The following is a 57671-nucleotide window of genomic DNA, read 5'->3' on the forward strand; positions in this document are numbered from 1 at the left end:
AGGGCAGTGCTATTATTCTGAGTAGTAGCAATCGTATCTGCTGCTGGTACAAAACCTTTATCATCACTCTCGTTAATGGCGGTAATTTCTAGAGGACGGTTGTCTAAGGAGATTTCATTAATAGCACTCTCATTAGAGATGCTGTCGTTGAAGGTGCTTTCATTAAAGGCGCTTTCATTAAAAGTATTGTCAAAACTACTGTCTGAAGTATTGTTATCAGTAGCAGTCTGTTGATACGTATTACGCTGAAAGTCAGTCTTTTGACTATTGCTATTTTGATAGCGGATATCATTATAGTCACTATCTTTTTGGACACTACTGCGATTGGCATCAGGTGTAACGTCAGAGATATAACGGGTGCTACTGTCAGTGATTAGCGACTCAGTTTGCTGTGTGTCAGCATTGCTGGGCGCAGCACTAACACTTAGGCTGGACAAGCCTAAGGCACCAAATAAGATCAAACGGATGCTTTGGTAAAGCGGAGAATATAACAAGGGCACACCTATGATTGCAGAGCCTATTGGATTGCGATACTGAATTTATTAACCATATTATTAATCATGTATGTCGATTAATAAACGACTAAAAAATCACTGATTGATAATGCTATCTTAAGAATTTGGCTGTTTTACATATAATGACGACTAATCATAGTCAAAAAAAACCAAATCAGCTACACTATTTACCAAAATTTATAATATAGCCAAGCTGTTTTTTGAATGGTTGCTGAGGTTATGCTCAGCGCTAGATGTCGAATGATATCCCAATACGCCTGCTACCGCAGTTTTTTTGGCTCAAGACATCGCTATTTTAACAAGGTTTTGCCTGACTTATCACTACTTTAATTGTTTACGACTTATATTTAACCTGTGATGCCCATTATGACTGATAAAATAATTTTAGAGCCTAATATGATCGATACCAAACTCAATAGCCGTCTACAACAATTAGAGAGCTGGTTACAGCAAGTATTTGCTGGTCAAGCGTTTAAACTCGATAGTCTACCCGGTGACGCGAGTGCTCGCCAATACCATAGGATTCAGCTATCAAACAGTAATGACACGCATGTTGCACATTATATTGTTATGGACTCAGCGGACGAACAAGACGCCATGCGCCAGTTTATCAATGTGACTAAACTGATGGCACCGGCGATCAATGTGCCGACGCTCATCGCGCAAGATGTGACGAAAGGCTTTTTGGTATTGCAGGACTTTGGTGCGGTAGAGTTCGCCCATCTGCTCCTTGATGCGACGCCTGCTCAGATAGATGAGCATTATCAGTTGGCAATGCAGACGTTGGTCGCGCTACAGACTGTCCCAGTTGAAACAGCAAAGTCGCAACATCAATTGCCAGATTATGATACCGCGTTATTAGATCGTGAGATGGATTTATTTAGCGATTGGTTCATACCTTATATCGGTGTCGAGCTTGATAAAGCGATATGGGATACTTTAAAAGAAGCCTTAATAAAAGAGATTTTGCAGCAACCACAAGTCATCGTCCATCGTGATTATCACAGTCGCAACCTAATGCAAGACCAAGCGGATCGCTCGCGCTTAGGTGTGATTGACTTTCAAGATGCCGTCATCGGCTCTTATACCTATGATTTAGTATCATTGCTGCGAGACGCTTATGTAGAATGGCCAGAGAGCCAAGTCTCTGCATGGATTAATGATTTTTGGCAGTTGCAAAAGCAGGCGGGCTTGACCACTGCAGATAGCATAGAGCAGCTCGAAAACGATATGAATGTCATGGGCGTTCAGCGACATCTAAAAGTGTTGGGGATTTTTATTCGCTTGTCTGAGCGAGATGGCAAAGACCGCTATTTGGCGGATATTCCTAAGGTGATGCGTGATTTAATGTTTGAATTAGAATGGTTAGAGGCGCATGGTAGCCAGCATATGCAACAAGCAGTAGCGCCGTTTAATGAGAGTCTCAGGGATAATATACTGCCAGCTTATCAAAGTAAGTTCGTACAGCAATATATTTAGAACGAACCACTTGCAAGTTTCATTTGACGCGAATTCTCATCTGATAAATTGCGTTAAAATATCAGCAAGTTTTAATCTGAATGTAGAGTCCAATAAAATAAAAAAGGAGCGCACATGGCTGAGATTAACCGAGCAATGATTACCCAAGCAATGATTTTGGCTGCTGGTAAGGGCACGCGTCTGCGTCCGTTAACACTTGATACGCCCAAGCCTCTGGTGGAGGTGGGTGGGCAACCGCTTATCGTTTGGCACATTAAAGCGCTACAAGCGGCTGGTATCACTGATATCACGATTAATGCGTCATGGCTGGCTGATAAGCTGATGGATATACTGGGTGATGGCAGGCAATATGGCGTCAAATTGCATTGGTCAGTAGAGGGTGATGAGCCTCTAGAGACCGCAGGTGGTATTTTTCAAGCGTTACAAACTGGCAAGCTACGCGATGAGCCATTTATTTTAGTGAACTCAGATGTATGGACGACCTATGATTTTGCGCAGTTGCAAGATTATGAGCTGAGTGCTGATCAGCGCGCACATCTGTTATTGATTGATAATCCAGAGCATAATAACGGCGGTGATTTTGCCATCAATAATGGTTTAGCCAGTGAACAGCCGATTGATGGTGCAGACAAATATACCTTTGCTGGCATTAGTGTGATGTCACCACGATTGGTCGATGGGTTGGTTTCAGGTCAGCCAGCAGCGTTGGCGCCATTGCTCAAGCAAGCGATGATAAAGTTTCAAATTACGGCTGAAGTCATTTGTGATAATTGGATAGATGTGGGCACACCTGAACGCTTAGCGCAGGTAAACGAGTTTATCGAAAGCAATGGTGTCGATAACCATCAAGGCGCTTAGATTAAGATGCTTAGTTCTCATTAACCTTCTATAAGCACTCTTATAAAAAAAAGCAGCGTCGATTAATCGGCGCTGCTTTTTTACGTTATATAGCAATGGGTAAGTGTGTAATCAATAGCTGCTAAACACCCATAGCCAGCTTAATTAATTGAGCAATCGTAAAAATAACGGCAAACCCTGCTATATATAGCCCAATGAACCATGCCCATTGTGACTGTTTCTTACTGAGCTTCTTCATGCTCGCCTCCCAATGCGTGTTAGTGCGCTTAGCTAAAAAGTATGGCCACTGCTAATATTTGCAGTACCACACTTTTATATCCTTTATTTACCCTTAGTACATATGCTCATGACCCGTTTTACCCTTAAAGGTATAATAGGCAAAAGCGGTATAACTCAGGATAATCGGTAGCATTATGACGGCACCAACTAACATAAAGGATAGTGAGGTGTCAGCTGCGGCTGCTTCATAAATTGTCATCTGATAGGGTACGATGTATGGGAATATGGCAAAGCAAACCCCGATATAACCCATCAAAAACAGCGCCACAGTCAACAAGAAAGGACGATATTCGCGCTCACCACTTAAGTCTTTACGCATCAAGAAAAATAATAGTACAACAATGATTGGCATAGGCGCTAGATATAGTAGACCTGGGAAGCCAAACCAGCCTTCGAGGGCATTGATGTCTGAAAAATACATAAACGCTGTGACAACGATCATTGCCACTATCAAAGCAGAAAGCATCCAGCCAGAAACTTTGCGTGCCCAGACTTGTAGGGTATGTTCAGTTTTGATAATGAGCCATGTGGAACCAAGCAAGGCATAACCGATGATCATGGCAAAGCCGCAGACGATAGAGAAAGGTGTTAACCAATCAAATGGCCCACCAGTATATAAGCGGTTGCTTGCCTCAAGACCTTGTACGAGCGCCCCAAGCATAATGCCTTGTGAGAATGTGGCAACGACTGAACCTACAAAAAAGAACGTATCCCAGACATGACGACGTGACGATGCTTTGAAACGGAACTCAAATGCCACACCGCGCATGATAAGACCAAACAACATCGCTGTTACTGGTAAATAAAGACCCGTCATGATAATGCCATAAGCCACTGGAAAAGCAGCGAACAATCCACCGCCGCCCAGTACTAGCCAAGTCTCGTTACCATCCCAAAACGGGGCAATAGAGTTCATAATGCGGCTACGGTTTTTATCTGAGCCAGCAAAGGGAAACAAAATCCCGCAGCCCAAATCAAAGCCATCAAGCAGTACATAGATAAAGACGGATAGAGCGATAAGTCCGCCCCAAATTAAAGGTAAATCTAATACATCACCGTAGTTAAACATTAGCGTAACCCTCCATCATCGGCATCGTTTGCAGGAGCATCTATATCTTCTTCAGTACTCTCAGCAGGATTGCTATCGCCACTGAGCGCACGACCTTGGCTTTCGGTCACTGAGTGCTCATAGAAGTTATCTTCAGCAGGATCTTCGTACGGTTTTGGCCCTTGAGCAATCAAGCGTAGAATATAAAAACTGCCTGCACCGAAGACAAATATATAGAGGACAATAAAACCAATCAACGTGGTTGCCACTTGCTGTGCTGCGAGCGGTGACATGCTTTCAGCGGTGCGTATCACACCATATACGGTCCATGGTTGACGTCCTGTCTCGGTCACAAACCAGCCCGATAGTAATGCGATAAAGCCAAGCGGCGTCATCATCATCCAAGCACGGTGAAACCATACGCTCTCAGGATTGTACTGTTGTTTTTTAAAGTATTTATAGAGACTAAATAAGCCGACTAGCACCATTAACATGCCAATACCAACCATAATACGAAATGCCCAAAATACGATAATGACAGGCGGTTGGTCTTCAGGAGCCCAGTTTTTCAGACCTTTCACTTCTCCATCTAGCGAATGGGTTAGGATCAACCCAGATACATAAGGGATGCTAACTTCATATTTATTGGTCTGGTTTTTTTGGTCAGGAATAGCGAATAAGCGTAATGCTGCGCCGCGCTCATCCTCCCAAATACCTTCCATCGCTGCGACTTTGGCTGGCTGGTGCTCCAGTGTATTTAGACCATGCTCATCGCCAATCAACACCTGAGCTGGTGCTATAAATATCGCCATAATCATGGCCATGCCTAGCATGACGCGGCCATGTTGACGGTGATCGATGTGTTTTTTAGACTGAATATAATAAGCACCAACCCCACCGATGACAAAGGCAGTCGTCAGGAATGCCGCTGTGATCATATGAGCATAGCGGTAAGGGAATGAAGGATTAAAAATAATCTCAAGCCAGTTGGTAGGATATAACAGTCCATCAGCGCCCATCATAAAGCCTTGCGGGGTATGCATAAAACTGTTAGCTGACAAAATCCAAAATCCTGAAATCAGCGTGCCAATGGCGACAATGGCGGTTGAGGCAAAGTGCATACGTTTGCTCACGCGGCCCCAACCAAATAGCATGATACCTAAAAAGGACGCTTCTAAGAAAAACGCGGTCAATACTTCGTAGGCGAGTAGTGGCCCCAAGACGTTACCGGCTTTGTCAGAAAAAACTGCCCAATTGGTACCGAATTGGTAGGACATTACCACACCGGACACCACACCCATACCAAACACCACGGCAAATATCTTAACCCAGTGCTTATAAACTTCCGCATAGATAGGCTCGCCAGTTTTGAGCCAACGGAACTCAAGTACCGTCAGCCAGCTGGCCAGCCCAATAGAAAAGGCAGGAAACACGATATGGAACGAGACAACAAAAGCGAATTGGATGCGCGCGAGTGTCAGCGCATCGAGCTGGTCGATCATAAACGTAGCGAACATAAACGGTCACCCTTATTTGTTAGCTGAATAGCGCTGGCTTCCATAAAACGCTTAAGTGACTGCCCATAACTGTCTATAGATCAAGGTAAAAGTATTACGGGCAATGGCTCAGTGTCGATTAGCGAGCAACCTTAGGGATAAAGTGCGGCTAAGCTAACGACTGTTTAGCTGAATTAAGTAATTTATATCCCTATAAATTAATACATTACTGTTATGTGCTGTCAATATATTATGCGCTTCCCTCGATATACACGCAAGCTGAGCAACAAGTCTGGCGCATACCTAATAGTCATTAAAATCTGCTTAGATAAACCTTGAAAGATCGAATCAATCGCCCGAAAAAACAAGGTGTTATCCAGTTTTCCTTAATAACAGTAGGGTCTTATTTAGATACTGATATAGGTACAAATATCCAACACAGTACAAAGTTATAAAGTTACCTATTTGAATTTTAACTTTGCAGCGCATCGGCGAGCGCAGTGCTATATGACAAAAGTGGTCATCATTCCTGCAATTGCTTATGTAAGATTCGTCGTAAGGTCAAAATAGTTTGCGGGTTGGTTTGAATGCTATGACCACCGTTGATAATCGTCTCAGAGGCAGCGCCATCAAGATGAGCACTGGTATAAGGCACGATGCCATCTGATAGGCGCTCAGTCAGCGCTTGGCTGATATCTTCATCGACAGTGACGGCTGCAACCAGCGGTTGGGCAGGTAACGTCGAATTATCAGAAGAACTACTTGTACTGACTATTTCATCTTCGGTATCTTCTACTGCTTGCGACAAGTCAATCTTTGCACCAGCTGGCTGCATTTGCGCCAGTCCTTTAGTGATATCGGCATCATTATTGGCAATGATAGAGTGATAGGTAATGCGATCATTGATAGCGATGTCTTTAGTCAACTGTATAAAAGAGGATTTGTCGCTTAGCTGACTTGCGCCATTTTGTAAATATAAAGCACCCAAAGGGTTTTGTGCCAAATCACCTTGCGTGGCAATGGTTGCTAAGTTGTCCGTGACAGTCTTTACCAAACCGACTGGCAAATAGACAATACGGCGCAGTGCTCGAGTGAACCAACGATCTGCATAGTCAGTTCCACGAAAAGGTGCTGATAAAAAGACAGCCGTATCTACTTGTGGCAAGGCTTTTAGCTCAAAACGCTCTTTTAGCTGATCTTCACCAAAGGATGCTTTAAGCGCGTCACGAATCTTACGTTTTTCACTCCCAGACAGCACATTTTGCTCATCTAGTCTATCTAAATCATCGACCAAGTTTTCATCAGATAGCATCATGCGGGCGATAATGGCACCCATGCTATGGCTGATAATCACGCTGTTTTTGCTGGCACGATTTTGTCCTTTAGGGTCAGTCTGCTCGTAGGTGCTATTGATTAACTGTTGTATTTGATAACGGTTTTCTAAAATGGGCAAATTGGTTGGATAAAATATTTGCCAAACTTGATAGTTATCACGTAGCTTGTCATCATTGAGAATATCGTTGGTCAGATTGACCCAAGTGGCAGGGCTTGAGGCCAAACCATGCAGCATAATCAGGACTCGCTTATTGGGATCATAAGGCTCAAGCATGAATAATTTGGGTAGTCTTGCCTCTGGCTGGCGAGTGATTAAATTTAGATAACCAACGCCATCTAGCTGATTCTCTGACAGCCATAAGCCATAACCAGCAGAAAAGTTAGCTGCCAGTGGATAGTCATTATTAAGAATGTTAACGCTTTCATTTTGGTATGGGTTGTATAAATGAATATCGAGCTTACGACTGCTTAGTACATCCAGCACGCTATCGCCACTTGGTTGAATCAGTCCCGTTAATAGCAGATGTCCAGTAGGATAGATACGCGAACTTGGCTTGCTGCTATCTTCGTCTTGTTCGTTGGCCAATCGACCTGACAATGAGGACACCAACAATTGGCGAATCGTGGTGGTATAACGATCATCCAGTGAAGCCACCAAGCTAATGCCTAAGCCTGGACGTTTACTGATTGAGTTAAGCCCAGAGAGGCGTAATTCGTAAGTGGACACTAAGTCTGCTAGTGCAGAGGTTTGCTTATGTGCATTTTGTAGATAATTGTTTTCATTGGGCAAATAAATACCAAGATCATAATCATCGACTTGTATTTTCATGACTTTGACTTGGTCAGTCGGTTTGCCTTTTAGTGGTGAATAATTGGCAATCGCTGCTTGGCTACTGGCTGCTTGGCTACTGTTAGTAAGATTGCTAACGGATGTGGGTAGATAATCGACTTTGGTGCCACCCATCAATTTATCTGAATCGTTGGTAGATCTATAAAGCTGAGTAATGACATCATTACTGGCAGCGTTATAGATGTCTTGGGTCTGAATGTCGGTATCATTTGGGATACGGCTCTGTGTAGGAGAGCGGTTTTTCTCTTGATCAGCACCGTCAAAGTCATGTACCAAACTGTCATAAAATAAATAGGTATAACTGGTTTTGATAGCATCGAACAACCGCTCTTGATAACCCGTTAGACAACGATTGGTGTTTTCCTGCTGGGCTTTAGCTTCTGCATCTTCTAAAGGCGCATTGGCATAATAAGGATCAAGTGGTGGGCGAGACAGCGCATTGCGGCAGTCTTGAGAGTCAGAAAGCTGGCGCGCTTTTGCGTAATGTAGCTCTGCAAAAATAGCCAGCGCAGGACGATAGTGCTCATTCAAAATGCTGTCAGTAAGCTGGGTTAGGCATAAATCAAACTGCTGCATACAGGCTTGCTCATTGAGCCCTGCCGATAGGAGCGCTGATGCCGTATCACTGCTTAATTTTTTGCTGGTGACGATATTACCGCGCTGCGCAGTAATGGTCTTCGCTGACGCTTGTTTATTTACGGATACCGTACTACACGCAGGTAATAATGCTACTGTGGCTATCAAGACAACTGAAGTAATCGACAGTGGGGTTTTCTTAGCATGCGTCACCATATTTTTGATAGGGCTAGCGAAAGTCATAGGTCATTCCAGTTAGTCATAAAAGCATGGTTTAGTCAGTAATTGACAAGAAGAAGTGTAGCGTAACTTTTTGTATTACACTATGCTATTTAGATTTCAAGCATGTTATTTAAATTCCGATAATCGTATATGGTACTCATTTAAGCAAAGCAAAAAGTAAGTATGTTTAATAAGCATAGTTAAATAGACTTTCGGTAGACACAAAAAAGCCCCTTTGTTTTATATTGAAATAATTTCGATATAAAACAAAGGGGCTTAGTCGAATAAATGTAAATTATAGAGGAATCATGGTATTTGATGAATTCACTTAATGAGGTCTAAGCACCAGGTTTAACATTGATGTCAGGCGCAGGTATATCCCAAATGTAGAATTTACCCTCTTCGATAAGTTTAATTTGCTGGCGAATGATGTCATTGTTCGGATTTTTTCCTTCAAGACGACGTAAGCGCTCTAGCGCATTATCGCGGCGATCACTTAACAAGTCTGACTGTGCCAAGCTTTGCTCTGCTTCGGTGTAGCCGAGAGATACTGCGCGGTCTAGGTATTTTTGACCTTCTTTGAAGCCGCCACCCTCTGATAACATCATGCCATATAAGAAGTTGGCTTCGCCGCTATCAGGTTTAAGCTTAATGGCACGGTCAACATATTTCCCACCACGGATAGTGTAGTCTGAACCCAAATCTAAGTTACGTCCCATGCCATTAAGTTTAGCAGCACGAATCAATACGTCATAAGAAGCATTTGGTGACTCAGCATAAGGCTGTATCCATTCAGTCAATACTTTGATCTTTTCACGTGTGTAATGACGCTGTGAGCGGTTAGGGAAGTTTGGTGGGTAATGACGGGCATTAGGTGAGACATCTTCGATGAAGTCATCAAGCAAGCTCACGTCTAGCTGATCGTTGTTATTACCGTTTTGCTGAGGAATCAACACGGTTGGTACAAAGCTCACATCAGACAATTGCACTTGTGGCGTTGGGATATTGGTAAGCTGGCCGCTACGCAGGTCGATGCCAGTAGTGGTCAATGGACCAGGCTCATAGACTCGAGTGGTGCCAGTGAATTCGGGTATTTTTGGTGCTGGTATAACATCTTGTGGTTGCAACGTACTCATCGGCGCACGATTCTGTTGAGCGTTATTTTGTAGAGGCGCACTTGATTGAGCGCTACTTTGTTGAGGATTGGCTGTTAGCGCCGCAGTCGGTGAAGTTGATGGAGTACCTGCTTGTGCCGTACTAGCCGCATTCGGTTGAGCAAGGCGAATGACACGTTTGCTAGAATCCATAGCACTAGGCACTGATGTGGCAGTGGCAGCATTATTTTCTGTCGCATTGGTTTCTGCGGCATTGACAGGGGCTGATAATAGCATGGCGCATGCTGTGGCCAGTGCTGTCAGAGTTGCCAGCTTAGGCGACTTAGTAGACGAACTGGTAGAGAGAGTCGATTGGTTGGTGGCTTTCATAAAAATTGTTACCTTAATTTATTTAGTTGTTATTTAGCAATTGAATGGTTATTAGCTCATGTCTTTGCGGCAAAATCATACAAATTTTTAATACCCTAGCAAATTAAACTGAGCGCTATCAGTAGTAGGATTGTTAATAGTAACGCGATAACGTATGTGTCATGCCCGCGATAGCGGTGTAAATGAGAGCAATATCAATAATAAAGCGCACTGTAATTACCTTCACCACCCACCATTACAAAACCTGTCATTAAAAATGCCAATTACAAGTGATAGGCTGTGGCTTTCATGCGATTGGCCATCCAGCGCATAGTATGACGTACAGGCGATGATAACGCTGCGCCGCCACTTGCTAATGCCAGCTCACGATGATGCAACTCTTCAATATCCATTTGCGCCAGTATTTCTTTTGAGCGATTATCGTGCTCTGGCAACTGCTTGATATGATCTTGCAAATGCTCGCTGACTTGGGCTTCCGTCTCTGCGACGAACCCCAAGCTAAATTCATTAGAGATGGCACCCGCGACTGCACCAAGACCGAATGACATGCCATACCATAATGGCGTAAAGACACTGGCATGACTGCCAAGCTCGTCTAATCGCGTCTCACACCAGACGAGATGATCGACCTCTTCTTCGGCAGATTGCTGCATGGCTTGCTTGACGCCATTGTCTTTGGCCGCAAATGCTTGACCATGATACAGACCTTGCGCGCATACCTCACCAGTATGATTGATACGCATCAACCCTGCGACATGTCGCGCCTCAGTGATAGTAAGTTCAGGAATCTCGTCACTGCTGACTGGTAGTGGACGAGTGCTAGGGTTTGAATGTGGTACGACAGCTCGTAATGCCTTATCAACCCCAAGTAACAATTGGTCGACTTTGGATAAGGGACGCAGGGCCATAATTCACTCCTGATGGCTTAAATACGATCAAAAAATTAAAATTATCTGTTCTTCTAAAATAATGGTAGTGATTAATTCATAGACATTACTATAGCAAACAATCCAAATTATCAGCACCAATATTATTAGTTTGATAACACACTGATTGCTATAACAGCACTAATAATAGCTTTAAAAGTAGCTTTAAGAATAGCTCTATATTCTATCCAATCTTACTTATGGAACCACTTCATCATGCGTTTGGATGACCGCATTTTTGATATGTTTATTGAGTTTACTGTATAAAAAGGCACCAAAAACAATATTTATTAGTCCTGTCACCAAAAATAGCTGCGGTAAAGTGAATCCCAAAGCGTTCAAGATAACGATAGAGAAAATCGCTGAGGTGACCATAAATATCGCATTAAAGATATTGTTGGCACCAACGATGCGTGCACGGTGGCTCTTGGGCGCATAGGCTTGCATAGAGGCATACAAGGGTACGATATATAAACCGCCGCTGAAGCCCAAAAAGAATAAATCAGCAAACACTCGCCAGCTGCCGCTCACCGCAAATAATTCACTGATGCCGAACAGCGTCGCATTATTGATGTTGATATTGAGACCTGACAGTGAAAAATACAAATCAATCGCAAAAATACTTAAGCCAGCAATACCAAAGGGCAACAGACGTAAGCTGACTTGGTTCTTGGTTAGTGATTTGCATAACAACGAGCCAATCGACACACCAACAGAAAACAAGGTTAATAGGAAAATAACCACTGATTCATCACCATGTAAGATGACCTTGCTGAATTCTGGCGTTTGGGTCAAGAACGTCGCGCCATAAAACCAAAACCAGCTATTACCAAGGATGACAAAGAATAAAAAAGGCAATGAATATAAGTAACGCACCGTCGCCACACTAGTAGTCACAATGTTCCAGTTGATTTTTAAGTTTGGCTGCATCGCTGGCATGTGGGGTATAAATCGTGCGACAAAATAACCCAATACAGCTATGACTAATACTGTCACACTTATCCAATATAGCGGCTGCGCTATCTGGGTTAAGACACCCGCGATAATCATACCGAGTAAGATAGCTAACGACGTCCCCATTTGAAACAGACCATTAGCACCAACCAACTCATCTTCTTTCATCGCTTGTGGTAAGTAAGCATATTTAATAGGCCCGAAAAAAGTAGATTGGGTGCCCATGAGAAACAACGCGACAAATAATAACGCATACCACTCAAATACAAATCCTACTGCCGCAATCACCATAATCACGAATTCAAGCAACTTAATCAATCGCGTGAGTTTTGATTTTTCGAATTTATCCGCGATTTGCCCCGCCAGTGCTGAAAACAAAAAATAAGGCAAAATAAACAACATCGCGGCCAAGTTGTTCAAAATACTGACTTCCATGCCCAATTGACTCGCAGCGGTGTAAGTCAAAACCAGTATGAGCGCTTGCTTAAAAATATTGTCATTAAACGCACCCAAAAACTGGGTAAGAAACATGGCGCTAAAACGGCGGTGCTTAAATAATTGAAACTGATTGGCCATGAAAATTCCTACAGATGGGTCGCGGTTGCTAGATCAAAGAAAAGCGCTGAATACCGCTTTTAAAGTGAAAGTGATTGTCGATATAATTATTAATTGTCGATTTAATTGCTAACAGTATCAAAAACTTATCGAAATATAGCATAGGTTTTATCAATATTAAGCCGTATAATAGCAAGGCTTTGATAAAAATACATGCGGTCGACGCTATGATTTCATAATTATCTAAGTTATGATTTGTAAATTTTGCATGGTTATGTTGTAAAGTGTGAATGAGGGCAAGGGCTTGCTACTATTAAAGTCTGTCCATATTTTGATAAAAACGTGTTGCTAATGCGGTGCTAACCTGACACCAACGTTTGCGTTATAAACGGTCATTATTCAAAGCAAGACAGTAAATCATAATTCAGCCAACTGCTATAATTTTATTCACCGGTAAGACTAGACGATTGTTATCGTTCATAATATTGTGCCGCGTGAGGTGATAGGGAATACACATGAAACACCAGCCTTCAACGCGCACGCGGAATGTATCAATGATGCAGCATAATATGGTCAATGTTCGAAAAGATATTAAAACTCGCGATCTTCAGAGTCCCCACATGCAAAGTCACTTTAGTCAAAAAATATTTCGTGCAACAACTAACGGCAATGCGCCGCGTATTCATTTTACGCGCTCAGCACTTTTCACTGCGTTGGCGACCAGCTTGGTGGGTTTTGGCATGGCACCTGCTGCGTTGGCTGATACCACAAATAGTGTCAATTCTCCTAACCAACCTACTAGCAATCAAATAGCTGTTGATCAATCAAACACGCAATCAACGAACACGCAATCGACCACACTGTCAGATGATGATACTCAGCTCGATATCGCTTTGGATGCATTGCGCCTAAAAAAGGCAGTAGATCAGGGTATTATCGATCAGTCAGTATTGGATGACTACAGTGAACAAAGCCTAGGTATTAAGAAGCCTGATGCTCAAGGTAAAAGCGCTAAAAAATCAGCTGCTCAGTCTCAAGGCTTGGCTAATTCTCAGGCAAATGCCATGGATGATATGGCTGACGCAAATAATGCTCAGCTCGATCTTTCCAATAGTGCCAACGATGACTTGTTGCAACAAGCCGCAGCGATACAGCAGCAGGGTTATCAGATGATGACGCCCGAGGAGATTGATCGTGAGCTGGCTGCGATGGACATGCAGAATGCCCAAGATATTGATGACCTCAATAATAGTACTGACGTTAATAGCAGTAACGTTAATAATAACAGTAATGATATCAGCAATAACGATAGCGATTTTGACGCGCCAATTGCTACATTAGATGATACAACCACGCCTATTGGTTTAGATGTGGATTTGGATGCGACCAATCTACCAACGCCTAACAACCTTGAGACATTAGGTAGGAATGAGAGCGCTGCTGAACGCGCAGAAACGGCTGAAGTTATGTCACGTCCGATTAATGTTAGCGACTCTGCCAGTAGTGGACGCGTGGATGGAACCAGCACCTCCAATAATGAGATTGTCGCCAATGTCAGTGATGAGACCAATGAAGACGGTACGACATCAGATATCCTCAACCCTGATGACTACTTGCCAGATTATCAAGTGGACTCTCAGGGCGTAAATCAGAGTATTGAGGAAGCTAGTAAGCCAAAGCCAATGGCTCGTAATAAAGGCAGTATCGTGAAACGCCTTTATAATCGCTTATTCAATACAGGCGTTATGGCATTACCGCGTATAGATACCACAATTTATGTGCGGCAAGCGGCCGCTGATGGTGCCGTCAGTGGTAAGCCTAAGCTCATCAAGGCGGATAATGATGTTCAGCCCATGAAAAACATCAAGGCCGCACTTGATGATACGACGATTCAGTCAGTCGCCGATTTTACAGCCGCCTTGCCGCGCCTACGCCAAACGGCATTAGAGGCCGCCCAAGCAGTGGGTTACTATGATATTACGTTGCGCCTACGCCAGCCCAATGCTGATAAGGTCGACGTCATTATCGAAGAGCTGGGCGAGCCAGTACGTGTAGACAGCCGTATTGTTGAGGTTCGCGGCGAGGGCGGTGAGCAGCCAGAATTCATAGCACTTGAAAAAGACTTACCACCACAAGTAGGTGATATCTTCAATCACCGTGTTTATAAAGATAGCAAGGCGGCCCTTGAGTCGCTGAGTAATACTTATGGCTATTTTGATCAGTATTGGTTAAACAAATCCGTTGATATTATCTTGCCAGATAATACAGCAGATGTGTCGCTGGTCTATAACACTGGTGATCGTTATAAGTTTGATGACGTTGTGTTTTTTACATACGATGAAGAAACCAATACCTTAACCCAAGATCCTGACAAGCTACCTGTTGAGTTGTCACTATTACAACAGCTATTCGATTTTAAGCCCGGTGACCCTTTTTATCGTCCAGCGGTGACCAAGTTTAGCAACGATTTATCAGCGACTCGTTACTTTAACACGGTCAACGTTGAGTCAATATTGCCGCCAGATGAACGCAGTGAAGCCAGTACTTTGGCTTTTGATAACACACCTACCAATAATAGTGGCACGCTAGACGGTGATATTAATAGTGATGGCGCTTCAGACTTGATGGGTAATAATGGCGCTGAAAGTTCAGTCGCTTCTAATAGCAGCCGTGTTAATAAAGATGATAGCGTTGATGACAGTGATGAAAATAACGCAAAGAGTGAGAACAATACGACTGCTAACAGTGGTGAAACAGTCAATCCCGCCGACATTGCCGCGATTGAGTTTGAAGCTGATGAAGCAACACTTGATAAACTACAAGCCATCAAACAAAAAGCAGAGCGTTTGACCCTCTTACCAAATGATCGTGTATTGGATGAAAAAGACCAAGAAGCGGACAATATTTTGGGTAAAATAAGCGATGGCATCAGTAATATTGCTCAAAAAATATTCCCTGATGAAAAAAGCTTAATCGCTGATGAAAACTTTGTACCGCCAACGCTGGCTGGTCGTAAGACACCGCAACAAGTGGCAGAGAGTAAAAGAGTGCCATTATATGTTTTTGTCTCTTCAAATAAGCCACGCGATGCCCAAGTAGGTCTTGGTTATGGTACAGATACGGGCGTGCGAGCGACAGCAAAAATAGACTATAACTTGCTGAATCGTAAAGGTTATCAAGCGGGTGCGGAGACCGAAGTTTCCAGAATTAGTAAGAACGTCGCTGTTTATGCCAGTAGACCTTGGAAACACCCACTTAACGATAAGTTAGATGCGCGCCTTACCTATGAAGAAGAGGTCATCGACCAAGGTGAAGGTAACTTCGACCTATCTACTACCACATTAAAAGCGGCATTGGCGCGTAATATCCGCCGTGACAGCGGCTGGAATCGCAGCTATTCTGTGAACTACCGTTTGGATGAACTGGAGACTGGGGTCGATGAGACAGAGTTGGACGATCTGCCTATCCGCTTTACTTCTTCTAAGCCTAAGCAGCAAGCGCTGTTATTTGGTTATGGTATGAACAAAACTGACGTAGACAGTGCGACCAATCCGACTCGCGGTATGCGTCAATATTACTCGCTTGAAGCAGGGGCTGATAAAGCCCTTAGTGACACTAATTTGGCAATCATTCGCGCGGGTGTCAGCGGTATTTATAGCTTTGGTGATGACCAAAAGCATCAAGTACTGGGCAGTTTGAATACGGGCTACATCTGGGCAGATGATTTTTATGATGTGCCTTATAAATTGCGTTTCTTTGCGGGTGGTGATCAAAGTATTCGTGGTTATGACTATGAGAGCTTGTCACCGCTCGACAAGGGCTATTTGACTGGTGGGCAAGTGCTCGCGGTTGGTAGTGCAGAGTATAACTATGAATTTAAACCAGGATTCCGCGGGGCATTCTTCACTGACGTGGGTAATGCTTACGACAAAAACTTCGAGACTGAGACAAAGGTCGGTGTCGGTGTTGGTATCCGCTGGGCATCGCCAGTCGGTGTGGTACGAGTTGATGTAGCGGCTGGTGTGACAGAAGAAAGTATACCCGTTAGACTGCATTTCTTTATTGGCTCGCCTTTATAGCCGTGTCATCCAGTAGTGATATCATTTAGGGCGTATTGACCATTCATAAATAGTTTCAGTTAGTAAAATAAATGAATGCTTGACATGCTCTATTAGCATCATCCGTCGTATTTATACCATTTCCAACCAGCAGATGAACATGCAAAACTTGTGTAAGTGCGATCTCTAATAAACTTAGCAAGTTTGATAAAATTCATTGTCTGTTTTGGGTTTGGTACCATTATTTATCGTGCCGATTGCCGGTGACCATTCTTTAACGTAGTTGAGTGTCATGCTGACAAAAAATACCCCGCCTAATAACGCACCAGATGAAGATCCAGCACAGCGCGACGCTCGTGCCGTCAGACGTTGGTATCCGCTGTCATTTTTACTCAAATTACTGGTGCTTATTTTAATTGTACTGGCCATTATGTTTGCTGTGTTTTTTTATGCAATAGGCACAGAGTCGGGTACGAAATTTATATTAGAGAAAGTCAGTGCTGAGACGGGCATTGATTTTAAATATGGTCGCGGTAATTTACGTGATGGTATCTGGGTCACTGATATTGATATCAAGGCGACTGAAGACCTTGAAGTATTGGTTGACAAAGCCTACGTCAAGATAGGCTGGCGTGCCATATTTGCCAAAGAAGTGCATCTGCGTGATGCAGACATACAAAACATTGAGATTATCAATAACAAGCCACCAACGGGTGAGCCGTTCGATTATAAAACGTTACAGCTACCAGTGAACTTACGCTTTGACCACGCCAAAATAAAAAAGATTACTTATAAACAAGTGACCAAAGAGCCCATCGTTGTGCATGATATTGTTGCCCGTGATTTGACTTGGGTTGGTAGCATGGTGACGGTCGGTCGCGGCGATTTACAGTATGCTGATATCGTCAAAATCAGTGCCTTACAAGGTGAAATTGACCTACAAGGCGACTATCCGCTAGATTTAAGCGCGATTGCAGAAGTCATTGCGCTAGAAAAAGCCTACGTTGACCCATTGAATATCACAGCAACAGGTACGCTAAAACGTACGGTCGGTACAGTTCGTAGTCGCTACAATGACAGCGATGTAAGTGGTGATTTCATTGTGCAAGGATTGGATCAGGATTCGCCTTTTCAGGCAAAATTGCAGTGGGATGATATTTTGATTCCTTATGCTGAAAGCCAAAATATTCGTTTAAAAAGTGGTACTGCTACCGCCACAGGAGTTATCTCTGAGATACGTCTGCGTATCAATACTGAGCTGACGGCTAAAGACATTCCATCCGGTCACTATCAAGGTCGCGCAGTCATTGCGAACAGCCAGTTGCGCATTGATCGCTTAGATGCTCAGGTGCCAGCTGGAAACTTGATTCTGCAAGGTATTTTAGATTGGAAAGACAGTTTTGATGCAAAAGTGCGAGCGACAGGTAGCAATTTTGATATTCGCCGTGCTATTCCTGATGACTATGCTGATTTTAAAGCATACGCACCGCAAAAGTTGAATGGGCGATTGTCGCTACATTATCAGCAGAAAAATAGCGCTGGTAATATAGAGATTGATGCGGACTTGCGTCAACGTGATGGCGAGCATGTGAATGCCAATATTGCTCAGGGCAAAACGTCAGTGAAGTCGACACAGGTAGCGCCTTGGTATATCGATGCTAGATGGCAAAACCTAATCCGCCGCGATGTGCCTAATATCGGTAATATTGATAGCCCGCGCGGACAGGCGGATGTCATCATTCGTGGTTCACGGTTATCAGTGGATGCCAATGCGGTTATTAATGAATTGAATGCCGCTCCTAAAGGTAACTATGACGTGCGCGTGCGCAAAGCTGGGGATGTCATCGACATCAATCGCTTGAACTATAAAGGAGTAGTGGGCGACTTATCAGGTACTGGGCAGATTAAATTGGCAAATAAAAAGCGTCCGTTGACATGGCAGATAGATGCGCGTACCAATGGATTATTACCCAAACAGTATCGCAGTGATTTGCCGCTTGAGCGTTTAACCGGTAGTGTCAGTGCTCGCGGTCGTTTATTGACTATTACCAAAGGTGGCGTTAGTGGTCAGCGTCATATTATTACCTTGAACAAAACCAATTTGCAGGCGCAGCTTGATGCCACACAAGAGGGACGTACTATTGGCATAGCCGGTAGCGGTGATGCCAGCGTCGATATCGTTGGTGGTGAGCTGTCTGTGTTTGATGCGCGTTTTGATGGTCAGATTGATACGGCGGATGTACCAAAAGGACGTCTGTCTATCGATGCGGCTGGTACGCCAAAGCTTATCAGTATTCGTAAAGTAAATTACAGCGGTGAGGCGGGCGCAGTGAATGCCAAGGGTGTCATCGATTTACGTAAAAATATCGGTTGGACCATAGGTGGTCGCTTCGACAAGTTTAATTTGGGTTATTTTTTACCCAATAATCCAGCGATTATTACTGGTGATTTGAAAACCAGCGGTGAGTGGCAAGCAGCGCCTAAAAACAATGCCAATACCGCAGGCAAACTGCAACGTTTTGCGGTGAATTTCGATGGGGTGCTAGATGCTGAGCAACTGCCAGCGGGCAAGCTAACCATTGATGCCAGTGGCGATGACCAGCTGATTCGTATCAAGCGTTTCCGTCATGTGGGCGCGGCAGGCAGTATTGATGCCAAAGGGACGGTTGATGTGCGTCAGGGCATTGCTTGGGATATTGATGCAGTGATGGATCGTTTTAATATGGGTTATTTTCTCAAAGATACCCCAAGCCTCATCACCGGCACTATCGATACGGATGGACGCTGGAGTGACTCGCAGCAAATCATTAATATCAAAAAAGTTGACTTAAGAGGAATGCTAAAAGGTCAACCGCTTAGTGCCAAAGGCAGCTTAGCGGCGAAGATGCGTTTACCAAAGGATTTGGCAAGCTATTTCAAGCGCCTTCAAACGCAAGATGCACAGGCGCAATATAAGCAAGTAAACGCTTTGATAGACAGCTTAAATGCGGACAATTTAGTGCTACGTTGGGGTGATAATTACGTCACTGCTGATGGCAATGCTAAGCAATTACAAACCAAAATTAATATCACTAGTTTGGATCAGCTGTCAGATAAATTGGCTGGCAAAGTCACTGGCGGTGCGACCTTATCGCAGCCAGCAGGACAAGCGCTGCCAACTATTTATATCGATTTGGTTGGTGAACGTATTGCGCTGCCAGGCTTTATTTTACGCCAAGGTCGCGTGCGCGGTAAGCTAGTCAATTTGGCAAACAGCCCAAGTCAACTTATTATCACTGCTGAAGGCTTAGATGCAGCTGGACAGAGTTTTAAAAGCGTTAAAGCAACTTTTAATGGTACTGAGCAGGCGCATGTGGTCAACCTTGACGTTGCCAATGAGCAGCTGACGATTGGCGCAAGGCTTAAAGGTGGCTTCAATCGGGATAAACTGAGCTGGTCTGGCGTCATCGGTAAGGGTCGTGTGCAATCTAAATATGCGACTTTAAATCAGTTGCAGCCCGCGCAATTGATTGTTAATTTACCTAACAATCAAAATGGCAATAATAATGATTTAAAAGTACAGTTGGCAGCGCACTGCTGGCAAGCCACGGATCAAACTGGCAAGCTGTGCTTACGCGAAAACTTAATCGCGTCACCTGATAAGGGTGAGGTGAATATCGCCTTGCAAAACCTAGATACGTCATTATTCTCCGTCTTTTTACCCAAAGATATCGACTGGCACGGCAAAATTAATGGTAAGGCTATTGTTGGCTGGCAACGTGGTCGTCCACCGACGATTAATACAACACTGTATTCGGACAACGGCAAAATCGGTTTGATTCAAGATGGTGATAGTTTACCTGTCACTCTGCCTTATAAACGGGTCTCACTGATTGCTTTGTCTGTCCCTGAGGGTATCAAACTACGTACTGATATCAATACTGGTGGCGGTGCACGTGGCTATGCTGAAGTGGTCGTTGATCCTTATAAGACGCCTAAGCCGATTTCGGGCGCTTTGGTACTGAATGAGCTCAATCTTGCGATATTTAAGCCTTTCTTCCCAGGCATGCGAGTGCTAGAAGGTAATGTCACGATGGCGGGAGGCTTGGGTGGTACGTTAGATAAACCGCAATTCTATGGCGACGTAAAACTTGTTAATGGTCGTATTGCGATGCTTGATTTGCCCGTTAATTTAACCAAGGTAAACACTGAGGCCAAAATTCGCGGCACTCAAGCGACTATTGACGGAACATTTAGCAGTGGTACTGGCAAAGGGACTGTGACTGGTACGGTTAATTGGCAGCAAAAACTCCAAGCCAAGCTTAGCGTCATCGGTGAGCGTTTGGTGATTACTCAGCCACCATTATTAGTGGCAGAAATTAATCCTGATATTGATATCATCGTGCGTCCAGGCGACCGTTATGTCGATATTAAGGGGGCGGTCAGCGTACCGTCAGCGACGATTCGCCCGCCAGAAGCCAGCGAAGATATTATTACCCAAACCGAGGATGCGGTGGTTCTTGATCGTCGTCTCATTGGCAATATCGATGAAGTATTGGCAATATCGAAACCTTGGTCAATCAATGCGGATATCGGTGTCGACTTGGGTGACGATATCAACTTCCGTGGTTTTGGTGCGGTCATTCCTTTAGCAGGTGCGATTAATATCAGTCAAACTGGCACGGGTATCATGCGTGCGAAGGGTGTAGTACAAGTATCACGTCGTACCAACATTAACGCTTTTGGACAGAACTTAGAGCTTAACTACGGACAAGTGCGCTTCAATGGTGATGTGATGAAACCTAACCTCAGTATTGAGGCGGTTAAAACGATCAATGGCAAAACTGTAGGCGTGCGCGTCAAAGGTGATACAGAAAGCCCCAACATCATTGTCTTCAATAATGCAGGCTTGACCCAACAGCAAGCGATGAATGCTTTGGTGACAGGTCGAATTGATAATAAGGGCGCGACCCAAATTAGTGAGCAAGGATTTAAATCGCAGGTCACCAACAACCTAGCCGCTGCTGGATTAAACTTTGGACTGAGTGGCACGCGTAACTTAACCAATCAAATTGGTCAGATTTTTGGCTTTCAGAGTTTAACGGTCGATGCTTCAGGCAGTAGTGAAGACACCAACGTCAATGTGACTGGTTATGTAACACCTGACTTATATATACGCTACGGAGTAGGGGTGTTTAATGCTCAAAATAGCTTGTCTATTCGTTATCAGTTAACTCGACGTATTTATGTGGAGGCAACCTCAGCGGCAGAAAGCGCAGTGGATGTGGTTTACAGTTGGCAGTTCTAAATCGTATCGTTTTATCCAATAAAAAACGCCTTTTAATGAAGGCGTTTTTTTTATAGGTAGGCTAATGTTGATGATCAATGATCTTAATCTATTTAGTCAGGATTAAGCGATTATTGCGTGTCAAACGTAGTCGATACTCTTCACCCTCATGCTCGATACGCACTTCTTTGGTGAGCGCAAATAAGTGCTGTGATTGTAGAGTAGGCAAACGGTTTTCACGGCAATTCAAATAACGAGAGATAACCATGCTCATAGTAAATTCCTTTTGATAAAAAATGGCTGAATAGGAGTAGCAATCTAGTAATTATATTTAACGATAATAATTATCATTTAGATTGAATGATTTTGCAAGGTAATTGATAAAATAAAATGCAGTCATTGTGTAAACTTATCTAAAGTAATCGTCGTGAATGAGGCTTAAAAAAATGACGGTTCAGATAATTATTTTATAAATCAATATCTTAGGTTTGATTTAAATAGATTTTTAACGGTATAAAAAAATCAAATAGCACTTTAAAACATAGTAACAAAGGAGACGGCGATGCCAAGCGAATCGGACAACCAAGTTGATAGCTCATTTCATAGTGAAAAAGTACCTACCGTAAACGTGGCAGTGGCGGTCATTCATCACCAAGCGCAATATTTACTTGGATTTAGAAATGCTGCCCAACATCAAGGCAACCGCTACGAGTTTGTAGGTGGCAAAATAGAGTCCAATGAAAATGCAGAGCAGGCACTAATTCGGGAAGTCGCTGAAGAGACAGGTATTGCGATTTGTGGTAATACGATGGTCAAGCTTGGACGTCTGCATCATGATTATGGTGATAAGCATGTCAGTTTACAGATTTACAAAGTTGAGCTGACTGAGCAGCAGTATGAGCAGCATAAGCATTGCCAATATGGGCTAGAAGGTCAGGCGCTAACGTGGGTAAATAAGGCAGATTTATTAGCAGGAAAGTATCATTTACCCGCTGCTAATAAGACGATTCTTGAATGGTTGAGTGTGCCAACAACGATAGCAGTTACCTATCCGTTGACGCATTTTGATGCCTCTCCTGATCCAATGGCCGAATGGTTAACTTTTCATCAAAACAACTTAACAGCCAATGCTTGGGTATATATTCGAATAAAGGAAACTGGTTTAGAAAGTCTAGCAGCGCAGTTGATGCACGTACGTCCAGATATTAAGGTGATTGTCTCTTATGATACCCGCACACAGTCTCTACTCACTGAAGCGCCACTAGCAGTTAAAGATACAATCATAGCGAATCCAATCGTTGCCAATCATCTGTCTCATACGGCATTGCTGCAATGGTCGGATGATACACAAGGTAGAGTGCTATCTAAAAATTATTCATTAATAGTCAGCTGTCATGATGCCGCCAGTATTGAGGCTGCCAATAAACTGGCTCATGCTCGGTTACAGCAGCAATTACCGCCCGTCATTGGCGCTTTTTTGTCTCCTGTACTGATGACCCAAACACATCCTGATACTGTGCCACTTGGTTGGGAGTCATGGTCAGCATTGGCACAAGTGGCTGATATGCCGATTATCGGTTTGGGTGGTTTATCACCTACGATGATTCACCAAGCATTAGAGTATGGTGGTATCAGTGTTGCTGGTATTCGACAATTCTTTCAATAGTAAAAAACTAAAAAGGGGATTGCTGGCACGAATGCTAACCTGTCCTGAACCACAATTGCCATTTATTAGTATCTGTCTTGGCAAATAACTGATTTTTAATATATTTATCCAGTAAGTAACTATGTGTTTATTCGGTATTTATTCTACTGCATAAATGCATAGTTACTTACAAACCGTTGCTTTTTCCTACATTGCGACACTGTTTTTATAGTCGAGCTGTCATTAATATATATCACCTAAACAAAGAGTATTTACTCTGTATTCTTATAAGCGGATAGCTTATCACCATACCTCTTAATTCCTCTCATAATAGTTGATTTTTGCAGCGCCAGCTTTGACATTCAAGACACTTTTAGAAGTTGAAGACGCACAGAAGATGAGAGCATATTGATGGTATATAAAAAGAATTGTTAACAGTCACTATTAATAATGGTACCTCTATGAAAACCAATAAGTTACCTCAGTCAGCATGGTCTGATGCAAAGGAAGCTGGTTCTCAATCTAAGCAGACTACTCAGCCGAGTCATTATTATCTAAATGATGACAGTACGCGGCAGACGGGTAACGCCAGCAACGATGCTAGCTACAACCATGACGATTTAAATGACCAATATTCGAACCATTTGGCAAAAAAAACGTCTTCGCAAGACCGCTATTTTGGATATAAAAGCACCGATAAGAGCCTTGTACAGGCAAAAGAGTCTGCTATGATTAACAGCAACAATAAAGAAGACGGCGATTCAAAAAATAGCGATACTGAAAGCAGTAATATCGTTAGAAATTATCGTACCAATGATTATAAATGGTCACAAGAGTTGAGCGAAAAAGAACCGCTAATGTCAGATTTTTTAGGGGACAAGATGAATGGTTCAAAGCAAAATACTGATTCATCAACATCCACTTACTCATCATATAAAGAAATACCGGAGCGTATATTTATGAATGGACTTATCAAGCATACGGGTATAGCCTTAGCCATTATTATACCACTAGCTGCATTTTCAGTGTATGCTGCGACGCCACCGGTCAATGCTACAGCTGACATGACTGCTAACGCAACTACGGATAGAACCACCACAGAGACGTTGTCAATTAAGCCAAATGCCATTATTCATAAGTCTGCAAGTACACCGACCACAGTGGATAGCGTTGATTTAAAAAAGTATGCAGGAACATGGTATGAGATAGGCCGTTTGCCCATGTATTTTCAGCGCAATTGTGCCAGTGATGTCACCGCCAATTATACTGAAAAAACCGACGGCTCAGGTATCGTAGTCACTAATAAATGCGTACAGCAAGATGGTTCTGGTATTACTTCTGAAGGTATCGCTAAGCCTGTTGATGAGTCAGGCAGTAAGCTAAAGGTCACATTTTTACCATCATGGATTCGTTGGTTGCCAGTTGGTCGTGCCGACTATTGGGTACTAGCACGTGATGCTGATTACAAGACCGCTTTAGTAGGGACGCCTGATAAAAAATATTTATGGTTATTAGCGCGTTCTCCAAACGTTACTCAAGAAACCTATGCCAAATATCGTCAAATCGCTCAACAGCAAGGCTATGACTTAACAGAATTTAAGTTAACCCCGCAGACCAATCAAACAGTTAGCCTCATTCCATAACTAGCATCATTTACTAGATATGGGGTTAAATGGTAGTGTCGCTTTATCATCCACTATTTGATATTTGCAACAATGAACAACAAGGCAGCATAATTGGCTGCCTTTATTTTCATAATAACCTGTATAACTCAATAAAACGCTTTATAAGCGTTAGCAGATCGGTTATCACTGGCAAAATAGGCCGTTTTAGGCTAAAATCTAGGCGATCTCAATACTCTACCTCAATAACTGACACCGATATCGTGCGGTTGCCATACTAGAGTGATTGCTTAGACCACACATAACCTATCTAATCTGTATTCTCTATAATTTACTGATCACACATTACTGACCATAAGGATGTTTCTCGTGAGCAACGCTGATACCTTACGCCAATTACATCAAGACCACTTAAGCAACTATAATAATCAAGAGCAACAAGCGATTGAGTTGATGGGGTTATTGAATAAGCTCTATAATGAGCAAGACGTACAAGTGACCTTGTTCGGTGACACGTTAAATACGACGTCAGTTGGTCAAATATTGGCATTGCATCAAAAAGTAGCACTGCGTAACCAAGACGCCAAATCTATTGATATCGCTGACACTTTAGCTATGGTTAAAGCGCTAGCGGCTAACGATAAGCTTCAGTCAGCACAGGTTGATGTTGGCCAATTAATCGCCAATGACAGTGATTTACAAGCAGCACTTCAAGCGGTTAATATTGATGATAGTACGGTTAATCCAGCGACTGATGTTGTGCTATACGGTTTTGGTCGTATTGGCCGTATTTTAACACGCCTGCTACTATCACAAGCATCAAGTGCGAAAGGCTTGCAGTTAAAAGCCATCGTCGTACGTCCTGCGGCAGCGGGCGATTTGGCCAAACGCGCATCATTGCTAGAGCGTGATTCGATTCATGGTAGCTTTGCTGGTGGCGTCGTGGTTGATGATGAAAACAATGGCTTGATTATTAATGGGCGCTTTGTTCAGGTTATCTATGCCAAAGATCCAAGCGAGATTGACTATACTGCCTACGGTATTAATGATGCATTAGTGATTGACAATACGGGTATCTGGAAAGACGAAGCGGGCCTTGGCAAGCATTTGCAATCGACTGGCGTGAAAAAAGTACTATTAACAGCCCCAGCTGGCGGTGAGATTAAAAACGTTGTTTATGGTGTAAATAACGATACAGTCGGTGAAGATACAATCGTCAGTGCGGCGAGTTGTACCACCAATGCAATTACGCCAACGTTAAAAGTATTGAACGATGAATACGGTATCGAAAACGGTCACGTTGAAACGATTCACTCATTCACTAACGATCAGAACCTCATTGATAACTATCATAAAGCGGATCGCCGTGGTCGTAGTGCGGTATTGAATATGGTTATTACCAGTACGGGTGCTGCTAAAGCGGTTGGCAAAGCATTACCAGAGCTTAGTGGTAAACTAACGGGTAATGCCATCCGTGTACCAACGCCAAACGTCAGCTTAGCGATTTTAAACTTGAATCTTAAAACAGCACCAGAAAATGCTGATGCCTTGAACGAGTTTATGCGTAAAGTATCTAATAGCAGTCAGTGGCAAACACAGATTGCTTACACGGATTCGACTGAAGCAGTATCGACTGACTTTGTTGGTGATACGCATGTCGGTATCGTCGATGCACAAGCCACTATTTTGACTGATAACCATGCTATCGTTTATATTTGGTATGACAATGAAGTAGGCTACAGTACCCAAGTATTACGTTTGGCGACGCAAATGGCAGGCATTAGTTACACTAAAATTCCAGCATAAAACGCCAACGCTATTGCAGTGACATGCCCACAAAATAATTTTGTCAAGAGTATATCAAGGCAGAGTTTATTTGAAGTAACTGCTCGATCGTTGGTCATAAGATTAAATGCCGTATTCAAACACCCGATAGTCTGATTGGTTATCGGGTGTTATCGTCACAAGGATTGCAGCGACAAGTACGTTCTCCGCAATCCTTGTGTTGGCAAAACATAGTAAAAACCTAAAATACAGCCGTTGGTTGTAACCAGTTTATAAACTGGATTGTAAATTAAGGAACGTAAGATGCGATTTATTGATGAAGCCGTCGTAACGGTAAAAGCAGGTGACGGTGGTAACGGAATCGCCAGTTTTCGCCGAGAAAAGTATGTCCCACGTGGTGGACCTGATGGTGGCGATGGTGGCAAGGGCGGAGATATTTATGTCATTGCAGAGGATAACACCAACACCCTAGTGGACTATCGTTATACACGTCGTCACGACGCCATGCGCGCTGAGAATGGTCATAGTAGAAACTGTTCAGGCAAAGGCTCTGATGATCTTTTTTTACCAGTGCCTATTGGTACGACTGTGGTCGATACTGAAACTGACGAAGTTTTGGGTGACTTGATTGAACTTGGTCAGACGTTACTGATTGCCAAAGGTGGTGATGGTGGTTTGGGCAATACCCATTTTAAGAGCTCTACCAACCAAGCACCGCGTAAATCGACGTCTGGTTTTGAAGGTGAGTTAAAAGTTCTTAAATTTGAGCTAAAGGTTGTGGCTGATGTTGGCTTGATTGGTTTGCCTAATGCAGGCAAGTCGACCTTTATCCGTCAAGTCTCTGCTGCTAGACCAAAAGTTGCTGACTATCCGTTTACCACCCTCGTTCCGAATCTAGGTGTGGTTGATATCGGTCGTCATCGCTCATTTGTGATGGCAGATATTCCAGGTTTGATCGAAGGTGCTTCAGAAGGTGCTGGACTTGGCATTCGTTTCTTAAAACATGTGGCTCGTACTCGTCGACTGTTACATGTGGTTGATGTAAAGCCAATTGATGGCAGCGATCCGGTAGCCAACGCTCGTGTTATCTTGAATGAACTTGAGCGTTTTTCGCCTGAGTTATCCAACTTGCCCCAGATTTTGATATTAAACAAAATTGATCAGGTGCCTGACGAAGAGCTAGATGAGCTTTGTACTCATATTGTCGCCGAGCTTGATTGGACAGGCGATGTATTTCGCACGTCAACCTTAATGGGTGAAGGGACTGATGCAGTTAAATATCATTTAATGAATGAGATTGAACTAGAGCGTGAGCGTGAACTAGAAGATCCTATCTTCGCTGAAGCACAAAGAACACGTTTTGAGCGCTTAGAAGTAGAAGTACGTCTAAACACTGAAGCTCAGCGTGAAGCATATCGTGCGGCTCGCAAAGCGGCACGAGAAGGTTTAGACTTAAGCGACGACGATGCTGATTTTGACGATGACGACGAAGATGGTGTTGAGGTCATTTATGTTCCTTAAGCTAACAGGCTTGAGCTGATATACTTGAATTTTTTAGATCAATCCCCGTAACTAATTCACATAAGAGACAGGAGTTTATATGGCAGGTGACATAGAAAACACGACCGAAGAAGCAAGGTTTATTAAACAAACTCGCAACTTTGATATTCAGCGCGTTATTGTCAAGATTGGCTCATCGTTGTTAACCAATAACGGTCGAGGGCTGGATCGAACTGCCATATATGAGTGGGCAAAGCAGATCGCTAAATTGCACAAGCAAGGCGTCGAAGTACTGCTAGTATCGTCAGGTGCCGTTGCTGAAGGTGTGGTACGAATGAACCTTGAGGAGCGCCCGAAGAAATTAGCAGCACTACAGGCCTGTGCTTCTATTGGTCAAATGGGTTTGATTGAAACGTGGTGGTCAGCATTAATCCAACATGGTATTCAAAGCTCGCAGCTGCTACTGACGCATGATGATTTGTCTAATCGTAGCCGTTATCTCAATACGACGGGCGCGTTGACACAATTACTAGAGTGGCGCGTGCTCCCAGTCATCAATGAAAACGACACTATTACCATTGATGAAATTAAATTTGGTGATAACGATACTTTGGGCGCGATGGCAGCGGCGATGGTCAATGCCGATTTATATATCATTTTAACCGATCAAGATGGGGTGTTTACGGACAACCCACGTGACAACCCTAATGCAAAAATGATTCGCCAAGAGCGTGCGATGGCGGATTACTTATTTGATATTGCAGGAGATGGTGGCAAGCTTGGTCGCGGCGGTATGCTGACCAAAATTCGTGCTGGTCGTCTCGCTGCAATGGGTGGCTGTCCAACCGTTATCGTGAGCGGTGCTATCGATGATGTTATCACTCGTGTGGTATCAGGCGAAGCGGTCGGTACTTTGTTGACCACCAATGATCAAGACAAAATCATTGCACGTAAACAATGGCTTGCCGCACATTTACGTATGTCAGGCTCTCTAATAGTCGATGCAGGCGCAGCAAAAGCAGTAGTCGAGCATCACAAGAGCTTGCTACCGGTCGGCGTTGTGGAAGTACGCGGTGATTTCGATGAAGGTGATGTGGTTGAGGTGGTTCACCAAGATACGGGCGAGCGTTTAGCGGTTGGACAAGTGAACTTCTCATCTCGGGATGCTTGCCGAGTGGCTCGTGAGCGTACTGAGCAGTTTGATAGAATTCTTGGTAATAATGAAGAGCGTGTGGTCATGGTACACCGTGATAATTTAGCGCTGACCATGTAGACCATTCATGGTATTCATCTAATTTCAAATATGAGCACGATATTATTGATTAAAGACTAACGGCAAATGACGCTCTAAAAAACACAAATACTTTTAATGATTACTGTTTTTATGATTGTTAACACGAGAGATATTAACCAATAAATTGTTATTAACTAATATCTCATTATTTGTGGTTTTTTAGAATAGATTGTCGCTATCTAAACGTTTTAATATTCTTTTATTCAACTTATTTTATCCAGCACCGTATTCATTGATGATCATGAATGCGGTGTTGTTTTGGAGATTTGTACATGAGTGCTTCAGACAATAGTAACTCGATCCAGCAAGAATTTGCGCCTTTAAAGAACGACAGATTGTTACGGGCATTACGCTTTGAATCAATAGACACCACGCCAGTCTGGATGATGCGTCAAGCTGGTCGTTATTTACCAGAATATAAGGCCACTCGTGCAGAAGCGGGCGACTTTATGAGTCTGTGCAAAGATACGGACCGCGCTACTGAAGTCACTTTACAGCCACTACGCCGTTATGATTTAGATGCTGCTATCTTATTTAGCGATATTTTGACCATACCTGACGCTATGGGTCTAGGCTTATACTTTGAGGCGGGTGAAGGTCCTAAGTTTAAACATCCTATTCGCACACAAGCAGATTTAGATAGATTGCCAGTACTGGAACCCAATGACTCTCTTGATTATGTCATGCGTGCAGTGACGAGCATCCGAAAAGCATTGAATGGTCAAGTGCCTTTATTTGGTTTCTCTGGTAGTCCATGGACATTGGCTACCTACATGATCGAAGGCGGCAGCTCAAAAGACTATCGTTACACTAAAGGATTTTTGTATAGCAATCCTGAGTTTTTGCATCAATTATTAGATAAATTAGCCACGTCTGTTATTGATTATCTAGATGCACAGGTAGTCGCTGGCGCTCAAATTTTACAGATCTTTGATAGTTGGGGTGGGGCGCTTGGCCATCGTCAGTTTATCGATTTTTCTCATGCTTATAATAAGCGTATCGTCGCTGAATTAAAAGTACGCCATCCGCAAATACCAGTGGTATTATTTACCAAAGGCGGTGGGTTATGGTTGGATGTGCAAGCAGATAGTCAAGCAGATGTTTTAGGGTTAGATTGGACGATGCCCATTGATCGTGCACGCCAAGTATTGGCTGAAAGTCAGCGTCAATTGACCAAACAGCATAAAAAACTACAGAGTAGTAAAGCCATTCAAGGCAACTTGGATCCAGCAACATTGTATGGTTCACCTGCGACGATTCGTGCTGAAGTAAATGCAATGCTTGATAGTGCTTATGCAAGCGGCGAAAAAACGGGTTATATAGCAAACTTAGGTCATGGTATTACGCAGTGGGTCAATCCTGACAATGCCAAAGTATTTATCGATGCGGTGCACGATTATAAAATCTAAAAGCGCTAGAGTCTAAAAATGACAAGGTTTAAGCCTATAGGCGTGCTTTCTATCTAGGATTTGTTTAACAAATACTGATATTTACCAAGTAAAAGAAAAAGGGATATCTTATGATTTCAGCAGCGATTGTTGGTGGTACAGGTTATACGGGTATTGAGCTGATTCGCTTGTTATCTGCGCATCCTGAAGTATCTATTGATTTGCTAACCTCGCGTAGCGAAGCTGGTACACGAGCTGATGAGATATTTCCAAGCTTACGCGGTATATCAGATATTGTCTTTAGCGACTTGGGTGATGATACGCTTGCAACGCTGCAAAAGTGTGATGTGGTCTTTTTTGCGACCCCACATGGCGTAGCGATGAAGCAAGCAGAAGCGCTGACGCAAGCTGGTGTGAAAGTCATTGATTTGGCCGCAGATTTTCGTTTGCAGTCACTGTCCGATTTTGAGCACTGGTATCAGCAGTCGCATGCTTGTCCTGAGCTGCTAAAGACAGCTGTTTATGGCTTACCTGAAGTCAATCGCGATAAGCTTGCCAATGCTTTAGTCGTCGGTAATCCTGGCTGTTACCCGACCACGGCTATTTTGGGTTTGAAACCAATAATCGACATGCAAAATAAGCAAGCAGAGAGACTGGTAGAATCACGTATCGTTATTGATGCAAAGTCTGGTGTTTCTGGCGCTGGTCGCCAAGCCAAACTTGCGCTTAATTATGCTGAAACTACTGATAACTTTAAAGCTTATAGCGTTGAAGGTCATCGACATCTACCTGAGATAGAGCAGGGCGTGGCGCAGTTATTAGATAGTCAGTTTACCCATCGCATTCGTTTTTTACCGCATCTTGTGCCGATGATACGTGGCATGCTGAGCTCTATTCATCTTGAGCTGACGGATGCGGGTGCTGCTATTGATTGGCAGCAGATATTTGAAACATGTTATGAATCAGAAGCGTTTATTGATGTCATGCCAAAAGGCATTTATCCAGATACCCGTAGTGTCCGCGCCAGCAACCGTTTACGCATTGCTGTGCATCAAGACAATGAGCGTGCGGAGTTGACAGTGATTGTTGTACAAGACAATTTGGTAAAAGGCGCCGCAGGACAAGCTGTACAAAACATGAATGTCATGTTCGGATTCGATGAAACAATGGGTCTAAACTTTGCACCTATTGTCCCGTAGCAGATGTTTAGCTATGGTTAAATCATTCACATTTATGGTGCTAGGTATTGATTATAAATTCCGCTATAATAACTTGCCCTTACTGTTAAGAGATATTGTCTAAATGCGTGTCAAGCTTGTACGACGCTTTTTCTCACAGCCCGCACTTTCATCGTGCAAAGACTCTGATTTCTATCATTTAGAGTGTAGACCGCATTCTCTTAAAACCAATGCTAGCTCAGTAACTACGGTAGCGGTAGGTAGTACCCAACGAGGGACATCTACACTGGTGTTGGCTTTATTTGTCGTTGTCATATTGGTGACCGCCATTGTTGGGTTGATATTTGGTCATAAATTAGGATATCAGCGTGGCTTTCATTCTATGCAAACTGAAAGCAAGCAAGCGATGATCAATAGCACTGAGGCGACTGAAGCGCTTGAAGATTTACGTCTTAGTCATAAAATAGCGACCAATCAAGCTGCTACTGCTAAGCAGGAGCTGGCAATTAGCTTGGCTAACATTAAAGAGTTGCGTGAAAACCAGCAAGAATTAACTGTTGAGAATAGACAAGTCTCTCAGCTAAATGAGTTATATGCTGATGTCCTTCGTGACAAAGGCGGCATGCCTCTACAAGTAATAGCAGCAAAGATTGAGCCATTACCTGAAAATGCCTTTGAATATGGTTTCGATATAGGTATGCTTGCTAGTGATGGCAAAGCCAAACGCTTAAAGCCAACGTTGACGTTGCTCAATGACGATGATTTTGTAGAGGTGCCTCTAGATCCTCCAGTTTATACTATTGAAGGTATCGTTCGTATTCGTGGTCGTTTCATGATGCCATCAGGGTTTAGACCGTTACAAGTTAAACTCAGCTTACAAGCTGACGGACAACAAGTGGAGCAGCTCTATGATTGGAAGCTTGGCGACCGAGTTGATAATATGCCGCTATCACTTTTAGATTTACCCGAAGTCGACGAAAGCCCGATTGAGCCTTAGTCTATTCATATTTAAGAGCGCTATAATAAGCATTGCGTTTACTAACCTTTGTTAGCACTCTTTATTCTGTTATAAATATAACCATTAATTTGTATTCTAATTATGATAAAACAAACTATATTGCAAGCGTTGCCAACTGTTGCTGATTGGCACTTTCCAACTATACCTGCTCACCGTGCGCAAGATGGCGATACGGACGGCGAAACCTCACCACAAGCAGATGTACTGGTAGCAGAGCCAGAAGTGGCTAAGCCGCCTATGTATGCAGTCGTTATGTATAATGATAATTATACGCCGATGGAGTTCGTCGTTTACATTTTGCAGTCGGAATTCCGTCATAGTATGGATTCGGCAGTCGAAGTTATGCTAACGATTCATAACAGCAGCAAAGGCATTGCTGGTATTTATCCTAAAGATATCGCTGAGACTAAAGCCAAAAAGGTAAACAGTCTGGCACACCGTGAAGGATATCCATTATTGACCCAGATTGAGCCACATCAAGGCGAATAAGGAGATAATTTAAACGTTAATTTAGAGTTTTTATCTTCTTTTCATATTTCTATCTTATTATTTCCAATAGTCTTATCGTTTAGAAGTGCTCGTAAGCTCTAAAAATCGCGCATCGTGAGCTTGATAGGCACTCTGTATCCAAACAGTCATCCTTACATTCCTTACTATAAAATGCCCTATCATTCATTGTTATTCCTACAACAACCTTGATTTCTATTTAATATATCCTTATATATTAGATAGGCGCATCAAATAGCAGTCTAAAATTTATAGAGATGGCTGCTGCATTCGTATCATTTTCTAGTCGTTCTATATGTTTGAATTTTCTATGATTTAGCCAGTTAACGGCTTAAAATAAAGTCATGTGTCTTTTTCATTCTCTCACTTATTATTCTACTACCAATTTCTCTTTTATTTGCTCAGCTTTCCAAGCTTGCATACTATTTCATTAGTATAAATAGCGATGCACAGTATGCCTTGATACATTTTAGTCTGTGTTAATAGATTGACTCTTCTTAAGTATCGTGTTGAGATAAAGAAAAGCAAGTATGAGTGATAAAAACTCTTAATTGGTGATAAGTAGATAGCACTGCTACTTGAGTAATACATGGTCAATATCATTTAGCGCTGTCTTTTGATAATACAGATTTAGCCCTTGAACAATCCATCTGTCGCCCTGATTTACTTACTAACTCATTCATAAAGCTATCAATTATAAAGATAGGTATAACCGTAGGAAGTCGTTATGTTAAGTCGTCATCTTGAAGTTTCTTTGCGTTTAGCAATGACACTTGCGCGCCAAAAATCGCATGAGTACCTCACTGTTGAGCATCTGTTATTGGCGTTATTAGAGAATACTCACGCTGCCAATACGTTAACTGCCTGTAATGCCAATGTTTCAACGCTGCGTACCGAGTTGGAAGCTTATATCAATAAGCATACGCCAACGGTAGACGCAGATACGGAGCAGTCACCACAGCCAACCCAAAGCTTCGATCGTATTCTGCAGCGCGCTATTTTCCATGTGCAGTCTATTGGCGGTGGTCGTTTGGTCGAAGGCTCAGATATCTTAGTGTCGATGTTCTCAGAGCACGATACTTATGCGGTTTATTTGCTCAAAAAGCAAGGTATTAGCCGTCTGGAGCTGACCCAGTACTTATCGCATGGTCAAGATAAAGACGAGCCATCAGAGCCACGTGCTTCTATGACTGGCGAGCGCCGCAGTGCTTCAGAAAAAACCAGTAAAGATCCTTTGGTTGAGTTTGCGACTAACCTAAACCAGCGTGCTGCTGAAGGTAAGACTGACCCATTAATTGGACGTGGCCCCGAAATTGAGCGAGCCGCTCAAGTGTTATGCCGTCGCCGTAAAAATAATCCGTTATTGGTTGGTGAGCCAGGCGTCGGTAAAACCTCGATTGCTGAAGGCTTGGCGTGGTTGATTATCAATGATAAAGCACCAAAGCCGTTAAATGGCTGTGTGATTTATAGCCTTGATATTGGCTCATTAATCGCCGGTACTAAATATCGCGGTGATTTCGAAAAACGCATGAAGTCGCTGCTCGATGCGCTAAAGAAAAAGCCCAATGCGATCTTGTTTATTGATGAGATTCATATGATTATTGGCGCAGGGTCGTCAATGAGCAGCAATATGGATGTATCAAATTTGATTAAGCCAGCACTTGCTAATGGTGAACTGCGCTGTATCGGCTCAACCACCTTTACCGAATATCGTCAAGTGTTTGAAAAAGATCATGCCTTGTCACGTCGTTTCCAGAAAATTGACGTTAAAGAGCCAAGTGTTGACGATACGATTGATATTTTACGCGGTCTTAAACCACGTTATGAAGAATTTCATAACGTCGAATATACCGATGAAGCATTGGTCACCGCCGTTCAATTATCTGCTAAGCATATTCACGAGCGTTTTTTACCAGATAAAGCGATTGATGTGATTGACGAAGCAGGCGCCTATAAGCGTTTAGGTGTGATTCCTGATGCTGACGATATCGATGCAGAAGAAAGCTTCATTGCAGATATAGAGCAAGATTTTGATGCACAGATCGATGCTGATACCGAGGGTCTCGATGGTGACACGTATAGTGATAGCGAAATGCAGGATGAAGCAGAAACTGCAAAAGCCAATGACCGTGCCCAATCGTTCAGTGATGCAAAAAGTGTCAAAGCTAAGAAAAAACCACCGATGAAAATCGATGTGGCAGATATTGAAGCGATTGTTGCTAAGCTTGCACGTATTCCCCCCAAGTCAGTATCGAGTGATGATAAGAGTATTCTTCAGCACTTAGATCGTGATCTTAAGCACTTAGTGTTTGGTCAAGATGAGGCAATTGAAACATTAGCCGATGCAATTAAGCTATCGCGTGCCGGTCTCAAAGCACCAGATAAGCCAATTGGTTCCTTCATGTTTGCTGGCCCTACCGGGGTGGGTAAAACTGAAGTTTCACGTCAATTGGCAAATTTGTTAGGCGTAGAACTGGTTCGTTTTGATATGTCAGAATATATGGAAGCCCATACCGCATCGCGTTTGATTGGTGCGCCTCCTGGCTATGTCGGTTATGATCAAGGTGGTTTGCTGACTGAAAAAATCAACCAACATCCACATTGTGTCTTATTACTTGATGAAATTGAAAAAGCGCATCCTGATGTCTTCAACTTGTTACTGCAAGTCATGGATCATGGTACGTTGACTGATAACAATGGTCGTGTGGCTATCTTTAAGCAAGTCATTGTTATTATGACGACCAACGTCGGTGCTGATAGTATTAGCCGCTCTTCGATGGGCTTTACTCAGCAAGACCATAGTCGTGATAATACGGAATCGCTAAAACGTGTCTTTACGCCAGAGTTCCGTAACCGTCTAGATGCCATCATTCAATTTAACCCACTAGATACCTCAGTGGTGGTGTCTGTGGTTGATAAGTTCTTGGTTGAGCTACAAGTCCAGCTTGATGATAAACAAGTCACCTTAGAGATTGATGACGAAGTACGCGATTACTTGGCCAACAAAGGCTATGATCGCCTAATGGGTGCACGTCCAATGCAGCGTCTGATTCAAGATGAGATCAAAAAGCCATTGGCAAGTATGATTTTGTTTGGTGATTTGGTCAATGGCGGGGTAGTACATCTTACCTTAGAGCCTAAAGCTGATGATGAGCAAGATGATGATTCTGTTAAGCTTGATAAGTACAGTAGCAAGACGGATTATAAGTCTACAGATAAAGGGTCAGCGGATAGTCGTATTATCTTGACAGTCGTTGAGACTCATGCGCCGCATCCAGACTCTGAGTCACTTGCCAGCTAAGTTTTTGCTACTAATATAATCATAACGGTTACCATGTTACTGTGGTAGCCGTTTTTTTATTGCTATAATTCATAACAAAACTAAAGTATGAAATCACTAGCTTTCATGTGTGAGGTTGGTTCATGTATCATTACCCGATATTTATCTAATTGATAACAAATATAACAGGACATACTATGGAATTGTTCGATGAACAAACGCCAAAAACACCAGCACAAAAGCAGGCGATTTTAGACAATGTGCGCTTGCCAGAAGATTGGAAAACGGCGTTAGCAGATGAGTTAACCTCTAACAATATGGACGATCTGCGAGCGTTCTTAAAAGAAGCCTACCAGTCAGAAGACAGTATCTATCCGCCTGCACCCTTAATATTTAACGCATTAAACCTAACCCCTTTATCACAGGTTAAAGTCGTGATACTAGGTCAAGATCCTTATCATGGACCAGGGCAAGCAATGGGTTTATCTTTTTCAGTGCCTAAAGCTATTCCAAAGCCACCGTCACTCAATAATTTGCTAAAAGAGATGGCGAGTGATATTGGTATCGCGCCCTCAAAACATGGTGACCTGACTTACTGGGCGCAGCAAGGGGTTTTGCTATTAAATAGCTCCCTGACCGTGCGAGAAAGTGAGCCAAATAGTCATCAAAATAAAGGCTGGGAGCAGTTTACCGATGCGGTGATTGATGTGATAAATGAACAAACAGAGCATACCGTATTTATATTGTGGGGCAGTAAAGCACAGAAAAAAGGCAAATATATCAATACTGATAAGCATCTTATTCTGACCGCTGTACATCCATCACCACTTGCTGCCAATCGTGGCGGATTCTTTGGCTCCAAGCCGTTTTCTAAGACCAATGATTATCTGGTACAGTATGGGCAAACGCCTATCGATTGGCAATTACCGCAATAGTTGTCACAGTAAATGAAAGATATAAAAAATATAAGCGTAAAGCCATATGTGGCCGCGAATAGTCAGTTAATTATTGAGGATGTTCAAGCCAGAAAATTTTGGTCACTTCAAGATATTAGTTGGATGCAAGCAGCCCTAAAACTTGCCAAACAAGGGGCTGAGCGTGGAGAGGTGCCAGTAGGGGCGCTACTGGTACATAATCAGCAGATTATTGGTCAAGGATTCAATGAGCCCATTGGGCGTCACGATGCGACCGCTCATGCCGAGATTGTTGCGTTAAGAGAGGCTTGTGCGCGGTTAAAAAACTATCGATTACCATTACAAACAACGTTATACGTTACCTTAGAGCCTTGTACGATGTGTATCGGAGCGCTCATTCATGCACGGGTGGATAGATTGGTTTATGCGGCAAGCGAGCCACGAGCGGGTATGGTTGGTAGTCAAATAAATTTACCGATGCAGCCCTTTTATAATCATGCTATCCAAGTACATAATGGCTTATGCCGTGAGCATAGCAGCCAGATGCTTAAGACATTTTTCCGTGAACGACGTAAAGCAGCAAAAAAGAAAGACAAAACAAGCAAGTAACAAGATATCAGTCTTGCTGCTAGTGATAGGTAGGTTTCTTTGCTATAATATGGCCCTATTTGATAACGAAATGATGAATTGATTGTCAAGCGTTTGATAAATAAGTAAATATTGTTCTGCCACTAGCATGCACAAAGCCGTATCAGTATCGTCTACTATTAAGTGAGTATTATGACCGTTTCTACAGCTGGTAACGCTATACTTGATAATTTTAGTTCTGGCAGTAATGATAACCAAGCGCCATTATTGCGCTATCCAGTTATCTGTATTGATGGACCAAGTGGGGCAGGTAAAGGTACGGTTACGTGGCGTTTAGCCCAAGCATTGAATTATCAACTGCTTGACTCAGGTGCTTTGTATCGTATCGTTGGACTCAAAGCATTTGAAGCTGGATTAGTTGCAGCGGATGGAAGCCAAGCCATTGACGAAATGGCGGTGTTAGAATTAACGCAACGTCTAGAGATTGCTTTTGTTCCTAACAATGAGTCAGGACGTGTTGATATTTTAGTGAATGATGAGGCGGTTGGTGAGCAGGTCCGTAATGAAACCGTCGGTGGCTATGCATCACAGATAGCAGTATTTCCAAAAGTTCGTCAAGCATTGCTAAAATTGCAACAAGATATGGCAACTCGTTCTGGATTGGTTGCTGATGGTCGTGATATGGGTACGGTGGTATTCCCAGATGCTGATGTGAAGGTATTTTTGACTGCCAGTGCTGAAGCGCGTGCCGAGCGCCGCGTAACACAGTTAATAAATGCTGGTCAGACGGCAGATTTTGACGCAATTTTAACCACGATTAAAGCCCGTGATGACCGTGATGAAAACCGCACAACAGCACCATCAAAACCTGCGGCAGATGCATTGTTACTAGATAGCTCAACATTAGACGCTGATACTGTTTACGCACAAGTTAAGAAACATTGCCAAGACAAAGGTATTTTTTTTAATAGTTAATAAAAACAACATATTAAGTATTAAAAGCTTTGCTATGAGGTTCGGTTTTAGTATAAAATTGTAGGAGTGGAGTTTATAGGACTTAGCAGGTCTTAAAAATAGTTGTAAGAAATGTGATTTGATAGAATAAATACAAAAATTTCTATATGAGACCGTTGTTGCTAATGAGTTAGCTATTTCATTTGCTTATTATCAACAAACGTTTTTTTATATGATTGTATGAGATATAAAACCAGTATTCTCGTTTTATGCAGTCATAAATTTGATCCGTACTGTGCTGGACAGGATACGGCTATACAAAGGTAGACATAATGGAATCATTTGCTGAACTATTTGAAGCGAGCATTGAAGAGCAGGGTCTGGATATCGAGCGTGGCTCGGTTATCACAGGTACTGTTGTGGCCATCGATAGTGATTGGATCACCGTAGATACTGGTCTTAAATCTGAAGGTATCGTCGCTCGTGAAGAGTTTTTAAGCGAAGAAGGCGAACTTGAAGTTGAAGTTGGCGATAGCGTTGATGTCGTAGTTGAAGCGGTTGATAACGGCATGGGTCAAACCTTGCTGTCACGTGAAAAAGCCAAGCGTGTTGAAACTTGGAACTTCCTTGAAAAAATCGCTGATAATGATGAAATCGTAAAAGGTATTATCTCAAGCAAAGTGAAAGGCGGTTTCACTGTAGATATCGGTTCAGTACGTGCGTTCTTACCAGGTTCTTTGGTAGATGTTCGTCCTATCCGTGATACCACGCATCTTGAAGGCAAAGAGCTAGAATTCAAAGTTATCAAGCTTGACCAAAAACGTAACAACGTGGTTGTTAGCCGTCGTGCAGTTATGGAAGCTGAAAATTCAGCTGAGCGCGAAGAGCTATTGAACAAGCTTGAAGAAGGCATCGAGATCGAAGGTATCGTTAAGAACCTTACTGATTACGGCGCGTTCGTTGATCTTGGTGGTATCGATGGTCTATTGCACATCACTGACATGGCATGGCGCCGCATCAAGCACCCATCTGAGGTGGTTGAAGTTGGTCAAGACCTAAAAGTTAAAGTATTGAAGTTTGACCGTGAGCGCAATCGCGTTAGCCTAGGTCTAAAACAACTTGGTACTGATCCTTGGGATAACGTTGGCGGTACTTACCCAGTGGGTAGTGTGGTTAAAGCACGCGTAACCAACTTGACTGATTATGGTTGTTTTGCTGAGATTTCTGAAGGTATTGAAGGTCTAGTACACGTATCAGAAATGGATCATACCAACAAAAACATCCACCCATCAAAAGTTGTTCAAGTGGGCGATGAAGTTGAAGTAATGATTCTTGATATCGACGAAGAACGTCGTCGTATCAGCCTAGGTATCAAACAAACTCTAGCCAATCCATGGGATGAGTTTGATAAGAAACATGAGCGTGGTGATAAAATCACTGGTACGATCAAATCAATCACTGACTTCGGTATCTTTATCGGTCTAGACGGTGGTATTGATGGTCTTGTTCATCTATCTGATATCTCTTGGAACGAAACTGGCGAAGACGCAATCCGTAACTACAATAAAGGCGACACCGTAGAAGCTATGGTATTGTCAGTAGATGCAGAAGCAAACCGTATCAGCCTAGGTGTGAAACAGTTAAGCTCTGATCCATTCAACGAATACCTAGTCAACAATGACCGTGGTGCTATCGTTAATGGTAAAGTAAAAGAAGTAGACGCTAAAGGCGCTACTATCGAGCTTGCTGACGAAGTTGAAGCTTATTTACGCGCTTCTGAGATCCAACGTGACCGCGTTGAAGATGCAACTAAGCATCTAACTGTTGGTGATGACGTTGAAGCGAAAATCATCAGTGTTGATCGTAAAACACGCAACATCAACTTGTCTATCAAAGCGAAAGACGAAGCTGAAGAGCGTCAAGCGATTAAAGATCTTGGTAGCACAAGCACGACTGCTACTCCAAGTTCTGATGCACAGCCAAAAACAATTGGTGATTTGATCAAAGAGCAAATGCAGTAAGCTATTGATATGAATTTATAAAAGAAGCGACTCCGGTCGCTTTTTTTTTGCTTAAATTTTAAGTTTACTATCAATCAATGAGGTTTTTACCCAAACAGGTAAACTCTTATTCCTATTTTCCTCAATATCCGCTATCATTTGCAACATTGAGTAACGAGATATGAGCGACAGTGTATTTAGAGTTGCGATATGACTCTTGTAAATAGACTACTCTGATATAAGCTATTATTGATTTAGTTATTAGAGTTTCTATTGATAACACTGTTTTGACTTACTATCAGTTTATCCATCAATCAACAAGGCAAGCGTAATAATGCAGCAAGCGATTAACAAGTCCGAATTTATTAGTAATTTAAGTGCGAACTGTGACAATATGACTGATACTGTAGTCGATGATGCAGTACGTGAAATATTAAACTTGATGACCCATACGTTAGCCAATGATGGGCGCGTAGAGGTTCGTGGTTTTGGCAGTTTTTGTCTGCACCATCGTCGTGCCCGTATGGGTCGAAACCCTAAGACAGGAGAAAGCGTACCTGTACCTGCCAAAGCGATACCGCACTTTAAACCAGGTAAAGCACTACGTGAAGCAGTCAATGATAAAGTAGCAAATAGCTAAGAGTGTGATAGACCATCTATTGGGTAGAATTTCCAACAAGATGATTGCTAGCCACTTCTACTAGAATTTATCACTAATTAGTTCATAAGCATCTAAATATGTGAGTTGATGAAGGTTCTAGAGTGCTATTTTTAAAACATTAACGACATTCCAAATCGAGGTAGACGTCTCATGCGCTTTTTACTATTTGTATTGCTGTTTTTGAGCTTTGCTTATTCACTTGGTTTGGTGTTGGCAAATAATACTGAAGTCGGCGTAAATTTATTATTCTCGCAAGCACCGACGATGAATTTAGGACTGCTGCTGATTTTATGCCTTATGCTTGGTATTGTTATTGGCATATTGTTGGCGCTGCTTATCTTCCGTGTCTTACAAAATAAATGGGAAATCTCGCGTTTGCAAAAGGCGAATGCTAATCTTCAAGAGCAGCTGACACAGGCAAATGCTGTCATTGATCGCCAAGCAAGCGCGCCAACGGTGGAAGAGGCTATTTATGGTTCGACAGCAACCAATGTGCAAGTGCAAGAGGCAGAAGTATTTAATGTAGATGAAGGCGCTACACTTACCAAGAAAAAACGAGACTAAACTATATATGGAATGATCTATGACCAGTCCATATATAGTGCTTTAATAATTCTGATATAAATATGGTAAAACCATGAATAATACAATGAACTCCCCAGTCATCGTTGCCTTAGATAATATGACGATGGAGGCATCGATAGCATTAGCTGAGCAGTTAGATCCAGCATCATGCCGACTAAAAGTGGGTAAAGAGCTGTTTACTCGCTGTGGTCCTGAAATAGTTAAGGTGCTACATCAGCGTAATTTTGACGTATTTTTAGACTTGAAATTCCATGATATTCCTAATACCACGGCACAAGCGGTACTAGCGGCAGCTGAGCTTGGCGTATGGATGGTGAATGTGCATGCTAGTGCGGGCTTAGAGGCTATGTCATTGGCCAAACAGCGCTTGTTAGAGGGTAACTATGATACCTTGCTGATAGCCGTCACCGTTTTGACCTCTATGGATAATCAAGCATTGAGGCAAACGGGTATTATCGATGGTCTAGATGCGCAAGTGAGTCGATTAGCACAATTGACCAAGCAAGCAGGTCTCGATGGTGTGGTTTGTTCAGCACAAGAAGCTAAAACGCTTAAAGCGTTGTGTGGCCAAGATTTTAAATTGATTACCCCTGGTATTCGCTTGCTAGACGACAATGCCGATGATCAAAAACGCATTTGCACACCAAAACAGGCGTTAAATGAGGGTTCTGATTATTTAGTGATTGGTCGTTCAATTACTCAGGCAGCAGATCCTGCGGCTAAATTACAAAAGATACTCCAAGGTATTTAGATACTTATAAAATATTTAGATATTTACAAAGTGTTTAGATTTTTATAGCGCCAGAATAATAAAAAAGACAGCCTAATCCGCTGTCTTTTTTTAATTTTTGCGGGTATGTCAAAAAATGCTAAACTATTTACGTTTATTTAATGATATTAGAACTTATGAAATTACAGATTTTAAGTGACTTACATATTGACAGTTATGCGCGTCAGTCACATCCGCTAGGGCATATTCCTAAAACTGACGCAGACGTGGTACTAGTCGCGGGCGATACTGCTAACAGCGATAGTGGCATGCTATGGCTACAAGAGCAGGCAGCACGTTTGCAAGTGCCTGTGATTACGATCGCTGGTAATCATGAATACTTTAACGAAGATGTACTACATTTTGATAAAAAGCTTGCCAGATGGGATAATTATAGTGCCCAGTCACAGCAAGGCGTCCGTTTTCTACAGTGTCAACATGTTGATATTGGTGACATACGCATCTTAGGCTGTACATTATGGACGGATTATCAATATCAAGCCAATGAAGACACTATGGCCGCTGCTATGCGTTTTATGCGTGACTATAAGCAGATTTACGCAGGTAGCGAGCTTTTTTCACCTGAAGTATCGATGAAAATTCATGCGGAACAGCGTCAATGGTTGAAGCAAGCATTGATCACCGCCAAAACGCTTGGCAAAAAAACGGTTGTGATGAGTCATCATAGTATCAGTCCATTATCGGTATCTGAAAAGTATGCCAATCTACCAAGTAATGCAGCTTTTGTCAGTGATTTATCTGGTTGGATGTATGAAGATTGGGCGCCAATGCTATGGGTACATGGACATACGCACGAAGCATTTGACTATCGTATTGGCAATACGCGAGTGATTGTTAATCCGCGTGCGTATCCAAATGAGGTGAGCAGCACTGAATTAGCGTTTGCGTGGGACAAAGTCATTGATATCGGCTAAGCGGTTTTATAGTAAAATCCATATAAATTCGTTATATTGTTATCCTCGCTAACCATACTAATGTATAGCTTGCACTCGGTTTGCTTGTATCGGAATTATTTAAATTCAACTATAGTCTCTTGAAAATAAATATTTGTGTGTTTTTATTCATCTTGATTCGTCTTTTTTAAAACAGCGGATCTGAAATAACGGTTATTTTAAGGTTTAACCGCCTAGACTTGTAAGCAATACTACAATCGAACTGATATTTTGTTCATTCATGTCAAAAAATCTGCTACGCTTGCTACCATGAGTAAATACCCAAATAACAATCCCTCAAAACTGTCTGCTGAAACGCTTGCGAGTCACACGCCAAGTGCACCAGCGCCTTCTCACCTACCTGATAGTATGATCTCCTCAGTCAGCTTATTGCCTGAAGATAAACGGCTGATTTTATTTACCAGACATTCCTTACGTGAACGCTCTGACGGCAATGGCTTTGCCAGTTATCAATTACCCCTAACACCTAAAGGTCGCGTGCTAGCGAAGTCTTGGGGGCGCTGGTTGGCAGGGCATTTACCGTACTCGCTCGATGTCGATAGTATCTCAAGTCCGATTGGGCGCTGTATTGACACGGCGCAGTTGATGCAAGCAGGGGCGGGATTACAACGTGATATTACGCATCAGTCATTATTGGTCGAACCTGGCAGCCTAGTGACTGAGCCTGAGATAGCAAATCCAGTATTCAAAGAAATTGGTGTCCTAAACTTTATCAATAGATTCTTGCAAGGCAATCTTGAAGGCACTAAAAATGCTTATCAGGGTGGTCTTGATATTTTGTCGCTGTTTTATCAACATCAACCACAGCATGGGCATTTAATGCTTGCCGTCAGTCATGATACTTTGTTGTCTGCTTTTTTAGCGGTGATGTTTGATGTGGTCGAGATTGATTGGAATGATTGGCCAAAAATGATGGAAGGGGTGTTTTTGTGGTTTGATGATAAGCCGTTTGAACAAGCCAGTGCACACTTCGTTTGGCGCGGTGAAGTGTATGTGCGCCCGATTCATACTTTATTAGATGGCTACCGTGCTGCCGGCTTTCATCCTAATACATTGCTCTTACCGCCAGAAGTAACATGGAAGTGATTCATTTATTTTTGATCAGACATAAAAAAACCTTGCCCCAGTATTAGAACCAGTGACAAGGTTTTAGTCATCACGCAATGAAGGCGAGATGCGGTCTAAACGTTACCAATCTTAAGCTTGTAGGCCTTTGATGGTTTTGTTCAGGCGGCTCTTACGACGAGCAGCTTTATTCTTATGAATAATACCTTTGTCAGCCATACGATCAAGAACTGGTACCGCTTTTTTGTAAGCTTCGGTAGCCGCGTCATAATCTTTAGCTGCGATAGCCGCATCAACACGTTTTAAGTAAGTACGAACCATAGAGCGTTGTGACGCAGAGTTCTGACGACGTTTGGTGTTTTGACGGGCGCGTTTACGAGCTTGTGCAGTATTAGCCACGCGTATCTCCTTGATAAAGACAGATAAAATATGAATGTTGATTGCAATAATGGGTTTAACAATCATCGGTGACGAGCAGCCGTCTCGTCAAACATGATGTCGATGTCTAATATTAAAGTATCTAATATTAATAGATCATCGCAAGCGCCAGAACTGTTTGGAATAATTAAACAGCGTTGACGTGTAAAGCCGGTTATCTTAGCAAATTATCGCGCTTAGGACAATATATTTGATGATTAATGCTGAAAGAAGTTGTGTGATCGTATAGACAACGGTTTTTTATGTCTCTGCTCAACTGTTTTTTGAAATGTTTGTCAATATTGTTGCGCTAAAAAACGCTTATGACTGAATAAATCGTTCATTCGATAAAATCTCTTACAATAAATTCTATAGAATACCCTCAGTTATGCGTTAATTTAGGTATGATACTAGGACACGCCCTTAGGTGAAAAGCCTTGGTGATAGGCTTTAAAATCAGATTTCTCATTATCATCTATTTTCCAACACTATATAAATGGATAGGCTATGCAGCGAAAAGCAATTGTAATTGGCGCGACAGGATTGGTTGGACAGCATCTTGTCAAACAGCTTAGTGAGCTTTATGACACGTTAATTGTGATTGCAAGGCGTCCGCCACGCTATATCAATGCCAGCATGCGCTTTTATCAGGTCAATGATTTTGATAATTTAGCTGAAATATTTGCCAGCGTTGGCGTTGATCGAAAGACGGATGCTTTTAGCTGTCTTGGTACTACAAAGAAGCAGGCTGGTAGCGATGAAGCCTTTCGAAAGGTTGATCATGATTATAATGTCAATTTTGCCAAACTGTGCCAAGATAAAGGCGTTGAAAATTTCTTTTTGTTATCGTCCATGAATGCTGATATTCATAGTCGGTTTCTATACAATCGAGTAAAAGCTGAAACTGAGCAGTCTATTATGGCGCTAGGTTTTACACAGTTATTCATTTTCCGTCCGTCCTTGTTACTTGGTAAGCATAAAGGTCGTCCGCTTGAAAGTATTGGCCAAAAAGCCTTTCAGCTTATATCGCCATTGGTCTCAGAGTCCTTGTCACTACATCCCATTTCCGCGAAACGCGTTGCCAGTGCCATGGCGATGAGCGCGCATGATATTTATGAGCGTAATAAATACCGTACTGAACCTGTAGTCAAAACCACTAATATCATCGAAAACAAGCAAATGCTAGCGATGACTAAAGTTAAAAAATAGCTCAAGTATTAAATTAAGGAAACAATTGAAATTAAGCCCTAGTCATAAATAATCAGTCGTGAATAACTAATCATACATAACAAGGAGCGTCATTATGTCAGATATGCCAGAATCAACAACAATGAATAAAGAGAACTTTGTGACCTGTGATTTATTGGATGCCAATCCTGAGTCGCAGGTATGTTTGCCCAATATCGAAGGTAAGTCTTTTCATAGCTTTGGTGGCAAAAACAAATTCTGCGGTGAAATTGTGACGGTGAAATGCTTTGAAGACAATAGCCGCGTGAAATCGTTATTGAATAGCAATGGTAAAGATAAAGATGGTAATGGTAAAGTATTGGTGGTTGACGGTGGTGGTTCAATGCGTTGTGCGCTGCTAGGCGACATGATTGCGCAGTCAGCGATTGACAACGACTGGGCGGGGGTTATTGTGTATGGCTGTGTTCGCGATGTTGATGATATGGCAGCAATGGATATCGGTGTTATTGCGCTGGGTTGCATCCCACGTAAATCGAATCGCCGCGATGAAGGTCAAACGGATATTGAAATTAGCTTTGGCGATTTAACGTTAAATTCGGGTATGTTTATATATGCAGATAATAATGGCATTATCGCTAGCGACAAGCCCTTAATTTAAAAATGGCTTATCATTTAACAATAGTTTAATAAGTATCAATTAAAGACCTCAGCGTCATCGTTGAGGTCTTTTTATTGAGTGATAACTTTGAGGCTTTAAAAATAGTTTCCAGGCTGCAATAAGTGTTCTTCAAGGTTTTTCAGCAGTGTTTGATGAGAAGTAAAATCCTAAGTGACAAACCGTTACGGCATAAATTTTGGTAATTGCTGAAATATTCGTATAATAGCTCTCTGACTCTTAACGTTGATCCTACCCTTTATGCCTATCACTGCTTTGACTGACGCTTTTGAACCAATTAACCAGCAGTTGTTTCCTATCCAGAATGCCGAGCGGCGTTGGCTGGCACCTGTGCATGGGGCAGTCAGCAGTTTGTGGCTAGCGAGTCTGGTGCAAACACCGCTATGGAATGTTGCCGACCGATTAAAAGTTGTGGTAACACGTGACCAAAACCAGCTTAATCAGATAGAGACGGAACTGGCATTTTGCGGCGTCGATGCTTATGTGTTTCCCGATTGGGAGACGTTGACCTATGATGAGCTGTCACCGCATCAAGACATCGTCAGTGAGCGTATCAATCTCTTGACGGATATGCCAAGTTCAGGGGTGCTGCTTATCTCGGTACAGGCGCTAATGCACCGTGTGGCACCGCCGAGCTGGCTGATAGGGCAGCATTTTGATTTGAGCGTGGGAGATCGATTTGATATCAATACCCAGCGTGGACTACTAGCAAAAGCAGGTTACCGAGCGGTTGAAAACGTCTTTGAGCCGGGTGAATTCGCGGTACGTGGCAGTATCATTGATATCTTTGCGATGGGTCAGCCGTTTCCGCTACGTTTAGATTTGTTTGACGATGAGATCGAGACCATTCGTTTTTTTAATCCGCAAACCCAGCGGACGTTGACCGTTGATGATCTCAAAACAATGATGAGTGGCAACGATAGCAGTATGGGCAAAGAATCGCTGTCGCTACTGCATAAATTACCAGATATCTCAAAACCTATTGAACAATTTCAAATACTACCGGCAAAAGAGTTTCCGCTTGATGAAGGGCGTGAGACGTTTCGTACCAACTTCGCTACGATGTTCCCTAATGCGAGCAGCCGTAAGTTTGAGCTACATAAAGACGTGATGGCAGGTATCGCTAGTAGCGGACTTGAATATTACCAGCCGCTATTTTTTGATTTAAAAGAGTGGCAAGCAAAGAGTAGCTTATTTGCTTACTTACCAAGCGATGCGCTGTTTATCACTGATGAACTAATTAATGAAAAACAGGTAGATTACTGGTCACAAATTCAGCGCCGTTATGAAGAGCGTCGTCATGATATTGATAAACCTATTGTCGCGCCTGAACTGTTATATTTGCTATCAAATACCTTAAACGAGCATCTTAATCGTTATCCACGCGTGATTCTTAGTGCACGTAATGAGCTGGCTACCATGACGGATGTCGCTGCGATTGACAGCGATGACTCATTGTTAGAAGTTGTACACCAATCAGATTTACAGCCAAAAATGCCACTGATGGCAAATAAACAGCAAGGTTTGGTGACGCTCAGTGCGCAAGAGCCACCACAATTATCAGTAAATCATCAAAAGGCCGAGCCTCTTACCGAGCTATTAGAATTTTTAGCGTTACAAGCGCAAACAGCGACGCCAGTATTGATCGTGGCTGAAACAGCGGGTCGCCGCGAGATTCTCATTGAGCTGTTTAAAGGCAAGATCGATATCAAAGCTTATGATAGCTTTGAGGCGTTTTTAGCCGCCGATAAAACTACTGGTCTTAATGCTAAAAAGCTGCCGCAGGTTGGGTTAACGGTTGCACCTATTGAACGTGGGGTGTATGTTCCTGAGCGTTTGGTGCTGATTAGTGAAACGCAATTATTTGGTCGACAAGTGCTGCAAACGCGCCGTCGTCGTCAAAGCGGTGTGTCAGAAGAGTTTTTGGTTAAAAGCGTTACCGAAATAACCGAAGGTAGCCCAGTGGTGCATATTGAGCATGGTATTGGGCGTTACAATGGACTGATTACCTTAGATGTGGGTGATGGTGAGCAAGAGTTTATTCATCTGAAATACGCTGATGATGCCAGTATTTATGTGCCAGTCGCTAATTTGCAAATGATTAATCGCTATAGCGGCGGTGATCCTGCACTTGCGCCATTGCACAAAATCGGCAGCGGCAAATGGGATAAGGCCAAGCAAAAAGCGCTTGAGCAAATCCATGACGTAGCAGCTGAGCTACTCAATATGCAGGCGCGTCGTGAAGCCAAAGTCGGTATTCATTTTAAAATAGACCCATCACAGTATGAGCTATTTGCCAGCCAGTTTGCCTTTGAAGAGACGCCCGATCAAGCCAACGCCATCCATGCAGTTATGGAAGACATGAGGCAAAACCAGCCAATGGATCGTCTTATCTGCGGTGATGTGGGTTTTGGTAAAACAGAGGTCGCCATGCGCGCAGCGTTTATTGCAGTCAGCGCAGGTTATCAGGTGGCCGTATTGGTGCCGACAACCTTGCTGGCAGGTCAGCATGAAGACAATTTCCGTGATCGCTTCGCTGATTGGCCAGTACGTATCGAAACCTTATCGCGCTTTGGTGGCAAAAAGCATCAAGATACGGTATTGGCGGATTTGGCGGCTGGCAAAGTTGATATTGTTATCGGTACGCATAAGCTACTGCAACCTGATGTGAAATTTTCTAATCTAGGTTTAATGATCGTCGATGAAGAACACCGCTTTGGTGTGCGCCATAAAGAGCGTATCAAGGCGATTCAGACCGATGTGGACAGTATGTCGATGACAGCGACCCCAATCCCTAGAACGCTTAATATGGCACTCTCTGGTATGCGTGATATGTCAATTATTGCCACACCTCCAGCACGACGTTTAGCGATTAAAACCTTTGTCATGCAAAAAACTGATGCCTTAATGAAAGAGGCTATCTTGCGTGAGCTATTGCGCGGTGGGCAGGTTTATTTATTGCATAATGATGTGGCTAGTATCGAGCGTATGGCAGAGACCATACGTGAATTGGTGCCTGAGGCGCGAGTAGGGGTCGCTCACGGGCAAATGCAAGAGCGCCAACTTGAACAAGTGATGCAGCAGTTTTATCATAAAAAATTCAATGTACTGATATGCTCGACCATTATTGAAACGGGTATTGATGTACCCAATGCCAATACCATTATCATTGAGCGCGCCGATAAGTTTGGTTTGGCGCAATTACATCAGTTACGTGGTCGTGTTGGTCGCAGTCATCACCAAGCATATTGTTATCTACTTGTACCGTCTATTAAAGGTCTCAAAGGCGATGCTAAGCGCCGATTACATGCGATTGAACGTGCCAATACGCTGGGCGCAGGCTTCATGCTGGCAAGTGAAGATTTAGAGATTCGCGGTGCCGGTGAGATACTCGGTAAGCAGCAAAGTGGTAACATGCAGGCGATTGGTTTTAGTTTATATATGGATATGTTGGAGCGGGCAACAAAGGCGATTAAAGCAGGTAAAGAGCCTGATTTAAGTACGCCATTGTCGCTGACTAGTGAGATCAATCTGCATAGCTCGGCATTGATACCAGAAGAGTATTTGCATGATGTGCATCAGCGTTTGTTGTTTTATAAGCGTATCAGTAATGCCGATGATAAAGAGGCGCTCACCGATATCCGTACTGAAATGATTGACCGTTTTGGAACGCTGCCAGATCAAACCAAGCAGTTATTTGCCATTCATGGACTACGTATACAAGCCGAACCGCTGAAGATTAATAAAATCGATGCCAATAGTAGTAGCATGACATTAGAGTTTGCACCTGATACGCCAGTCGATGCGTTAGCAATTATTAAGTTGATTCAATCAAATGGACAGCGCTATCGTATGAACGGTGCCTCTGGTATTCGTTATCAAGATGCTGATAAACTGGCAACACCGCAACAGCGCGTCACCGCGATTCAAGAGTTATTACGCTATTTTAGCGAGCATATGGTGGCAGCGTCAGCATAGTTGTTTTGGCATTTCGGCATTTTGAGAGCTCAGCAATGATTTTCGGTAGATTAAATCAGCTAAATAAGTTAGCTAGCCAGTGCTCAAGTAGGACGTCAAGACAATGAGTCATAGCGCTATTTTATCGGTCGGATAACTGATAAAATAGCGACATCCTATATTTAGCCTATTATTTTTTAGTAAATTAAATTCTGCTTTTCTAGATTCACATTCCTTTTATCTGAGTGTCATAACAAGAGAACCGTCATTATGTTCCAACTTCATCATAAACTCGCTGCTGATAGTTTCTTAGTGGGGGATTTCCCATTATCGACTTGTCGTTTAATCAATGATTGTCAGTTTCCTTGGTTAATATTAGTGCCGCGCGTATCAGGTATCAAAGAGTTATATGAGTTATCTGAAGCCGATCAAACACAGTTTTTGCGTGAGTCAAGTTGGTTATCAAGCCAACTGGCCAAGACCTTTCAAGCCGATAAAATGAATGTAGCAGCATTGGGTAATCAAGTACCACAGCTACATTTTCATCATATCGTTCGCTATCAAAATGACATGCAATGGCCAAATCCAGTATGGGGCGTCCCTGCTATTCCTTATACCAAAGAAGTGTTGGCACAGATGCAGCAGACGTTAATGATGGCGCTACGTGGTCATCATCAAATGCCTTTTGATTGGCAGATGTCATAAACACCTAAATAGCGGTATATCGGTGAGTTGATTGGCGAATCAGTAATAATGCCCTAGTGGGCACGTAGTGATTGACCCATCAAAGTAGCTGGAAAAATGGTAGGACGCCTAAAGTTAAGCCTTATTGTGGTTTTTTTATGCGTTTTACCGTTTTGTATCAACGCCATTCTCGTTTATTGTATGACGTGATTTGTATATGTTGGTAAATTTTAATTGTTTGAAAGCCAGATAAATATTATCTGGCTTTTCTGTTTTTGGCTCAAGCGATACGTCTCATAATCCTGATTTCGTAGCGCATTAAGACAAGATGAGTGATAAGTGGTATGCTTTTGGCTATCAGTGACATGGGTTTTATTGCATTTAAAAAGTATAATGTAATCATTGATTAATTTTATACACAACCTGGCATAAAGGTAGGTAGTACGCGTGTGCCATCCTCAAGCCTTTTAGTTTTTTAGATAGCCTGTTTTACGTAAGCGAATACTTCATATGCCTTTTTTAGACACGCTGAGACCAAATCACTCTTCAACAAATGAAGAGATTTATCGATTTGACTATCCAGAAGTCTTCGTTTTAATACTTACGGTCATACTCCTCGCTTTATATTTTGATTTTAGACCTACCTCAATGGCACTGCTCGTTATTGTTTGTCTGCCAAGTTTAATGATTTTGATTTATAACTATCGCCGCCAAAAAAATTTTTGGACGTCTAATATTGTCATTATTTTATTATCGGCGGTTATTGGGTCGATACAATTTTGCACGTTCATTTCGCTTAGCTTAGCCGCGCTCATAGTGCTTAGAATTATTATTAGTAGTCCTGAAAATCATTTAAAGCTGATCGCTGTTTCCGTAATAACGATGATAGTTTTCTATTATGTTAGCGTCACTTTGAATAGCGCTGATATAGATTGCCATGAAGGCTGGATAACACCAATAATATTATTAGCCAGTATGATCGTCATACTATATCAGTTTTGGCATGTGTACCAAGAATATATTAGTTACGAAACTCGTGCTCATCAGGCTGTTGGGCGATTAAGTACGATGGTTTCTGTCATTAATAAGTTAACGCGCTTCATACCAACGCAAGTTTGGGAGCCTATCGTAAAATCTGACAGCCCAGTTACCGTTTCTAATAAACGTGCTAAGCTGACGATTATGTTCTCAGATATCGTTGGCTTTACTGAATTGTCAGATAGTTTGAGCGCCGATAATTTGGCTGACATCTTAAATACTTATATGCACTGTATGACATTGATAGCAAATAAGCATGGCGCTGTGCTTGACAAATTCATTGGTGATGGCATGGTGTGTTTTTTTGGTGAGCCAAACAGTCGCGGTGCGCGCCAAGATGCTTTAGACTGTATCGCAATGGCAATAGATATGCGTCGCGAGATGCGAACTTTAAGGCAAAAATGGCGATTGATGGGCTTTGAGGGATTGTACATACGTATTGGCATTACCACAGGTTATTGCCATGTTGGCAACTTTGGCAGCAACAATCGTCTAAGCTATACTTTGATTGGTAAAGAGGCCAATCTAGCGGCAAGACTTGAGTCGAGCGCTGGTAAAGATGAGATATTGGTCAGTGAGAGTACCTACGACTATATCTGTCATAATTACGAATGTCATCATGCTGGTGCATTTAAGCTTAAGGGCTTTGATAGTAAGGTGAATGCGTGGCAAGTGCTGGATCCTGATGCGCATAAAGGCTTCTTGTCAAAGTGGGTTGATCACACATTACCGGGTTTTAATTTGCATCTGAATTTTAAAGATATGAAGGATAATGATTATCAAGATATCAGAGCACGCTTAAATTTTGCGCTTGAGCGTGTCGAGCAGGAGCAAGAAAAAGTGGCAGCCGACATAGCTGCAGCTAGCAAACGTAATGACCATCACTGACAATCGTCATAAATAATCATCTAAAAGTAATGTCTATAAAATTAAGCGCAAAAAAGCCAGCTATGATAGCTGGCTTTTGCAAAATAACAGTCAGGTGAATTTTACGGTTAGTGTTTAATGATTTTCTTTTGCATGGTTGAGCGTATATTTAGGAATCTCAATGGTTAAGTCTTCATCATCGAGCATGACCTGACAAGATAGGCGTGAGTCAGGCTCTAATCCCCAAGCACGATCTAATAAATCGGCTTCGATATCATCCATTTCATCTAAACTATTAAAACCTTTACGGACGACCACATGGCATGTGGTACAGGCTTTTGACATCTCACATGCATGTTCAATTTTAATGCCTTTTTCCAATAGCGCTTTACATAAGTTGCTGCCAGCTTCTAGCTCGACTTCGGTGCCTTCAGGGCAAATTTCATGATGCGGTAGTACGGTAATTTTTGGCATAAATCGTCTTTCCAGTGCTAATCAATTAAAAGAATAAAAATATAAGAGATGAGCTTAGTATGGTTGCTAAGCCACATTCTTAAATGTATCTGCTACCAATCTTGGGCATTCGTGCCTGCCATGCTGGCTTTGACGCTTTGATTCATAATACGGGCAGCAAAGGCATCACTATGAGGCTTGAGTTTTGCTTGCTGTGCCTCGATAAGTGCCAAATCATCAGTACTGAGCGTGGTTTGTAGTGCTTGTATTTGCTCAGCCAATGAGTGCTGCTCCTCAGAAGACAATAAGGCTGCAAATTCTTTAAGGGCAGATTGTAGCGCTAATACTTCACGCTCCGCTTCTACCTTAGTCTCGATTAAAGAGCGTGCATTTTTATCTTCTTCTGCATGCTTGAACCCTGCGACGAGCAACTGCTCTTTTTGCTCATCTGATAACCCATAAGAAGGCACAATCTCGATTTTACTTTCTGTCTTGGTTGTGGTTTCTTGGGCGCTGACGGTAAGCTGACCATTAGCATCAATACTAAAGGTCACTTCAATACGAGCAAACCCAGCTTTCATTGGCGGGATACCATATAGCTCAAAGCGACCCAATGAGCGGCAGTTATCTACTGTCTCGCGCTCGCCTTGTACCACATGAATCACCATGCCTGTTTGACCATCTTGATAAGTGGTAAATACTTGGCGTTTTTTGACAGGAATAGGTGTATTACGTGGGATAAGTACTTCAACTAAACCACCCATGGTCTCAAGACCAAGCGATAATGGTGTCACATCTAACAATAATAGATTGTTGTCACTATCGCCATTGACCAATTGGTGGGCAGTTTGGGCAGCGCCTAAAGCAACAACTTCGTCTGGGTTAAGACGGCAAAGTGGCTGCTTGGCAAAAAACTCAGTCACGACTTGTTGTATGGCGGGCATACGTGTTGAGCCACCGACTAAGATAACTTCATCTAAATCTGTAGCAGTCAGCTTAGCATCGCGTAGTACTTGTTCACACACGCTCAGCGTACGGCGACTAACAGGTTCTACGATAGCCAGTACATCTTCACGGCGTAATGTACCTTGATAGGACTGTCCGTTGATAGTGACGTTGATATCGACCTGTTCAGCATCAGTCAACGCTTGCTTATAAGCTTTAGCTTCTTGTGCGAGTATTGACTTATCATGAAGGCTAACGTCTTTAGGATCGATATTTAATTGTTTGATGATCCAGTTGGTAATAAGACGATCGATATCATCCCCACCTAGCGCACTATTACCACCAGTTGCCAATACTTCAAAAACGCCATCAGTCAACTTTAAGATGGATACATCAAAGGTACCGCCGCCCAAATCATAGATTAAATAATAGCTTTCTTTTTTGCTATCTTCTGTCGATTGATCGAGACCATAAGCGACTGCAGCAGCGGTAGGCTCATTTAGTAAGCGTAGCACATTGATACCAGCGGCTTGAGCAGCATCTTTAGTTGCTTGACGCTGCGCCTCATCAAAATAAGCTGGAACGGTAATCACAGCGCCTTCGATACTGTCTGCAGGTAATGCGCTCGCTGCACGTTGCGCAAGCGCGGCTAATATACGGGCTGATACTTCGACAGGAGACACTTCACCTTGAGCAGTGACAAATACTGGCATAGCATCTTTGCTACCAGATAACTCATAAGGATGAGAAAATTTGATATCAGCTTGGCTACGACCCATAAAACGTTTAGCCGAGACGATCGTATTTTTTGGATCATCCGCTAAGTGGGCTAGGGCGTCATAGCCGACCAAAGGGTTGCCTGTAGCTGGATAATAGACGACAGAAGGCAACAATGTATCTGATGCTGCGCCTGCTTCTAAGACTTGCGCCTTGCCTGAACGTACTACAGCGACCAGTGAGCGTGTCGTACCAAGGTCAATACCTAGGCCAAAACGATGTTGATGAGGTTGAGCGCTTTGATTGGGTTCGGCAATTTGCATTAAAGACATAAGAATAACTCAGAGATAAAATGAATAAGTGTAATGAGGCAAATATAGCATGTTCAGTATGACTGCTTAACCGCTATCTCTTTATTCTAAATATAGAGAAATTTGGCAGTTAAGTATGCTCAAAGTCAGAGATTATACGGTATAGTTGATACTAATTTAACCAAATATTTAGAATCTAGCTTTTAAATAAGATACATCATGCCAGCTATCTAAACGTATAGATCATCGTCATCTGAATGTTCAGCAGTGGCGACTTCATCAAGACCAGTCGTAACATCAGCATTCAACTTGACCAAAAATTTCAGTTTTTGTGTCGCATCAATCGCTGTTAGCCAATCTTGGTTTTTATAAGCATCATTAAAGCGCTCAGACTGTTTTGCTAGGCGCTCTGTAATTTGAGGGTGTAGCTGTTGCAATGTCGCACGATCTTTTCCTTCGATAGCGTCATCTAAATCCATTCGCATTTCCATTGCATCTTCTAAAAAGTCCAAGTCTGCGATTGAGTGTTCTAGATTCTGTGCTTGATCGGCCATATCTAGTAGATAGCTAGCACGACTATCAGGCGCACTTAACGCTTGGTAGGCTTGGTTGATTAATGCTGAAGCTTGCACAGATTGCTGTTGCGCTTGTGAGGTGTTTGCCAGATTCTTGTCGACATTATCAGGGTGATAACGTTTTTGTAGCAGGCGTAGATGCTGATCGAGACTCTCTTGATTGACTTCAAACTGTACAGGTTGCTCAAATAGGGCAAAGAAGTTATCAAACTGGG

41 protein-coding genes (2 of these 41 running past the window's edge) are annotated in these 57671 nt (G+C 42.7%); 28 read left to right on the forward strand and 13 right to left on the reverse strand.

Annotated features, from left to right (window positions below; all coding sequences use genetic code 11):
- Positions 1 to 494 carry the beginning of an LPS-assembly protein LptD gene (locus tag JMX93_RS09330; RefSeq protein ID WP_443556902.1) on the reverse strand. The gene continues 2641 nt to the left of window position 1, outside the view, so only the first 494 of its 3135 coding nucleotides appear in the window; its start codon is at positions 492 to 494; its stop codon lies off the left edge, out of view.
- A gap of 387 nt (positions 495 to 881) precedes the next feature.
- Between JMX93_RS09330 and JMX93_RS09335 the strand changes: the two genes are divergently transcribed.
- Positions 882 to 1994 (forward strand): aminoglycoside phosphotransferase family protein, encoded by a 1113-nt coding sequence (locus JMX93_RS09335; RefSeq protein ID WP_443556903.1) that lies wholly within the window; start codon positions 882 to 884, stop codon positions 1992 to 1994.
- Between the two features lie 114 nt (positions 1995 to 2108).
- Entirely contained in the window at positions 2109 to 2852 is a 744-nt protein-coding gene (gene murU, locus JMX93_RS09340; RefSeq protein WP_499204528.1) for an N-acetylmuramate alpha-1-phosphate uridylyltransferase MurU, read from the forward strand.
- Between the two features lie 121 nt (positions 2853 to 2973).
- Here murU and JMX93_RS09345 read toward each other — a convergent pair whose 3' ends face one another.
- From JMX93_RS09345 to JMX93_RS09375, 7 genes are all read right to left on the reverse strand, one after another.
- Positions 2974 to 3090 carry a DUF2474 domain-containing protein gene (locus JMX93_RS09345; RefSeq protein WP_373299586.1) on the reverse strand — a complete coding sequence of 39 codons (117 nt, stop codon included), beginning with the start codon at positions 3088 to 3090 and terminating at the stop codon, positions 2974 to 2976.
- A 93-nt stretch (positions 3091 to 3183) separates the two neighbouring features.
- A complete protein-coding gene (cydB, locus tag JMX93_RS09350) occupies positions 3184 to 4200 on the reverse strand; it encodes a cytochrome d ubiquinol oxidase subunit II (RefSeq protein WP_193012993.1) in 1017 nt (338 codons plus the stop codon).
- Positions 4200 to 5681: a cytochrome ubiquinol oxidase subunit I gene (locus JMX93_RS09355; RefSeq protein ID WP_499204593.1), complete on the reverse strand. Its 1482-nt coding sequence runs from the start codon at positions 5679 to 5681 to the stop codon at positions 4200 to 4202. Before JMX93_RS09355 ends, cydB begins: the two co-directional genes overlap by 1 nt.
- A 517-nt stretch (positions 5682 to 6198) precedes the next feature.
- Complete coding sequence (locus JMX93_RS09360; protein WP_499204529.1) at positions 6199 to 8679, reverse strand: esterase/lipase family protein; 2481 nt, start codon at positions 8677 to 8679, stop codon at positions 6199 to 6201.
- A gap of 317 nt (positions 8680 to 8996) precedes the next feature.
- Positions 8997 to 10142 (reverse strand): tetratricopeptide repeat protein, encoded by a 1146-nt coding sequence (locus tag JMX93_RS09365; protein WP_496190402.1) that lies wholly within the window; start codon positions 10140 to 10142, stop codon positions 8997 to 8999.
- Between the two features lie 263 nt (positions 10143 to 10405).
- Positions 10406 to 11044 (reverse strand): 2-polyprenyl-3-methyl-6-methoxy-1,4-benzoquinone monooxygenase, encoded by a 639-nt coding sequence (coq7, locus tag JMX93_RS09370; protein ID WP_198332855.1) that lies wholly within the window; start codon positions 11042 to 11044, stop codon positions 10406 to 10408.
- A 222-nt stretch (positions 11045 to 11266) separates the two neighbouring features.
- Positions 11267 to 12598 (reverse strand): MFS transporter, encoded by a 1332-nt coding sequence (locus JMX93_RS09375; RefSeq protein WP_198332810.1) that lies wholly within the window; start codon positions 12596 to 12598, stop codon positions 11267 to 11269.
- 494 nt (positions 12599 to 13092) lie between these two features.
- On the opposite strand from JMX93_RS09375, the gene JMX93_RS09380 reads away from it, so the two are divergent.
- Entirely contained in the window at positions 13093 to 16656 is a 3564-nt protein-coding gene (locus JMX93_RS09380) for an autotransporter assembly complex protein TamA (RefSeq protein ID WP_499204530.1), read from the forward strand.
- A 271-nt stretch (positions 16657 to 16927) separates the two neighbouring features.
- On the forward strand, positions 16928 to 21922 hold the full coding sequence (locus JMX93_RS09385; RefSeq protein ID WP_499204531.1) for a translocation/assembly module TamB domain-containing protein: 4995 nt from the start codon (positions 16928 to 16930) through the stop codon (positions 21920 to 21922).
- A gap of 88 nt (positions 21923 to 22010) precedes the next feature.
- On the opposite strand, the gene hemP is transcribed toward JMX93_RS09385, so the two are convergent.
- Entirely contained in the window at positions 22011 to 22169 is a 159-nt protein-coding gene (hemP, locus tag JMX93_RS09390; protein WP_227672156.1) for a hemin uptake protein HemP, read from the reverse strand.
- Between the two features lie 294 nt (positions 22170 to 22463).
- Between hemP and JMX93_RS09395 the strand changes: the two genes are divergently transcribed.
- The 19 genes from JMX93_RS09395 to JMX93_RS09485 all read left to right on the forward strand — a co-directional run bounded on the left by JMX93_RS09395 (position 22464) and on the right by JMX93_RS09485 (position 45649).
- Positions 22464 to 23567 (forward strand): NUDIX domain-containing protein, encoded by a 1104-nt coding sequence (locus JMX93_RS09395; RefSeq protein WP_499204532.1) that lies wholly within the window; start codon positions 22464 to 22466, stop codon positions 23565 to 23567.
- Between the two features lie 440 nt (positions 23568 to 24007).
- The gene (locus JMX93_RS09400; protein WP_499204533.1) at positions 24008 to 25189 is read left to right on the forward strand and encodes a lipocalin family protein; all 1182 of its coding nucleotides are present in this window, start codon (positions 24008 to 24010) and stop codon (positions 25187 to 25189) included.
- Between the two features lie 339 nt (positions 25190 to 25528).
- Positions 25529 to 26974 (forward strand): glyceraldehyde-3-phosphate dehydrogenase, encoded by a 1446-nt coding sequence (locus JMX93_RS09405; RefSeq protein ID WP_496190408.1) that lies wholly within the window; start codon positions 25529 to 25531, stop codon positions 26972 to 26974.
- Between the two features lie 282 nt (positions 26975 to 27256).
- Entirely contained in the window at positions 27257 to 28474 is a 1218-nt protein-coding gene (gene cgtA, locus JMX93_RS09410) for an Obg family GTPase CgtA (RefSeq protein ID WP_443559463.1), read from the forward strand.
- A gap of 79 nt (positions 28475 to 28553) precedes the next feature.
- A complete protein-coding gene (proB, locus tag JMX93_RS09415; RefSeq protein ID WP_499204534.1) occupies positions 28554 to 29726 on the forward strand; it encodes a glutamate 5-kinase in 1173 nt (390 codons plus the stop codon).
- 293 nt (positions 29727 to 30019) lie between these two features.
- Positions 30020 to 31156, forward strand: coding sequence for a uroporphyrinogen decarboxylase (hemE, locus tag JMX93_RS09420; protein ID WP_193012981.1), 1137 nt, complete (start codon positions 30020 to 30022; stop codon positions 31154 to 31156).
- Between the two features lie 110 nt (positions 31157 to 31266).
- The gene (gene argC / locus JMX93_RS09425) at positions 31267 to 32334 is read left to right on the forward strand and encodes an N-acetyl-gamma-glutamyl-phosphate reductase (protein WP_443215038.1); all 1068 of its coding nucleotides are present in this window, start codon (positions 31267 to 31269) and stop codon (positions 32332 to 32334) included.
- Between the two features lie 103 nt (positions 32335 to 32437).
- Complete coding sequence (locus JMX93_RS09430; protein WP_499204535.1) at positions 32438 to 33310, forward strand: hypothetical protein; 873 nt, start codon at positions 32438 to 32440, stop codon at positions 33308 to 33310.
- Positions 33311 to 33412: 102 nt separating this feature from the next.
- Positions 33413 to 33820, forward strand: coding sequence for an ATP-dependent Clp protease adaptor ClpS (locus tag JMX93_RS09435; RefSeq protein WP_193012978.1), 408 nt, complete (start codon positions 33413 to 33415; stop codon positions 33818 to 33820).
- 745 nt (positions 33821 to 34565) lie between these two features.
- Complete coding sequence (clpA, locus tag JMX93_RS09440) at positions 34566 to 37139, forward strand: ATP-dependent Clp protease ATP-binding subunit ClpA (RefSeq protein ID WP_499204536.1); 2574 nt, start codon at positions 34566 to 34568, stop codon at positions 37137 to 37139.
- A 176-nt stretch (positions 37140 to 37315) separates the two neighbouring features.
- Positions 37316 to 38053 carry a uracil-DNA glycosylase gene (locus JMX93_RS09445; RefSeq protein ID WP_198332821.1) on the forward strand — a complete coding sequence of 246 codons (738 nt, stop codon included), beginning with the start codon at positions 37316 to 37318 and terminating at the stop codon, positions 38051 to 38053.
- Between the two features lie 48 nt (positions 38054 to 38101).
- Positions 38102 to 38641, forward strand: a complete 540-nt coding sequence (gene tadA / locus JMX93_RS09450; protein ID WP_499204537.1) for a tRNA adenosine(34) deaminase TadA — start codon at positions 38102 to 38104, stop codon at positions 38639 to 38641.
- A 171-nt stretch (positions 38642 to 38812) separates the two neighbouring features.
- Positions 38813 to 39595 carry a (d)CMP kinase gene (gene cmk / locus JMX93_RS09455; RefSeq protein ID WP_499204538.1) on the forward strand — a complete coding sequence of 261 codons (783 nt, stop codon included), beginning with the start codon at positions 38813 to 38815 and terminating at the stop codon, positions 39593 to 39595.
- Between the two features lie 308 nt (positions 39596 to 39903).
- Complete coding sequence (gene rpsA, locus JMX93_RS09460; protein ID WP_443510304.1) at positions 39904 to 41595, forward strand: 30S ribosomal protein S1; 1692 nt, start codon at positions 39904 to 39906, stop codon at positions 41593 to 41595.
- A 313-nt stretch (positions 41596 to 41908) separates the two neighbouring features.
- Positions 41909 to 42214 carry an integration host factor subunit beta gene (locus JMX93_RS09465; protein WP_193012973.1) on the forward strand — a complete coding sequence of 102 codons (306 nt, stop codon included), beginning with the start codon at positions 41909 to 41911 and terminating at the stop codon, positions 42212 to 42214.
- A 171-nt stretch (positions 42215 to 42385) separates the two neighbouring features.
- The gene (locus JMX93_RS09470; RefSeq protein ID WP_198332824.1) at positions 42386 to 42799 is read left to right on the forward strand and encodes a lipopolysaccharide assembly protein LapA domain-containing protein; all 414 of its coding nucleotides are present in this window, start codon (positions 42386 to 42388) and stop codon (positions 42797 to 42799) included.
- A 73-nt stretch (positions 42800 to 42872) separates the two neighbouring features.
- Complete coding sequence (pyrF, locus tag JMX93_RS09475; protein ID WP_499204539.1) at positions 42873 to 43571, forward strand: orotidine-5'-phosphate decarboxylase; 699 nt, start codon at positions 42873 to 42875, stop codon at positions 43569 to 43571.
- A 155-nt stretch (positions 43572 to 43726) separates the two neighbouring features.
- The gene (locus tag JMX93_RS09480) at positions 43727 to 44524 is read left to right on the forward strand and encodes a metallophosphoesterase (RefSeq protein WP_499204540.1); all 798 of its coding nucleotides are present in this window, start codon (positions 43727 to 43729) and stop codon (positions 44522 to 44524) included.
- A gap of 288 nt (positions 44525 to 44812) precedes the next feature.
- Complete coding sequence (locus JMX93_RS09485; RefSeq protein WP_193012969.1) at positions 44813 to 45649, forward strand: histidine phosphatase family protein; 837 nt, start codon at positions 44813 to 44815, stop codon at positions 45647 to 45649.
- Positions 45650 to 45760: 111 nt separating this feature from the next.
- Here the strand turns inward: JMX93_RS09485 and rpsT are convergent, their stop codons facing one another.
- Entirely contained in the window at positions 45761 to 46027 is a 267-nt protein-coding gene (gene rpsT, locus JMX93_RS09490; RefSeq protein WP_010200097.1) for a 30S ribosomal protein S20, read from the reverse strand.
- Between the two features lie 525 nt (positions 46028 to 46552).
- Here rpsT and JMX93_RS09495 point away from each other — a divergent pair.
- From JMX93_RS09495 to JMX93_RS09515, 5 genes are all read left to right on the forward strand, one after another.
- On the forward strand, positions 46553 to 47254 hold the full coding sequence (locus JMX93_RS09495) for an NAD-dependent epimerase/dehydratase family protein (protein WP_193012967.1): 702 nt from the start codon (positions 46553 to 46555) through the stop codon (positions 47252 to 47254).
- A 121-nt stretch (positions 47255 to 47375) separates the two neighbouring features.
- On the forward strand, positions 47376 to 47891 hold the full coding sequence (gene rraA / locus JMX93_RS09500) for a ribonuclease E activity regulator RraA (RefSeq protein WP_499204594.1): 516 nt from the start codon (positions 47376 to 47378) through the stop codon (positions 47889 to 47891).
- 258 nt (positions 47892 to 48149) lie between these two features.
- Positions 48150 to 51887, forward strand: coding sequence for a transcription-repair coupling factor (gene mfd, locus JMX93_RS09505; RefSeq protein WP_499204541.1), 3738 nt, complete (start codon positions 48150 to 48152; stop codon positions 51885 to 51887).
- Positions 51888 to 52136: 249 nt separating this feature from the next.
- Positions 52137 to 52571: an HIT domain-containing protein gene (locus tag JMX93_RS09510; protein WP_499204542.1), complete on the forward strand. Its 435-nt coding sequence runs from the start codon at positions 52137 to 52139 to the stop codon at positions 52569 to 52571.
- A 954-nt stretch (positions 52572 to 53525) separates the two neighbouring features.
- Complete coding sequence (locus tag JMX93_RS09515) at positions 53526 to 54476, forward strand: adenylate/guanylate cyclase domain-containing protein (protein WP_226914616.1); 951 nt, start codon at positions 53526 to 53528, stop codon at positions 54474 to 54476.
- A 114-nt stretch (positions 54477 to 54590) separates the two neighbouring features.
- On the opposite strand, the gene fdx is transcribed toward JMX93_RS09515, so the two are convergent.
- From fdx to hscB, 3 genes are all read right to left on the reverse strand, one after another.
- Positions 54591 to 54929, reverse strand: a complete 339-nt coding sequence (fdx, locus tag JMX93_RS09520; RefSeq protein WP_193012963.1) for an ISC system 2Fe-2S type ferredoxin — start codon at positions 54927 to 54929, stop codon at positions 54591 to 54593.
- Positions 54930 to 55021: 92 nt separating this feature from the next.
- Complete coding sequence (gene hscA, locus JMX93_RS09525; protein ID WP_499204543.1) at positions 55022 to 56902, reverse strand: Fe-S protein assembly chaperone HscA; 1881 nt, start codon at positions 56900 to 56902, stop codon at positions 55022 to 55024.
- A 209-nt stretch (positions 56903 to 57111) separates the two neighbouring features.
- Positions 57112 to 57671 carry the 3' portion of a Fe-S protein assembly co-chaperone HscB gene (gene hscB, locus JMX93_RS09530; RefSeq protein WP_499204544.1) on the reverse strand. 22 nt of this gene lie beyond the right edge of the window, so 560 of the gene's 582 nt are visible here — the last part of the coding sequence; its start codon lies off the right edge, out of view — the gene reads right to left on this strand; it ends in the stop codon at positions 57112 to 57114.

The sequence above is a fragment of the Psychrobacter muriicola 2pS genome (genome assembly GCF_904846535.1).
Taxonomy (GTDB): domain Bacteria; phylum Pseudomonadota; class Gammaproteobacteria; order Pseudomonadales; family Moraxellaceae; genus Psychrobacter; species Psychrobacter aquimaris.

Bases quoted from the DNA above. Each gene is read 5' to 3' on its own strand.
- JMX93_RS09335 (WP_443556903.1), top strand. From the start codon at position 882: ATGACTGATAAAATAATTTTAGAGCCTAATATGATCGATACCAAACTC.
- murU (WP_499204528.1), top strand. From the start codon at position 2,109: ATGGCTGAGATTAACCGAGCAATGATTACCCAAGCAATGATTTTGGCT.
- JMX93_RS09345 (WP_373299586.1), bottom strand. From the start codon at position 3,090: ATGAAGAAGCTCAGTAAGAAACAGTCACAATGGGCATGGTTCATTGGG.
- cydB (WP_193012993.1), bottom strand. From the start codon at position 4,200: ATGTTTAACTACGGTGATGTATTAGATTTACCTTTAATTTGGGGCGGA.
- JMX93_RS09355 (WP_499204593.1), bottom strand. From the start codon at position 5,681: ATGATCGACCAGCTCGATGCGCTGACACTCGCGCGCATCCAATTCGCT.
- JMX93_RS09360 (WP_499204529.1), bottom strand. From the start codon at position 8,679: ATGACTTTCGCTAGCCCTATCAAAAATATGGTGACGCATGCTAAGAAA.
- JMX93_RS09365 (WP_496190402.1), bottom strand. From the start codon at position 10,142: ATGAAAGCCACCAACCAATCGACTCTCTCTACCAGTTCGTCTACTAAG.
- JMX93_RS09375 (WP_198332810.1), bottom strand. From the start codon at position 12,598: ATGGCCAATCAGTTTCAATTATTTAAGCACCGCCGTTTTAGCGCCATG.
- JMX93_RS09380 (WP_499204530.1), top strand. From the start codon at position 13,093: ATGAAACACCAGCCTTCAACGCGCACGCGGAATGTATCAATGATGCAG.
- JMX93_RS09385 (WP_499204531.1), top strand. From the start codon at position 16,928: ATGCTGACAAAAAATACCCCGCCTAATAACGCACCAGATGAAGATCCA.
- hemP (WP_227672156.1), bottom strand. From the start codon at position 22,169: ATGGTTATCTCTCGTTATTTGAATTGCCGTGAAAACCGTTTGCCTACT.
- JMX93_RS09395 (WP_499204532.1), top strand. From the start codon at position 22,464: ATGCCAAGCGAATCGGACAACCAAGTTGATAGCTCATTTCATAGTGAA.
- JMX93_RS09400 (WP_499204533.1), top strand. From the start codon at position 24,008: ATGAAAACCAATAAGTTACCTCAGTCAGCATGGTCTGATGCAAAGGAA.
- JMX93_RS09405 (WP_496190408.1), top strand. From the start codon at position 25,529: ATGTTTCTCGTGAGCAACGCTGATACCTTACGCCAATTACATCAAGAC.
- cgtA (WP_443559463.1), top strand. From the start codon at position 27,257: ATGCGATTTATTGATGAAGCCGTCGTAACGGTAAAAGCAGGTGACGGT.
- proB (WP_499204534.1), top strand. From the start codon at position 28,554: ATGGCAGGTGACATAGAAAACACGACCGAAGAAGCAAGGTTTATTAAA.
- hemE (WP_193012981.1), top strand. From the start codon at position 30,020: ATGAGTGCTTCAGACAATAGTAACTCGATCCAGCAAGAATTTGCGCCT.
- argC (WP_443215038.1), top strand. From the start codon at position 31,267: ATGATTTCAGCAGCGATTGTTGGTGGTACAGGTTATACGGGTATTGAG.
- JMX93_RS09430 (WP_499204535.1), top strand. From the start codon at position 32,438: ATGCGTGTCAAGCTTGTACGACGCTTTTTCTCACAGCCCGCACTTTCA.
- JMX93_RS09435 (WP_193012978.1), top strand. From the start codon at position 33,413: ATGATAAAACAAACTATATTGCAAGCGTTGCCAACTGTTGCTGATTGG.
- clpA (WP_499204536.1), top strand. From the start codon at position 34,566: ATGTTAAGTCGTCATCTTGAAGTTTCTTTGCGTTTAGCAATGACACTT.
- JMX93_RS09445 (WP_198332821.1), top strand. From the start codon at position 37,316: ATGGAATTGTTCGATGAACAAACGCCAAAAACACCAGCACAAAAGCAG.
- cmk (WP_499204538.1), top strand. From the start codon at position 38,813: ATGACCGTTTCTACAGCTGGTAACGCTATACTTGATAATTTTAGTTCT.
- JMX93_RS09465 (WP_193012973.1), top strand. From the start codon at position 41,909: ATGCAGCAAGCGATTAACAAGTCCGAATTTATTAGTAATTTAAGTGCG.
- JMX93_RS09470 (WP_198332824.1), top strand. From the start codon at position 42,386: ATGCGCTTTTTACTATTTGTATTGCTGTTTTTGAGCTTTGCTTATTCA.
- pyrF (WP_499204539.1), top strand. From the start codon at position 42,873: ATGAATAATACAATGAACTCCCCAGTCATCGTTGCCTTAGATAATATG.
- JMX93_RS09480 (WP_499204540.1), top strand. From the start codon at position 43,727: ATGAAATTACAGATTTTAAGTGACTTACATATTGACAGTTATGCGCGT.
- JMX93_RS09485 (WP_193012969.1), top strand. From the start codon at position 44,813: ATGAGTAAATACCCAAATAACAATCCCTCAAAACTGTCTGCTGAAACG.
- JMX93_RS09495 (WP_193012967.1), top strand. From the start codon at position 46,553: ATGCAGCGAAAAGCAATTGTAATTGGCGCGACAGGATTGGTTGGACAG.
- rraA (WP_499204594.1), top strand. From the start codon at position 47,376: ATGAATAAAGAGAACTTTGTGACCTGTGATTTATTGGATGCCAATCCT.
- mfd (WP_499204541.1), top strand. From the start codon at position 48,150: ATGCCTATCACTGCTTTGACTGACGCTTTTGAACCAATTAACCAGCAG.
- JMX93_RS09510 (WP_499204542.1), top strand. From the start codon at position 52,137: ATGTTCCAACTTCATCATAAACTCGCTGCTGATAGTTTCTTAGTGGGG.
- JMX93_RS09515 (WP_226914616.1), top strand. From the start codon at position 53,526: ATGATCGTCATACTATATCAGTTTTGGCATGTGTACCAAGAATATATT.
- fdx (WP_193012963.1), bottom strand. From the start codon at position 54,929: ATGCCAAAAATTACCGTACTACCGCATCATGAAATTTGCCCTGAAGGC.
- hscA (WP_499204543.1), bottom strand. From the start codon at position 56,902: ATGTCTTTAATGCAAATTGCCGAACCCAATCAAAGCGCTCAACCTCAT.